General features: G+C 36.2%; 49 protein-coding genes, 1 tRNA gene and 2 other annotated features (2 of these 52 only partly in view). Of the genes, 9 read left to right on the forward strand and 41 right to left on the reverse strand.

The annotated features are described in order from the left end of the window. Positions 1–61 (reverse strand) — a binding site (T-box leader); it reaches 143 nt to the left of the window's first position. A gap of 42 nt (positions 62–103) precedes the next feature. From tsaD to IGM13_RS10165, 5 genes are all read right to left on the reverse strand, one after another. Continuing rightward, positions 104–1,150, reverse strand: a complete 1,047-nt coding sequence (tsaD, locus tag IGM13_RS10145) for a tRNA (adenosine(37)-N6)-threonylcarbamoyltransferase complex transferase subunit TsaD (RefSeq protein ID WP_002419518.1) — start codon at positions 1,148–1,150, stop codon at positions 104–106. Beyond that, positions 1,147–1,611: a ribosomal protein S18-alanine N-acetyltransferase gene (rimI, locus tag IGM13_RS10150; protein WP_002382715.1), complete on the reverse strand. Its 465-nt coding sequence runs from the start codon at positions 1,609–1,611 to the stop codon at positions 1,147–1,149. The genes tsaD and rimI (IGM13_RS10150) overlap by 4 nt, the downstream gene beginning before the upstream one ends. 7 nt (positions 1,612–1,618) lie before the next feature. Next, positions 1,619–2,173, reverse strand: a complete 555-nt coding sequence (rimI, locus tag IGM13_RS10155; RefSeq protein WP_002382714.1) for a ribosomal protein S18-alanine N-acetyltransferase — start codon at positions 2,171–2,173, stop codon at positions 1,619–1,621. Continuing rightward, complete coding sequence (tsaB, locus tag IGM13_RS10160) at positions 2,145–2,864, reverse strand: tRNA (adenosine(37)-N6)-threonylcarbamoyltransferase complex dimerization subunit type 1 TsaB (protein ID WP_002362637.1); 720 nt, start codon at positions 2,862–2,864, stop codon at positions 2,145–2,147. The genes rimI (IGM13_RS10155) and tsaB overlap by 29 nt, the downstream gene beginning before the upstream one ends. A gap of 115 nt (positions 2,865–2,979) precedes the next feature. After that, entirely contained in the window at positions 2,980–5,022 is a 2,043-nt protein-coding gene (locus IGM13_RS10165) for a penicillin-binding transpeptidase domain-containing protein (RefSeq protein WP_002382712.1), read from the reverse strand. A gap of 207 nt (positions 5,023–5,229) precedes the next feature. Between IGM13_RS10165 and IGM13_RS10170 the strand changes: the two genes are divergently transcribed. The 5 genes from IGM13_RS10170 to IGM13_RS10190 all read left to right on the forward strand — a co-directional run bounded on the left by IGM13_RS10170 (position 5,230) and on the right by IGM13_RS10190 (position 10,505). Beyond that, a complete protein-coding gene (locus IGM13_RS10170) occupies positions 5,230–6,462 on the forward strand; it encodes an SPFH domain-containing protein (RefSeq protein ID WP_025188643.1) in 1,233 nt (410 codons plus the stop codon). Between the two features lie 103 nt (positions 6,463–6,565). Continuing rightward, positions 6,566–7,711, forward strand: a complete 1,146-nt coding sequence (locus IGM13_RS10175) for a hypothetical protein (RefSeq protein WP_002419515.1) — start codon at positions 6,566–6,568, stop codon at positions 7,709–7,711. Further along, the gene (locus IGM13_RS10180; protein ID WP_002419514.1) at positions 7,708–8,517 is read left to right on the forward strand and encodes a TPM domain-containing protein; all 810 of its coding nucleotides are present in this window, start codon (positions 7,708–7,710) and stop codon (positions 8,515–8,517) included. The genes IGM13_RS10175 and IGM13_RS10180 overlap by 4 nt, the downstream gene beginning before the upstream one ends. Positions 8,518–8,739: 222 nt before the next feature. Then, the gene (locus IGM13_RS10185; protein ID WP_010783600.1) at positions 8,740–9,291 is read left to right on the forward strand and encodes a DUF5067 domain-containing protein; all 552 of its coding nucleotides are present in this window, start codon (positions 8,740–8,742) and stop codon (positions 9,289–9,291) included. Positions 9,292–9,392: 101 nt separating this feature from the next. Continuing rightward, positions 9,393–10,505, forward strand: a complete 1,113-nt coding sequence (locus IGM13_RS10190; RefSeq protein WP_002419513.1) for an SHOCT domain-containing protein — start codon at positions 9,393–9,395, stop codon at positions 10,503–10,505. A gap of 23 nt (positions 10,506–10,528) precedes the next feature. Here IGM13_RS10190 and IGM13_RS10195 read toward each other — a convergent pair whose 3' ends face one another. The 25 genes from IGM13_RS10195 to IGM13_RS10315 form a co-directional block, all read right to left on the reverse strand. Then, positions 10,529–11,260, reverse strand: a complete 732-nt coding sequence (locus tag IGM13_RS10195) for an HAD family hydrolase (protein ID WP_002419511.1) — start codon at positions 11,258–11,260, stop codon at positions 10,529–10,531. A gap of 204 nt (positions 11,261–11,464) precedes the next feature. Continuing rightward, positions 11,465–11,692, reverse strand: coding sequence for a hypothetical protein (locus tag IGM13_RS10200; protein WP_002362220.1), 228 nt, complete (start codon positions 11,690–11,692; stop codon positions 11,465–11,467). Positions 11,693–11,779: 87 nt separating this feature from the next. Further along, on the reverse strand, positions 11,780–12,430 hold the full coding sequence (locus IGM13_RS10205; protein ID WP_002419509.1) for a diphthine--ammonia ligase: 651 nt from the start codon (positions 12,428–12,430) through the stop codon (positions 11,780–11,782). Positions 12,431–13,092: 662 nt separating this feature from the next. Continuing rightward, complete coding sequence (locus IGM13_RS10210) at positions 13,093–13,905, reverse strand: ABC transporter permease (protein ID WP_002362627.1); 813 nt, start codon at positions 13,903–13,905, stop codon at positions 13,093–13,095. Further along, the gene (locus IGM13_RS10215; protein ID WP_002419508.1) at positions 13,905–15,290 is read right to left on the reverse strand and encodes an ATP-binding cassette domain-containing protein; all 1,386 of its coding nucleotides are present in this window, start codon (positions 15,288–15,290) and stop codon (positions 13,905–13,907) included. The genes IGM13_RS10210 and IGM13_RS10215 overlap by 1 nt, the downstream gene beginning before the upstream one ends. Further along, positions 15,274–16,413: a UDP-galactopyranose mutase gene (gene glf / locus IGM13_RS10220; RefSeq protein WP_002382697.1), complete on the reverse strand. Its 1,140-nt coding sequence runs from the start codon at positions 16,411–16,413 to the stop codon at positions 15,274–15,276. The genes IGM13_RS10215 and glf overlap by 17 nt, the downstream gene beginning before the upstream one ends. 58 nt (positions 16,414–16,471) lie before the next feature. Beyond that, on the reverse strand, positions 16,472–16,870 hold the full coding sequence (gene cpsH / locus IGM13_RS10225) for a lipoprotein CpsH (RefSeq protein WP_002382696.1): 399 nt from the start codon (positions 16,868–16,870) through the stop codon (positions 16,472–16,474). Between the two features lie 17 nt (positions 16,871–16,887). Next, positions 16,888–19,341, reverse strand: a complete 2,454-nt coding sequence (gene murB, locus IGM13_RS10230; RefSeq protein WP_002419507.1) for a UDP-N-acetylmuramate dehydrogenase — start codon at positions 19,339–19,341, stop codon at positions 16,888–16,890. A gap of 67 nt (positions 19,342–19,408) precedes the next feature. After that, complete coding sequence (locus tag IGM13_RS10235; protein WP_002382694.1) at positions 19,409–21,919, reverse strand: glycosyltransferase family 2 protein; 2,511 nt, start codon at positions 21,917–21,919, stop codon at positions 19,409–19,411. Positions 21,920–21,987: 68 nt separating this feature from the next. Beyond that, complete coding sequence (locus IGM13_RS10240; protein ID WP_002419506.1) at positions 21,988–23,454, reverse strand: glycosyltransferase family A protein; 1,467 nt, start codon at positions 23,452–23,454, stop codon at positions 21,988–21,990. An 18-nt stretch (positions 23,455–23,472) separates the two neighbouring features. Continuing rightward, positions 23,473–24,642 carry a CDP-glycerol glycerophosphotransferase family protein gene (locus IGM13_RS10245; protein ID WP_002419505.1) on the reverse strand — a complete coding sequence of 390 codons (1,170 nt, stop codon included), beginning with the start codon at positions 24,640–24,642 and terminating at the stop codon, positions 23,473–23,475. A gap of 473 nt (positions 24,643–25,115) precedes the next feature. Next, on the reverse strand, positions 25,116–25,916 hold the full coding sequence (locus IGM13_RS10250) for a phosphatidate cytidylyltransferase (protein WP_002359680.1): 801 nt from the start codon (positions 25,914–25,916) through the stop codon (positions 25,116–25,118). Continuing rightward, entirely contained in the window at positions 25,913–26,728 is an 816-nt protein-coding gene (locus IGM13_RS10255) for an isoprenyl transferase (protein ID WP_002362225.1), read from the reverse strand. Before IGM13_RS10255 ends, IGM13_RS10250 begins: the two co-directional genes overlap by 4 nt. A gap of 347 nt (positions 26,729–27,075) precedes the next feature. Next, positions 27,076–27,894 (reverse strand): MetQ/NlpA family ABC transporter substrate-binding protein, encoded by an 819-nt coding sequence (locus IGM13_RS10260; RefSeq protein WP_002359679.1) that lies wholly within the window; start codon positions 27,892–27,894, stop codon positions 27,076–27,078. 14 nt (positions 27,895–27,908) lie between these two features. Then, positions 27,909–28,595: a methionine ABC transporter permease gene (locus IGM13_RS10265; protein ID WP_002356640.1), complete on the reverse strand. Its 687-nt coding sequence runs from the start codon at positions 28,593–28,595 to the stop codon at positions 27,909–27,911. After that, positions 28,588–29,625 (reverse strand): methionine ABC transporter ATP-binding protein, encoded by a 1,038-nt coding sequence (locus tag IGM13_RS10270; protein ID WP_002364465.1) that lies wholly within the window; start codon positions 29,623–29,625, stop codon positions 28,588–28,590. Before IGM13_RS10270 ends, IGM13_RS10265 begins: the two co-directional genes overlap by 8 nt. A 113-nt stretch (positions 29,626–29,738) precedes the next feature. Further along, positions 29,739–29,986: a binding site (T-box leader), on the reverse strand. Positions 29,987–30,039: 53 nt separating this feature from the next. Next, positions 30,040–30,354 carry a glycine cleavage system protein H gene (locus IGM13_RS10275; protein WP_011109554.1) on the reverse strand — a complete coding sequence of 105 codons (315 nt, stop codon included), beginning with the start codon at positions 30,352–30,354 and terminating at the stop codon, positions 30,040–30,042. 5 nt (positions 30,355–30,359) lie between these two features. After that, entirely contained in the window at positions 30,360–30,719 is a 360-nt protein-coding gene (locus tag IGM13_RS10280) for an arsenate reductase family protein (protein WP_002359675.1), read from the reverse strand. A gap of 24 nt (positions 30,720–30,743) precedes the next feature. Then, positions 30,744–31,931, reverse strand: a complete 1,188-nt coding sequence (locus IGM13_RS10285) for an FtsW/RodA/SpoVE family cell cycle protein (RefSeq protein WP_002367107.1) — start codon at positions 31,929–31,931, stop codon at positions 30,744–30,746. Positions 31,932–32,139: 208 nt separating this feature from the next. Next, positions 32,140–32,583: a hypothetical protein gene (locus IGM13_RS10290; RefSeq protein WP_002381534.1), complete on the reverse strand. Its 444-nt coding sequence runs from the start codon at positions 32,581–32,583 to the stop codon at positions 32,140–32,142. Between the two features lie 367 nt (positions 32,584–32,950). After that, positions 32,951–34,387 (reverse strand): helix-turn-helix domain-containing protein, encoded by a 1,437-nt coding sequence (locus IGM13_RS10295; RefSeq protein ID WP_002419503.1) that lies wholly within the window; start codon positions 34,385–34,387, stop codon positions 32,951–32,953. After that, positions 34,388–35,089 (reverse strand): bacterial Ig-like domain-containing protein, encoded by a 702-nt coding sequence (locus IGM13_RS10300; RefSeq protein ID WP_002419502.1) that lies wholly within the window; start codon positions 35,087–35,089, stop codon positions 34,388–34,390. Positions 35,090–35,285: 196 nt separating this feature from the next. Continuing rightward, positions 35,286–40,457: a bacterial Ig-like domain-containing protein gene (locus IGM13_RS10305; protein ID WP_267580243.1), complete on the reverse strand. Its 5,172-nt coding sequence runs from the start codon at positions 40,455–40,457 to the stop codon at positions 35,286–35,288. Between the two features lie 174 nt (positions 40,458–40,631). After that, positions 40,632–41,963, reverse strand: coding sequence for a hypothetical protein (locus IGM13_RS10310; RefSeq protein WP_002419494.1), 1,332 nt, complete (start codon positions 41,961–41,963; stop codon positions 40,632–40,634). Positions 41,964–42,075: 112 nt separating this feature from the next. Continuing rightward, complete coding sequence (locus tag IGM13_RS10315) at positions 42,076–42,627, reverse strand: helix-turn-helix domain-containing protein (protein WP_002419493.1); 552 nt, start codon at positions 42,625–42,627, stop codon at positions 42,076–42,078. Between the two features lie 213 nt (positions 42,628–42,840). Between IGM13_RS10315 and IGM13_RS10320 the strand changes: the two genes are divergently transcribed. Both IGM13_RS10320 and IGM13_RS10325 read left to right on the forward strand, forming a co-directional pair. Continuing rightward, complete coding sequence (locus IGM13_RS10320; protein ID WP_002356628.1) at positions 42,841–43,548, forward strand: AzlC family ABC transporter permease; 708 nt, start codon at positions 42,841–42,843, stop codon at positions 43,546–43,548. After that, positions 43,535–43,861 carry an AzlD domain-containing protein gene (locus tag IGM13_RS10325; RefSeq protein WP_002362235.1) on the forward strand — a complete coding sequence of 109 codons (327 nt, stop codon included), beginning with the start codon at positions 43,535–43,537 and terminating at the stop codon, positions 43,859–43,861. The genes IGM13_RS10320 and IGM13_RS10325 overlap by 14 nt, the downstream gene beginning before the upstream one ends. A 49-nt stretch (positions 43,862–43,910) precedes the next feature. Here the strand turns inward: IGM13_RS10325 and IGM13_RS10330 are convergent. Then, positions 43,911–43,983, reverse strand: a tRNA-Thr gene (locus tag IGM13_RS10330). A 158-nt stretch (positions 43,984–44,141) separates the two neighbouring features. On the opposite strand from IGM13_RS10330, the gene IGM13_RS10335 reads away from it, so the two are divergent. Continuing rightward, a complete protein-coding gene (locus IGM13_RS10335; RefSeq protein WP_002381528.1) occupies positions 44,142–44,378 on the forward strand; it encodes a hypothetical protein in 237 nt (78 codons plus the stop codon). A 73-nt stretch (positions 44,379–44,451) separates the two neighbouring features. Here IGM13_RS10335 and IGM13_RS10340 read toward each other — a convergent pair whose 3' ends face one another. From IGM13_RS10340 to IGM13_RS10375, 8 genes are all read right to left on the reverse strand, one after another. Beyond that, a complete protein-coding gene (locus IGM13_RS10340) occupies positions 44,452–44,724 on the reverse strand; it encodes a membrane protein (protein WP_002356625.1) in 273 nt (90 codons plus the stop codon). A 105-nt stretch (positions 44,725–44,829) separates the two neighbouring features. Beyond that, entirely contained in the window at positions 44,830–45,459 is a 630-nt protein-coding gene (upp, locus tag IGM13_RS10345) for a uracil phosphoribosyltransferase (protein WP_002356624.1), read from the reverse strand. A gap of 131 nt (positions 45,460–45,590) precedes the next feature. Then, positions 45,591–46,829 (reverse strand): serine hydroxymethyltransferase, encoded by a 1,239-nt coding sequence (gene glyA / locus IGM13_RS10350; protein WP_002356623.1) that lies wholly within the window; start codon positions 46,827–46,829, stop codon positions 45,591–45,593. Positions 46,830–46,904: 75 nt separating this feature from the next. After that, complete coding sequence (locus IGM13_RS10355) at positions 46,905–47,927, reverse strand: L-threonylcarbamoyladenylate synthase (RefSeq protein ID WP_002419492.1); 1,023 nt, start codon at positions 47,925–47,927, stop codon at positions 46,905–46,907. A gap of 43 nt (positions 47,928–47,970) precedes the next feature. Further along, positions 47,971–48,804 (reverse strand): peptide chain release factor N(5)-glutamine methyltransferase, encoded by an 834-nt coding sequence (gene prmC, locus IGM13_RS10360; protein ID WP_002382680.1) that lies wholly within the window; start codon positions 48,802–48,804, stop codon positions 47,971–47,973. Beyond that, complete coding sequence (prfA, locus tag IGM13_RS10365; RefSeq protein ID WP_002419491.1) at positions 48,797–49,870, reverse strand: peptide chain release factor 1; 1,074 nt, start codon at positions 49,868–49,870, stop codon at positions 48,797–48,799. Before prfA ends, prmC begins: the two co-directional genes overlap by 8 nt. Before the next feature lie 11 nt (positions 49,871–49,881). Next, positions 49,882–50,466 (reverse strand): thymidine kinase, encoded by a 585-nt coding sequence (locus tag IGM13_RS10370; RefSeq protein WP_002356618.1) that lies wholly within the window; start codon positions 50,464–50,466, stop codon positions 49,882–49,884. Between the two features lie 226 nt (positions 50,467–50,692). Then, positions 50,693–52,210 carry a flavocytochrome c gene (locus IGM13_RS10375; protein ID WP_002356617.1) on the reverse strand — a complete coding sequence of 506 codons (1,518 nt, stop codon included), beginning with the start codon at positions 52,208–52,210 and terminating at the stop codon, positions 50,693–50,695. A gap of 369 nt (positions 52,211–52,579) precedes the next feature. Between IGM13_RS10375 and IGM13_RS10380 the strand changes: the two genes are divergently transcribed. Beyond that, positions 52,580–53,995 carry a TrkH family potassium uptake protein gene (locus tag IGM13_RS10380; RefSeq protein ID WP_010715390.1) on the forward strand — a complete coding sequence of 472 codons (1,416 nt, stop codon included), beginning with the start codon at positions 52,580–52,582 and terminating at the stop codon, positions 53,993–53,995. 35 nt (positions 53,996–54,030) lie between these two features. On the opposite strand, the gene nifJ is transcribed toward IGM13_RS10380, so the two are convergent. After that, positions 54,031–57,564: a pyruvate:ferredoxin (flavodoxin) oxidoreductase gene (gene nifJ / locus IGM13_RS10385; RefSeq protein WP_002419490.1), complete on the reverse strand. Its 3,534-nt coding sequence runs from the start codon at positions 57,562–57,564 to the stop codon at positions 54,031–54,033. 20 nt (positions 57,565–57,584) lie between these two features. Beyond that, positions 57,585–57,671, reverse strand: the end of a protein-coding gene (gene gltA, locus IGM13_RS10390; protein ID WP_002382676.1) for an NADPH-dependent glutamate synthase. It continues 1,332 nt past the right edge of the window; only the last 87 of its 1,419 coding nucleotides appear in the window; its start codon lies off the right edge, out of view — the gene reads right to left on this strand; it ends in the stop codon at positions 57,585–57,587.

Raw genomic sequence — 57,671 nt, forward strand, 5'->3', positions numbered from 1 at the left:
CACCTTCCCAAGATCGCTAGGCTGATGTTGAAATAAGTACTCTCTTTATCATCGAATGTCATTGTTAAACTGGCTTCATTATAGCAAATTTTTGTCTAGCTGGCTAGCCTTCTTCACTAATTGTCATAAAACTAACGCCAGGTTCTGCATTTAAGTTATACGAAGCAAAATGATTCTTTTCAGCTTCGATAAAAGCGGCAGCGCCAATCATCGCCGCGTTATCCCCACAAAGTTTTAATGGCGGAATAAGTAATGTTACTGTTGGCAATTGTTCACTGATTGCATGTCTCATTGCTTCTCGTAATCCTTGATTCGCAGCAACGCCCCCAGCGATTAGCAATTGCTTAACAGGATATTCTTGACAAGCACGAATGGTTTTAGTCACTAATACTTCCACCACACTCGCCTGAAAACTTGCGGCTAAATCCTTTGTAGACAGTGCTTCACCACGTTGCTCTGCATTATGAACCGTGTTAATAAACGCACTTTTTAAGCCACTAAAACTAAAGTCATAGTTATCCTCTTTTAGCATCGCCCGTGGAAATTGATAGGTATCTGTGCCTTCATGGGCCAAAGCATCAATCTCTTTGCCACTAGGATAAGGCAACCCTAACACACGTCCGACTTTATCATACGCTTCACCAGCTGCATCATCACGTGTTTCACCAACAATTTCGAAAGAACCATCTTCTTTCATGTAGACCAATTCCGTATGTCCCCCACTAACAAGTAAGGCCATCAATGGAAATTCGAGCGGTGCCACAAAACGGGCAGCATAAATGTGCCCAGCCATATGATTGACTGGAATAAGTGGTAATTGGTGCGCCCAAGCAAATGCTTTTGCTGCAGAAAGTCCTATTAATAAAGCACCGACTAACCCAGGCCCATAGGTCACAGCAACGCCACTGAGTTCTTCTGGTGTGACTTTTGCTTTTGTTAATGCTTCTTCAATACAGATCGTCACTTGTTCAACATGATGACGACTCGCAACTTCCGGAACGACTCCACCAAAACGTTGATGGCTCTTAATTTGCGAAGCTACGATATTGGAAAGAATTTTGTCGCCATCTTCAATGACAGCCACACTTGTTTCATCACAGCTACTTTCCACAGCTAATAATAATTTACGTTCTTTTGTAAAAATTGTCATTGGGCTTCCTTCCTTAATTTCGCACACATTACAAAGGCATTTTCTTGCGGTTCTTTATAATAATTTTTTCGAACAGCTACTTTCCGAAATCCTGTTTTCTCATAAAGTTTTTGAGCTAATGTATTCGATTCTCTGACCTCTAAGAAAATTTGTGTAATGTCACGACTTTTAACATATTCTTTAAAAGCTTTCATTAATTGACAACCAATTCCTTGGTGTTGTTTCTGACTATTCACAACAACGTGACTAATTTCTGCTTCATCTAAAATAAAATGATAGGCAATATAGCCTAACCACTGGCCATTTTCAACTAAAAAAAGATATTCGCTATTTTCCTGAGCAAAATCTTCCGCGAATTGTGTTTCTGTCCAAGGGGAGCCAGTTGTATAAGAAGAATTACTAAAACGCCATAATTCTTCACCAATATTTGCTACAGATATTTCTTTTTTTGTTACTAACATTTTTTCTTCACTCTTCTTTTAAATCAATTATCATTTCTAGTGCGTCTTCATTATTTTCGTCATAATAGCCTTTTTTCACCGTTTGTGAGGCAAAGCCAATTTTTCGATATAAACGTTGGGCTTTAACATTACTCATTCGTACTTCTAGCGATAAGGTTTCACAACGATTTTTCTTGGCAAAAATTCGCGTTTCTTCTATTAAAGAACGACCTAAACCTAAGCCTTGGTATTCTGTGTGAACAGCAACATTCGTAATGTGTGCATCCGTTCCTTGAATCCGACAACCAATAAAGCCAACTGTTTTTCCGTTAATTGCCGCTAACAAATAGAGATGCGGCGCTTTTGAGCCAAGTTCTGCCATGAAAGCAGACATCGTCCAAGGAAGTTCCCCAGCATAAACTTCACGTTCAATTGCTAGTAAATCCTTAATATCTTGGTAGGTGATTTCACGCAATTGAAATTCTTGCTGGTTCATTGCAATGGTTTTAGTTATATACCGTTGCCGTCTTTTTGTAAAGTATTTTGTCACAAAATTAAAGTTTTTCCACATAGCTTTCTCCATTAGGCGTGTGTGTCTTCAACCAATTTTCTTCCGCTTCTACTTTTTTCAAATATGCAGGTAAGAACCCATGAACATTTTCAACAGGTTCAGCCACACTACCTAACGCAGCCAAAACTGCAGCATTAGGAATTTGCCATTGCGGGACATCACAAATTTCCCCATGAGGAATGATTTGAGCTATTTCTTCAGTGAATTTTTCAACATCTTCACCAACAAAAAAAAGATTTGGTTCATTTTTTAGTTGTTCTAATAACTCCCGCAATGAAATATGTTGGTCCGGTAACTCATTTTGCCACACGCCATCGACAAACCGATAAGCACCAGCATAGACGTTTTTACGACGCGCATCAAAAAGAGGCACAACTAAACCGGTTTGCCCAACACAATTGGCAGCTAACGTTTGTAGACTGGAAATGCCTACTAGCTCTTTCTTCAAAGTATAGGCCAATGTTTTGGCAGTCGTCACGCCTAAACGTAAGCCGGTGTATGATCCAGGTCCTTCTGCTACGACAAAACGATCAATTGCCGTTGGCGCCAAGTTCAATTGACTCATCAAATAGTCAATTGCCGGCATTAATGTTAAGCTATGATTTCTTTTAACCGTTGCTGTATAACTTCCCAGAATTTTTTGATTTTCACACACAGCAATACTCAATGTTTGGTTAGATGTATCTATTGCTAAAATTCGCACACGAATCCCTTTCCTTCTACAATTTAGTCGCTTCATTGTAGCACACTTTCCTTTTTCTAAAAAGGGAAAACGAAGTTTCTTTTTACAGAAACCTCGTTTCGTTCATTTTCTCTTTTTATTTAATGGTTGCTTCTAAGTAATCAATTAATGGTTTACTGATATCTGTTGCAGAACCATTTTCTCCTGAATTTTCAACCATAATCATTGTTAAGAATTTATTGTTACTACGATCTAACGTTAGGAGGAAACTGTTTTCTTTGCCATCTGTATCTTGTTTATCTTTTATTTCAGCTGTTCCTGTTTTAGCAGCCAATGAGAAGTTCGGATTGTACATATTATAAACATAACCTGAAGGATCTTCCACACTACCTAAAAGATCTGTGGCAATTGTATTCGCTGCGTTGGCGCTGATTACATTGTCTTTTTTCTTCGTTTCTTTGTCTAAAACTAATTTTGGATAGACTAATGTTCCATTATTTTGGAAAACACTATACATGGTAGCTTGCTGGATTGGCGAAATTAACAATTGGCCTTGGCCGTAGCCCGTATCTGCTAAAAGAATTTCAGAATTAAATTTATCTTCATTTGAAATTTGAGCAGGCGTCATGGCAATTGGTAAATCTAGTTCCTCACCGAAAATGAATTTATTAAGACCTGCTCTAAATTTGTCTTCCCCCATCCGTAATGTTTGTTGGGCAAAATAAATATTATCTGAATTAACTAAAGCGGTACGCAGATTGACTGGACTTGCTTCTTTTACACGTGTTGCAAAATAGCCGCCCCAAGATTTATCTTTTTGCCATTTCAAGCCATTAATTTCTAGCTCTTCATCTGGCTTCAATGTCCCTGCATCTAAACCAATGGCACCGGTAATTGTTTTAAAGGTAGAGCCTGGTGCATAGCCTGTCGCAAAACGTGCTGTGAATGGTAAATCTTTGTTGTTATTGTAAGCATCATATTCTTTTTGAGAAATACCATTGGCCATTTTATTAGGATCATACGAAGGTGAACTAACCGTTGCTAATAAATCGCCTTTTTGAGGATCGGTAATGACCGCACTACCAGGACGTTTGTCAAATATAGCGAAGGCTTGTTGTTGTACGCCACTGTCAATCGTTAATTTAATCGTTTGACCATCTTTTTTCTCTTTGGTTTGTAAAGCTTTTTTGACATTCTCTTTGTCATCTAAAATAACTAGTGAGCCACCATCTTGCCCTCTTAACTCTTTATCAAACGCTCGTTCTAAGCCAGTTTTACCAATTACACCCGTACTACTTAACTCTGGATTTTTTTCAATATCTTCTGCAGTAATGGTGCCCGTATACCCGATTAATTGCGCAGCTGCTTCCCCCAGTGGATAATAACGTGACTCTGTATCTTTTGTCGCAGCCCCTGTTGGTAATTCTGTCACTGGTTCAGAAGCAACTGTGATTGGTACAAAGGAGTCTGCTTGGACCCACCCTTGGCTTAACTTTTGATTGATTTCATCAACAGAAACGCCGAACTTATCACTAAAAGCTTTGATATTGGCTGTTTTTTCTGCGCCAGAACCGAGTTTGCCAGGCACTACGCCCACTTCGTCAAACACTTTGTTAATTGCTAGCCCACTACCATTACGATCGACAATTTCTCCACGTTTGGCATTATCTACTTGAATCGAAATTTTATCATTTCCTGACATATCTGGAAAAATTAAAGACGGCTTCCAAGAGATTTGGTAGGTATCGCCTTTTTTGGCGATACTTGATTGATAAGACAGATCTTTCATTTCGCCTAAAGGAGTGCTCATCGATAATTTATAGGTAAATGTGTATTGATTGTCTTTCGCCTTTTTGACTTGGACATCACTAGCTTTGACTCCTTCTGCTTGAATCCCTGAATAAATTGCTTGGTATTTTTCAACAACAGATTTAGTATCATAGCCATTTTTCTTTAAGCTAGATTCTTGAACAACGGACGGTAACTTATCAAATTCCTGTTTTGACAATACATTTAAAAATGTATTAGCTGTTTTCTTCGCTTCGGCTAATTCTTGTTTGGCTTGCCATTGACTATAAGCATAATACCCGCCACCGGCAGCAGCGATTAGAACCAAGGCAGAAACACCAAGAATAAGTGGTTTTTTTGAAGATTTTTTATTACGATTGCTTCGTTCCATTCAATAATCCCCTAACTATATAATATGTCTTTTCTTCTATTATACGTAACTTTTTTTAAAATGCTTGTGTTTCACCTATACTTTTTTTAATTTCTTAATAAAGTTTGATCAATTTTTTCCATTTCATCAGGCTTTCGTTGGATTTCTCTGCATTCATTGTGTGGTATACTAGCTGTAACAATTAGTTTTTTATTAGGAGGAATGAACATGGGACTTATTAAAGCAGCAACAAGTTCAGTTGGCGGTGGCTTGGCCGATCAATGGCTAGAGGTTATTGAACCTGATAATATGGGGGACACAACCGTCATGACAAAAGGTGTTTTTGTGCGTAAAGATGATAAACGTGGTTCTAATCGTAAAGGAACGGACGATGTTTTAACAGATGGTTCTGTTGTACATGTCTATCCCAACATGATGATGCTTCTTGTCGATGGGGGCAAAATCATCGATTACACTGCTGAAGAAGGCTATTATACAGTCAAAAATGATTCTGCGCCTTCAATGTTTAACGGTTCTTTAAAAGATGCGATTGCAGAAACCTTCAGTCGTTTCAAATTTGGTGGCGTAACTCCACAAAAACAACAAGTTTTTTATATTAACTTGCAAGAAATTAAAGGCATTAAATTTGGAACACCTGCGCCATTAAACTATTTTGATAATTTTTATAATGCCGAACTTTTCTTACGTGCACACGGAAATTACTCAATTAAAATTACAGATCCTTTGCTATTTTATACCAATGCGATTCCTAAAAATCAAACGCAAGTAGATATTAATGATATTAATGAACAATATTTGGCAGAGTTCATTACAGCATTGCAAGCAGCAATCAATCAAATGTCTGCTGATGGGCAACGTATTTCTTATGTTCCCTCAAAAAGTGTTGAATTAAGTAAATATATGCAAACTGCGCTTGACGAGGATTGGCGCACCAATCGCGGCATGGAAATTGTTTCTGTAGCAGTTGCGAGCATTTCTTATACAGATGATTCAACAAAATTAATCAACATGCGAAATGAAGGAGCTATGCTCAGCGATCCAGGTGTTCGCGAAGGTTATGTTCAAGGTTCCTTGGCTCGTGGTATGGAGGCTGCTGGTAAAAATGAAGGTGGCGCTATGAGCGGCTTTATGGGCGTTGGTATGGGCATGAATGTAAATGGTAACTACTTTGCGCAAGCGTCTCAAACAAACCAACAACAAATGCAAGAAAAACAAAACCAGCAAAACGCACAAGGGTCTACAGACACTTGGACTTGCCCACAATGTGGGACTGAAAACACTGGGAAGTTTTGTTCAAACTGTGGTACACCAAAACCAACAAACGAGAAGCCAAAATTAGAAATGAAATGTAGTGAATGTAGCGAAATTGTTGACTTAAGTAATGGTATTCCTAAGTTCTGTCCACATTGTGGTAAACCATTCCAAGGGGTTCCTTTATAAGCAAGTAGTGAACAATTAAAGAAAAGGGTCAGGCACAAGTCTACCCTTTTTCTTTGAATCAGATTCCTGTTATTTACTCACTCTATTAGAAAGGACGGTTGCAATGGAAACAACATTTACCCATAAATGCCCCAACTGTGGCGGCCCGCTCTTATTTAATCCCAAAGATCAAAAATTTCATTGTGAATATTGTTTAAATATTTACACGGAAGAAGAAGTGACTCGTTATGAGCAACAGCAACATGAGGCACATTTAGAGAATCCCTCAACAACGACCGCCGAGGAAAATTTGACTTTCACAGCGGAAGAAGAATCCTCCGCCACGCAACAAACAGAGACCACTGAGAATGAAACAACTGCCGATGCAGGCACAATGGAAATTTTTAATTGTCCAAGCTGTGGCGCTCAAATTGTCACCGATGCAACAACAGCAGCCACATACTGTTATTATTGCCATAATCCAGTTGTCTTGGCTGGTCGATTAAGTGGCGAATTTTTACCAGAAAATGTCTTACCCTTTACAATTGAAAAAGACGAAGCGATTGAAAAATTTCTCGCTTGGACCAAGAAAAAATGGTTCATTCCCCGAGATTTTTTCAGCAAAAATCAAATTGATAAATTAACTGGGGTTTACTTCCCCTATTGGGTCGTTGATGCAGAAGTCGATGGACAACTCCAAGCTACTGGCACAAGTATTCGCATTTGGCGCGTAGGTGATATTGAATACACCGAAACAAAATGTTTCAATGTGGGACGTTCAGGAAAATTATCGTTTAAAGAATTAGTTAAAAATGCCTTGTCAAAAAACGTCCAACAAAAAATGGTGGAAGGCGTTCAACCATTTTTAATTGATCAAGCAGTGCCTTTCAAAAGCCAATACCTAGCAGGTTTTCAAGCAGAAAAACGCGATATTGAATATGAAGCAATCAAAAAACACGTCCAACAAGAATTACAAGATTATTCGGAATCATTGTTACGGGACTCTGCTTCTGGTTATACTACGTTGACAAATGTTCGCACGGATATTTCTCTAAACCAAGAAAATAATCACTATATGCTTTTACCAATTTGGTTAGTCACCTATCGCAGTCAGGAACAATCAAAAAAGGTTTATTATTACGCCATGAATGGACAAACAGGTAAAGTAAGCGGTGTACTTCCAATTAGTTACACTCGTTTAGGGCTAGCAACGTTAGGCATTTTCGCTGGACTCTTAGCACTCTTTTTATTAGGAGGTTATTTCCTATGAAAAAACGACTTTTACCTATTTTTTTCCTAATACTTCTTTCCTTTGGCCTTGCCCTACCCGTTTCGGCGGCTGAAAATTCAATTGATGATGGTGCACAATTACTGACACCTGATCAAATCAACCAACTAAAACAAGAGATACAACCTTTAGAAGAAAAGACCAAAGCCTCTGTCTTTATTGTGACCACAAATAATAATACTTATGGTGATGAACAAGACTATGCAGATCATTATCTTTTAAATAAAGTTGGTAAGGATCAAAATGCGATTCTTTTTCTCATTGATATGGACTTACGGAAAGTCTACATCTCTACTTCTGGAAACATGATTGATTATATGACGGATGCACGAATTGATGATACCTTAGATAAAGTAATGGATGGAATGAGTCAAGGAAATTATTTTGCGGCTGCTCAAACCTTTGTTCAGGAAACTCAAGCATTTGTTGATAAAGGGGTTCCTGGGGGTCACTATCGTGTGGACAGCGAAACAGGTAAAATCACTCGTTATAAAGTCATTACCCCGCTGGAAATGGTAATTGCTTTTGCTGCTGCGCTGATACTCAGCTTGGTCTTCTTAGGCATCAATATTTCTAAATATCAATTAAAATTTTCAAGTTATCAATATCCTTTTAGGGAAAAAACAACGTTAAAATTAACCTCCCGCACAGATCAGTTAACCAACTCTTTCATCACTACTCGTCGTATTCCTAAAAACAATGGCGGCAGTGGCGGAATGGGCGGTGGTGGCAGCACCACCCACTCAACTGGCGGCGGCACATTCGGTGGCGGCGGTCGAAGTTTTTAGATTTTTTATCTTTTTTCATTATTTCATAAAAATAATGGTGTTATTTTTATGGAATAATGATAAAATAAGTATACTGTGGTGTGTTATTTTTACACAGGACGGTATACTTATTTTCATTTAAACTAAGTGATTTGTAGTCCAAAGTTATTTAATTGGGGATTGTTTTCAACTATTTAGTAAGCGCTACAAATCATTAACTAAACTATGGGAGGTAAAGTGAAAATGAAAAAATTTTCTATGTTAGGATTAGTTTTAATTAGTACTCTGATTTTAGGTGCATGTGGTTCTGGAACAAACAACACTAATAAAACTAAAAAAACTTCAAGTACTGCTACCGCAACAACTGAAACAAAAGCTAAAGAAGATAAAGGGACTTATAAAGATCGAACATTGACTGTTCCTGATGGTGTATTAAAAATCACCGAATTCCAAAAAGGTACAAGTTTCGATGGTAAACCAATCTTTTATGTACTATTTGATTTGACTAATAACACTAAGGAAGCACAAGATGTACAAATGTTATACTCTAGCTTTGTTAGCGTATCACAAAATACCGGCGATACAACAGAAGATTTAACTTATGGAATTGTTAATGATTCTCCGATTAAAGATAGAATTGACATGTTAAATAAAAAAGTTAATCCTGGCGCAACTGTCCAAGCAGCATACCCTTATGAATTTGCTGATGAAACAAAACCTGTAACTTTTACTTTCAGAGACAGTATGTTCAGCATGGGAGATCCTATCGCTGTTGAAGAAATTACAATTAAATAGTCTGTAAGCAAGTAGGCACTTAGTTCTACTTGCTTTTTTGGTTTGTTCTTCATAGAGTTGAATGGTAAAATTAATTTATCTTAACCAAAAGGAGTCATCCCATGAAAAGTATGTGCGAACTGTGTGATCTAAATCCTGGTAAAATCATCACCTTTGATAATCACGGTATCTGTAAACATTGTGCAGAACATTTAGAGTTAAAACCAAAAGAAATTAAAGATCGAACAATGGAAAGTATTATAAAACGTCAAGAAGAAATTATAAAAAAGGATCAAGCAATGCAAGCAAAGGGAAATTTATGTTATCTTTGCGAAGAGGAAACTGGCAAGTACTTTACGAGTGATTTTTATCGCGTAGGAAAAAGCTGTTTAAAAAAACTTAAAGTATCCACTTGGTCCGTTGATAAAAAAAGTTTAGCTGATTTACAACAAATGCAAGAGTTAATAAACAAGCAGTCTGAAATCGCAAAAGCAAATGAAAAAAATGCTGAAGTTTATGGAAATCTATGTGCTCTTTGTCAGGATAATAAAGGAAAATATTTAACTTCAGATAATTACCAAATCTGTAAGAAATGTGCAGGTCAACTCGGTGTCCAAGGACAAGGATATACCCAAACTTGGACATTGACGGATTTAAGAAATGTCCAAGAAGACAACCGGCTATTCAATCCTACAACAACTATTGCTGGCTCGATTGAATTCGATGAACCTGAAAAAAAATTTCGACTGGTTGGTTCATCAAAAATTTTGCCAGTAAGCATTATCGCTGATTACAAAATTTTAGAGAAAAAAAATACCCATTTCACCGAAGAAAACGTACCTTATGATCGCGTCAGTAGTGTCTATATTTTGATTAATCTAGATGATTTGCAACGCCCAACCATCACTATTTCCTTTTTAAAGACACTTAGTGAGCAAACCACTGAATTTGATCGTCAATTAGCGATCGATAGAGCCCGTTTCAACGCCGAACGAGCCCTTTCATCATTAGACACTATTGTTCGTCGAATAAAAGAAAAAGAAATACCAACTCCTATAAAGAGTGATGAAAACCAACCGATTGAACCAAAGCTATCTGATTCACAAAAAAACTCACCTAGCGCTATTGAAGACGTAATGGCTGAGTTAAGAAATTTAAAACTGTTAGTTGATGAAGGAATTCTAACAGAAGAAGAATTTCAACAAAAGAAACGGCAATTGCTTCAATTAGATTAATAAAAAAATCCTGAAAAGACTCGTCATCTTTTCAGGATTTTTTTATTCTTGGTATTTTCCCATAATTCTTGATAAGGTATTTCATGGATATCACGAAAATAGGCTACTTCAAACTTTTCAAAATCAGTTGACTGGCAGTTACCTGTTAAAACACCAATTCCCGCTTTACCATGACAAGTTCCCATGAAAACATCCACGAGCGAATCACCTACCATAATTACTTCTGTCGGCTTCAATTGACATGACTGACAAAAGGCTTGGAGCATGGCCGCATCTGGTTTCGGTAAGTAACGATCTCCTGTCGCAATAAAATCAAACATTTCTGTTAAACCAAGATATTCCATAATCAACATAGTCGCTGGCAAAGTATCTGAAGTTGCTAATCCAATTTTATAGTTCTTCCGTTTCAGCTCAAGAAATAACTGTTTTAAATCACCAATTGGTTCAATCTTTTTCAGATTTTTTCGTAAATAATCATAAAAAAATTGCTCCAGCCATCGACTGCTGATTCCCTGTTCGACTAATTCCTCAAATTGCGCCAATTCCTGATAAAGTTCCTGATAAAGGACTTCATCAAGTAAATGTTTTTGCAAAAAACGTTGCTCCTGAATAGCTAATATCTTTTTTATTTCTGCTGAATGATGAGGGGCTAACATACTTAGTGTTTCAAAACAAGCTTTCAAACCTGCTTGCCAAAGAGTATCAAAACGAATACACGTACCATCTTTATCAAATAAAATTCCTCGATTTTCCATGAAAGAACACCTCAAAACGTTTGCTTTGCTTCCTATTTGTTTCTTCAAGTATACTAATCATTTATTTGATTTTGATATTCTTTTTGTATCATTTGTGTAAAAAAATATAAAAAAGCAACGAATTGTAGTGAGACCCAAAAGTTAGACCAAAAAATCTAACTTTGGGGGCGCACTACGAATTTAGAAAAATTAGTTGCTTTTTTATTAATCAATCACTTTTTTCACTTTGAATTCTTTTGTTTCAGCAGACGGTTCTGTTTGATCAGCTAATTCAAATAAAATATGGGTACCATTTTCTTCATCTTCAACGATAATCAGTTTTCCTGGAATCTTTCGAGTATCTTTCGCAATTTGGGCTTCTTTAATTAATTCTTTTTGATCTCTTTTTGAAGCAAGGGCATTTCCTAAATTAAAAAAGACAGTTTCTTCCATAATTAACCACTCACTTTCTCTACTTTTCTTAAGTCAATTATAGCATATCGCTAGAAAAAGTGGCAGCTTGTGTCCTTTTACTTTCATTTAAGCATCAATAATCAAAGAATAAGCATAAGGACTTTCATAAATTCCTGAAGTATAATAATTGAGCCTCTTTTTAAATAGCGGGCCGTCAATTACCAACGTATGGTACTCCCCGTTTTCTCCGCAAATATCTAATTGATGTTCTTTAAGGTACGTGATAAATGTTTCATCTAACGGTTCTCCTAAAAATTTTATTGGAATGCCTGCCTCTTTGCTGACCGTTTTGATAATTGCTGTGTACCCTTTTGCCAAGAATTCTTTCACAAGTGCTTCGCGATTTTCCTGCCAAAGAGGTAATTGTGGTTCAAGTCCAGCACTTAATGCAACTTGGCGATCCCAAGCACCATTTTGTTCAATATCTATATCGCCAAAACAAACCGTTTCTGCACCTAATTTTTGGGTTTCCTGCAGTGCCTCAACCACTTTTTCTGTGTAATTTGTTTCATTGTTATGTGAGATAACAAGTGGTAAATCTAACGCTTCAGCCGCTGCTTCTAAGACGGAGATTGGTATCCCGTGAAACCAAGAACGATTAATTTCATCACTTAGTGTTGTCACTAACGCTACTGGCTGATTTCCTGCTTGTATCAATCGATCCATCGCCAATAAACAATCTTTACCAGAGCTATAACTTAAACAAAATTTTTTCATAAACGTTCCCTCTTTTCTCTATGACTATACCTCAAAATAATACATCCGTATACATATTTATTATTTAAGTATAACTAATACTGAATAGTTATTTGAATCAAAACATGGTATAAAATAGAGGTAAAGCAAGCTTTATTCACTTCTTTATATCTCTTTTCAACGGATGATTAGCTGGCGGAAACCAGCTGATCTTTTTTTCAAAAAACACAGCTATCTTTTGCAGTTTTCTTTTCCTCATGTTATAAAGAGATAGTAGGAAGCATTTATTCACTTCTTTACAAATCTATCTTAATCTTAGACAGTCGGCGGAAAACGGCTGTCTATTTATCTGGAAAAATTATGAACTCGTCAGCTAGTGGTCAGTTGACGAGTTTTATGTTATAATAATTAGAACACGAAAAATATTTTTAAACGAACCATTCAATTGTTTTGATGATTTTATTCAAAACTGGCGTGTCTAGAGAGATACAAGGATGTATTAGAGGTAGGGAATACATCGCTTAAATGAAAAATACTTGAATACTAGAAATAGTCTGATCCAACTTTAAAATAATAATATTGATTCGTTAGATAGCCTTCTCTTTAAAGAGAAGGCTATTGTCAATTAAAGAGTAAAACCACCGTATTCTTGTCAGTATACGGTGGTTTTACTTCTTCATATATTACATATAATCAACAAATTTGCTTCTGAACTTAACATGTAAATGAGCTCCTACGATAAATATTACTAATGTTGTTAGCCAAAAAACAACAAGCTGGGGCTTATCTTCAAAAAACCATCTTTTATAGAAAAATGTATCTCGAAATCCATTAATAATATATGCGTAAGGATTCAACATAAGAATTTTTGATAACCAAGACGGTAAGTTCTTTGTACTCAAATCCCAAAAGACCCCTGACATATACATTAATACTTGGATAATAGAATTCAAGAAAATTTGATAATCCCTAATTAATGCAGCAATCGTTGAATTAATTAGACTAAAACTATATAAAAAGATAATCATCGCTACAATATAGTAAGGTAGCTGAATCCAATAAATAGAAATCTTTTCGCCTGTCGAGATTGACACAATTGCTGCTAACGTAGTGAATGCAAAATAACTTGGTAACTCAGAAAATATTTTAACCATTGGCAAAATACTTATTGGAAACTTCATTCTAGAGACCATGCCAACTTGCATATAAACAGAACTAGAAGCTTGTTTCGTTACTGTACTTAAAAAAATCCATGTACTTAATCCTACCATCAACCAAGCGATATAGGATACTCCTCCTTTTACGGTTCGAGCACCACCAAGGGCAATCCCAAAAGCAAAATAATAGACACCTAACTGAATTAAAGGACTTAAAATTTGCCATAAATTTCCTAAGATGTGGCTTTGGTATAATGCTTTATTACTGTATTTAGCAATTCGTTGTGCAACGCCTAAGTATGAAAACTGTTCCGCTAAAATTAATTTTACCTCGCGCATTATTCAGTCACCTCTTTCAATTTCAACACTTGTCCAGGATAAATAGGTACCTCAATGATTTCTGGATTCAAAGTTTGAAGTTGTTCTATAGTGAGTCCGTGATTTTCAGCAATCAAACTGACTGAATCTCCAACTTCCACAGTATACGTTGACACAGCTTGTTCGCTATTATTATTTTCTGGTACGTTCGTTGAGCTAGGCTGAACTTCCTCCTGCTGCCTAGATTCTTTTGTTGAAGCTGGTTTAGTTTTAGTAGTTTTCACAGCGTTTGTATCCTTCCCTGCTACTTTCTCAGGAACAAATATACGTTGAATTGTTTCCGCTGGATGAATGAAAGCTGTTGTTAATGAAATACCCTTTACAAAGGTAAGACTTACATAAAAAATCATACAAAGTAGCAAAATTAACAAGCTCTTCGTACCAAGAGTCATTTTATCCCCAATCTTATTTTTAGTAGTAAATTTTATGACTTCTTTAGTCGTCCGGCGACTGCCTACTTGTTGATTGGCTTTTTCAAGAATTGTTTCTTGAAGTTGTTCCAAAGAAAAATTTCTCTGTTTGGCCTTGCCATCTCTCTGATACGATTCTTTTTGCGGTTCAGTGAAATGATTATAACGGTGCAAGAAAGCACGATATTCTTTTAAAATATGCTTAGTTTCACCAAATGCACGTAAGTCCCCATAATGCATCCAAGCGACACGATCACAAATTTGCTCTACTTGTTGAATAGAATGAGAGACAAAAAAGATAGTTTTGCCTTGCTCTTTAAATGCAAGCATTTTTTTTAAGCCTTTATTATAGAAGGTTTGATCTCCTACAGATAACGCTTCATCGATCACTAAAATATCTGGATTTTGATGAACCGCAATTGAAAAACCAAGCTTAGCACGCATACCGCTAGAATAAGTTTTAACAGGCTGATCGATAAAAACACCCAATTCTGAGAATTCAATAATATCATCGATTTTGGCATCAATTTCTTTATTTTTTTCTCCCAACATTAAACATTTCATTCGAATGTTTTCTCGTCCTGTCAAATTATTATTTAGTCCTGCACCAATCGAAATAATTGACACTTCACCATTTATTTCAAGTTCTCCTGATGTTTGAGGGGTGATGCCTGAAATAATATTTGATAAAGTGGATTTGCCTGAACCATTTAAACCAATAATACCAATTGTTTCTCCAGAATATACGTCGAGGCTAACACCTTTTAACGCCCAAAATGTGGGAACTTTGTTTTGAAAAATACTAAAAAGTGTCTTCAATTTGTCAATACGTGTTTGCGCTAAACTGTATTCTTTGGTAAGTAATTTTGTTCTAACTTTCAGTTCTTTTTCCATTTGTTCCTCCGAGTCTAACCGTTCACTAGTTGGCCATTTCACCAAATTCTTTAGCGACTGCCTTCAAAGCTGCTCCGAAAACTTGGTCCATATCATAGTATTGGTAATTGGCTAAACGTCCACCAAAAATAACTTTTTCTTGAGCGTTTGCTTTTTCTTTGTATTTTCTAAACAAAAGCGAATTTTTCTCATCATTAACAGGATAATACGCTTCTTTTGAACGATCCCAATCTTGTGGGTATTCTTTCGTCAAAATTGTTTTGTTTTCATCGGCCTTTTGATCAAAATGTCGCCATTCCATTATCCGTGTATAGGGAGTTTCCGCATCTGTATAATTAATTACGGCATTACCTTGTGCATTGTTTGAATCTACTGTTTCATTTTCAAAACGTACTGAACGATATTCTAGTTCGCCATAAGAATAATCAAAGAATGCATCAATCATCCCTGTATAAACAATTTTTGGAAACTCTGATAAGTAAGTTTCTTTCTCTGCCAAAAAGTCTTTATTCAATTGAATATCAATTAATTCACTCTCTAACAATTTATCAAACATAGCTGTATAACCGTCGACAGGTACGCCTTGATAGCGATGGTTAAAGTAATTATTATCAAAAGTAAAACGAGTTGGCAAACGACGAATAATAAAACTTGGTAATTCCGTAGCCTTACGTCCCCACTGTTTTTCTGTATAGCCTTTAATTAATTTTTCATAGATGTCCGTTCCTATCAAACGAATCGCTTGTTCTTCTAAATTTTTTGGAGCTCCTTTAATCCCAGCTGCCTCCCGTTGCTCTGAAATTTTTGCTTGTGCTTCAGCTGGCGTTTTTACCCCCCACATTTGGTAGAACGTGTTCATATTGAATGGTAGGTTGTAGAGCTCTCCTTTGTAATTAGCAACTACTTGATTGATGTAGCCATTGAATTCCGTCAATTCATTGACATAAGACCATACTTCTTTATTGTCAGTATGAAAAATATGAGCACCATAGTCATGGACATTAATGCCATTTTCTTTATGTGTATACATATTGCCACCAATATGAGCACGTTTCTCAATAACTAATACTTTTTTTCCTCGTTTAGCTGCTTCACATGCAAACGTTGCCCCAAAAGGTCCTGAACCAACAATTAAATAGTCATAATTTTTCGTATTGTATTTCATTAACTAACTTCTCCTAACAAAGTTACTTTCAATTTATTTCAAACACTAAATGCATTATTTATTTTTTCACTAAAGTAGCCAGTACCTTTTTACCAACGCCTTCTTTTGTGTAAGAATATAAGTTGATTTTTTCGTTATCTTTTTCTATTTTATAAACTACAAGTGATTTCAAATTTTTTCCCTTTAAAATCACAATATTATCATTTGTAGTGGAAACATCATAAATACGTTTGCCATCCAGTGTCCACACATTATCTTTAACAACTAATGTTTTCCAATCCCAATTAGCTGTTACTTGATACTCTCCATTTGCAATCAAAGGTTGTTCTGAGTTAGTACTTTTAGAAATAGTTGTCTCTTGGTTTTCTGAATATTTTTTACTGATGTAATATCCTGACCAAAAACCACAACCGATACCAATTGCTAAAGACACAATTATCGTGATTATTTTTTTCATGTCACACACTCCTCCGTTTATTTAAAAGTTAAACTTGCTTCCCACATATTTGCACCTAAAATTCTCACTTCTGGTTTTAATAAAAATCCAGAAAATTCATAAACTTTTGCAATAATTAAATAAATTAATGCTTCATAGTCTTGAGCAGAGGCTTGTTCAACATTGATAAAGAAACCTGGATGTTTTTCAGATACTTTTACTCCGCCAATTCTAGTACCAACTAAGCCAGCTTGTTGAATTAATCGAGGCGCCCGTCCCCAAGTAAAAGTTGACCCATGATTTGGATGTGTTAGTGGGTGCATCCTTTCTCTAATTTCGACAGTTCCTACCATGTCATTTACCATGTTTTCTAAATTACCTTCTGAAATCTGTAATTTAGTTTCTAGAATAATCCACTCAGGATGATCCATAAATGAACTATAGCGATGACTAAATTGAACATCTTCTTTATTTAAAACTTTAATTTCTCCATTTTCATCTACGATCGTAGCTTCAAGAAACATACTATTAATATCCTTAACTGTCCCAGCATTCATATAAACTGCGCCACCAATGGTTCCTGGAATATTATCTGCCCATTCTAAACCGCATTTCAAGTGTTCTAGTAGATAATAAGATGTTTCAATTAAACTTGCACCTGCCGAAACTGTTAAAACATTCCCCGTAATTTTACGATAATTCAAGGCAGTCATATTTAAAGTAATCCCGCGGATACCACCATCACGGACTAAAATATTTGAACCTTTACCGATAACAGTTAAAGGAATTTGATTATTTTTAGCATATTTTACAATTAAAGCAACTTCTTCTATCGTTTTTGGAAAAATTAAAAGGTCTGCTGGACCACCAACAAAATTCGAAGCATATTCTTTTAATTCACGACCTACAAATAATTCCAAATCTGGTAATTCTTCTAAAAGATCTTGTTTCCACGAACGAATTCTCTTATTTTGTACAATTTTCATAATTAATTGTTTTCTTGTTAAAAGATTCTCTGGAATTGCTAATGCTTTTTTTTCTGTGCCTTGTTTCGGTTTAGGCTTAGGTTTTTGTATCGGATGCAAATACATAACATGTTCGATTTTTTCATCTTTCACATATTTGCCGACGATTCTAAAAGGACTGAACGTTTCTTTTCCCTTAAATTTTTCACGATTAAATCTTGTGGTGACTTCACGATGATTATTCATAAAAATTAATTCTTTATCTGTTAGCTTCCAAAAGCTTTCATTAGGGTTGGAATTTTTTATTGTACCATTTGGCGATAAAATAATTGCTGCGGAAATCGGAACAGTTGTTTTAGCTCGATAAAAATCCAAAGGTTTATTGATAATATATCGTCTAAATTCATCATATACTTCGTCTTCATCTGGGCTAAATTTACTTGTCAACGCATCAGTTAACCACTTATCTGAAATCTCTTTTTCTCTAGCAATCTTTCCAGCGGTCTTTTGATAGTCAAGTGCTAAACTAATATTTTTATTTTCTTCAATTTCTTGTTTTGTGTTTTGCTCATAGACACGTCTAGTTTCGCCAAGCTCAAACAGGTTCATCAAGCTATTAAAGCGGTCAATTCCACGTTGTTCATTATAAAAAATTGAAAACGGTTTTTGGAAAATAGTCGCAAAAACAGTGCCATGAAACGAATCAGTAATAATATATTTTGCTTCTCGATAAACAGCTAAGAAATTTTCTGGTGTATCTTCAGAAACATATTCTACTGTATTAGGAAACGTTTTTTTAGCTAGTTCACGTCCTTTTAAAGGATTAGGCAAGACCACTAATTTCAGTCCCAATTTTTCTGCGATCGCTAGTGCTACACGAACTTTTTCCTTGTTAATATCCAAGAAAAAGACAGCCATATAATCTCCTGATTCTTGTCGTTTAAACGTAGCTTGATCAGCTAAAGAATCATATTCACTTCTTTCAACAAGATAGGTTGGATCCAAAGCCTGAATAACTTCTTCTTGAAAAATATCTTTCATAATTTGTGCAGAAAAATCTTCTCTCATAGAAACATGATTAAACTGTGTAATATCTTTTTTGCGGTTTGCAACCCATTTGGGATCATATTTACTTGTATCTGCTTTTCCTAATGAAACAGAATAAGCAATTGTTTTATTACGAGGATAAACAAAATCTAAGAAATCATCGTCGTCTACCCAACCATTCCACGGATTCCACATTTGATCAGAGCCTAAAATAAAGGTATCTAGATTTTCTAAATCATTCAATGTCGGTAACGTTTCTTTTGTTAATTGTTCAGTATAGGGCATATTATTTTTCTTAAAAAAATTATACGCTAAAGGCATCCATGCTCGAAAGTTACTTCTGTTTTTATAACCTAGTGGTCCATCAATCATAACCGTCTCGTACCCTTTATTCTGTACATACTTGTTTAGAGCATAGTATGTTAAGATTGATCCATAATTTTGGTTATACCACCAGCCCATAATTGCTGCTTTTTTCATTCTTCCGCTCCTACTTTCTCTGTTAATTACTTATTATTCGTTCATGTTTAAGAATCTTTTTTACATGTTATTTCAACAACCCTTTTGCTTTTTTAAGACTTTTTGATACAGCTTTTTTAATTGTTGTAGGTTCATTTCCTTCAATTTTATTGATAGGTGTTAATTCGTTACCGATACTTGTCATTGTATCTTGGATATAGCCTTGGTTTTGTCGAACGACACTAAAATGTGTTTCCCCTTCTCGAGAAGTCAAAATTCGAACATTGTAATCAAATGCTGCATATTTTTGAGTATAGCCCGCCCAAATTGTAAAAACATTGTCTACGAAAGTATAATACATATTTTCTTGTAGTAAGGTATAGCCTTTTTCCCACTCGGCTTGTAAAACAATCGATTTTAAAGTAGTACCTTCTTTTTTAATTAATAAAGATACTAATAAACTATCATGAATTATTTTTGTATTGTCACCCATATAAACGAAATCAATCACTCCACTGGCATTACTTGTATCGTTATCTGCAATAATAATTGAAAACATTTCAATTGCCGTCCCATTTCCATGGGCTTTCTCTTGTCCAAAAATTACTTTACCTCCACGCTCTTGAATATGAACATTCGGAATAATGAAGGTTTTTTTCATCCCAAAATCTTTATAAATATTTTGATATATTTCTAGATTGTATTGTAAAATATTTTGGATTCGTGTGATACGCTCTACTTGTTCTGGATCATTAGAATATTTTTCTTTTTTCACTAAGTCTAGCCCTAATTGTTGGATGTATTTCTCTTTTAATTCTTGATAGAAACGTTCTTTAAATGCTTGATCAACACGATTCATGTCAAAAATAAACCAGTTTAATGTATTAATAATTTTTAAACGATATGCTTCAATCCGATTTGGAGCATGTTGTTTTAAGTACTCCAACATTTTATCATGTAAATTGAACTCATCACGATAATTCATTCCATACGTAGACATCAAGCCATCTTGTCTAACAATTCGAGTCAGCAAATATTTGTTTAGTGCAACAATTTTTTCAGTACCTAATAATGCGGTATAAGTGAAATAAGCGTCTTCGCCAACAAATTGTTCTAAGTTTACCAAGTTATTTTCTTTGATGTATTCTAATAAAAATAATTTGTCATATAAATAAGGAGTTACTTCATCCAATGAAATTTCTTCACCAGACATACGTCCGCCATTAGTTAGTAATGGATTGTGAACCACGTGCACTTCTCCATTTGGCAATTTTTCTTTCATACCAAATAAAAGAATATCTGTTGCACTATCATATGCACGATAATAAGCGTCTTGTAATAAATTCACTTCAAAATGATCATCTGCATCTAAAAATTGTAAATACCGGCCTCGTGCCATCGAAATGCCCACATTTCTTGCGTGTCCAGGATTACTTTTACCAATAGAAATCCCCATAATTCTCGGATCTTTTACTGCAAATTCGTTAATAATATCCATTGTATTATCCGTAGAGCCATTCTCTACTAAAATGATTTCAATCTCACGTAAAGACTGCTCACAAACATTTTCTAATGTTTGTCTTAAATATTTGGACGCATTGTGAATCGGCATGACTACACTAACTTTATACAGATTTTTCAAGTAGTCCTCATAATAAGCTACTGGATCATTCGCAATTTGATAAAATTGTTTGATGTATTCAAAATCGATATCATTCAGCTGGTCTATTTCTATAGCTTGTTTAAAATCTACAGCCACCTTTTGAATCACTTCATAAACCGACTCGTCACGTAAATGTGTTAGTTTTTCAATCGCCCAAAAGTATTTTTCGAACATTTGTTTATAAAAATAACCTTTGTAGCGTTCAAATTTATTTTGTTCAATTAAGTTTGAACGAATTAGTTTAAATTGTTGAAACAAGAAAGGAACCTTTGTTGCCACATTATTTACTGTCGAATTTGGGTTGTCTTGTCTATAAAAATACAAACAATCTTTAATAAAAATAACATTCTGAGATGCTGAATTGATTTTCCAAAATAGACCAGTGTCCCCATAACTTTTAATTTCCTCATCCCAAGTTACGTTTTCTTTCTCAATCATACTTTTTTTATAAATGGCATTCCATGGATAAACTTGTACAATTAAATCCGTTGTTTTTAAGTCAATCAATTGATTGTATTTATCGGGATGTTGCCATAATATATCTCGCTCAACCTCTTCTTCCGAAGAAAATTCAACCCAGTTACAACGGACAACATCTGCATGATGACTTTTAGCCGTATTGTATAAACGCTCATAGGCATGCAACGCTACATAATCGTCACTTTCAAATTCAGCAATATACTCACCTTTTGCTTCTGAAACACCCAAGTTAAAGGCTTTTCCAATTCCCCCATTTTTAACATTGAAAACGCGAAAACGTGGATCATCTTGTGCAATTTCTTCAATAATTTTTTGACTATTATCAGTAGAGCCATCATTAATAATTAAGAATTCAATTTCTTTCAATGTTTGGTTTTTCAAACTCATTAATGCTTCTTCTAAATAGGTTTCTACGTTATAGACGGGTACAATAACTGACACTTTCACATTTTCCATAAAACAAATTTCCCTCACTTATCATTTATAGTTGTATACTCAAAATATCCTGATTTGAACGAATAAAATTAAGCAAAAAACTTACTAAAATCTTTAACCCCAATTTCTAAATAATTATCAAAAACTATCGTAAATCTACTTTCTTTATTTGAAAATTTTTCTGGCAACTCTACCTGATAACTAGTTTCACTAATTTTTTTAAACGCCAGTCTTTGTCTTGTTTCAAAAGGATTTTTCAGCTCTTTTATTTCAAATCCTGTAATTTTTTGGTGTGTATACACATTTAAAGAAAGCGTATTGCCTTCACGTTGCGTTGCTTCTGCATAAGCATTCATGCGAACTGCTGGGAATCGTTTCAATAATCTTGGATAATAATAACTTTTCTCTGTTTTTGAAACATAACCAAAGCGATTGACTAACACCCAACGAATGGACTGACATTGAATAAACCAATACAAACCATCAATATCGTTAGTTTGTAAAAATGTCCAAATGATTTGGCGCACATCACTTCTAAAATACGGACTAGGATCAAAACTCAATTCACCTAAATACTGATCCATCTGTACTTTAAAGTCCTGTAATCGCTTTTTACTGAATGGATACCCAGTATCCCTCCGAATACAAAAGTCATAAATTAGCCATTCTAAACGGCGTGCTAACATCCGCTCTTTAGATAAATCATCTGGAAATTGTTGATTGATATAGCTTAACGCACGCAACCAGGAAAGCATAAATGTCCGATTAATTGATTTACTTAAACTTTCATTATCTGCATCTCGATTTAAATAAGTCGTTAACCTTTCCCCTTGTGTAATGGTTTTTGAAAATCGCATAGCTTCATAAAAGAACAGCACATCATCAGCCACCCGTTGATTAACAAAATGTAAATTATTATTGTGTATCAGCGAAGTTCTTAACATGATAGCTTGTGGTCCTAACCACCCATAAAATTCAGCTGGCAATTCTTGGATAGACCGATTTTTAAATGAACCATCCATATAATATGGCTTACTTTTTAACATTAAGTGGCCATCTGTACTCTGTATTAGACCAGAAACAGCAAAATCATCGTGAGAGTCATCTAGTAGGTCTGATAAATATTTCAATGCATTTAAATCATACCAATCATCTGCATCTAAGAAGACACTATACTCACCACGTGCATTTACAATCCCTACGTTTCTTGGGCCGTGAGCGCCTCCAGTGTTTTCAAGTAGCTGATAAATTTCAATATTTGGATATCTTTCAAGATATGGTTCTATTACTTTTAACGAATGGTCTGTGGAGCAATCATCAATAAACATCACTTGCAATTGCTCAATTCCAATGGTTTGTTGAACAAGAGAATCCATCATCTTTTTAAGATATGGTGCATTATTATAATTAGCAATAATGATTGAGACCTTAGGATTTTTTGATATTTTTTCTGAAGAAAACAGCTTAAATTGACTTAACTTCTTTTTCCACGTTTCATTATCTAACATATATTGATACTCTTCATATTCTTTTTGGACTTCTTTTTGATTTTCCAACCTACACCCTCCGGCTTTTTATCTCTTTAAAATTTCTGAAATCAGCTGTCTAGTGGCATCCTGATTTTCAAGGCAAAATTCACGAAAAAACTGCATATATAAACGTTGTTCCTGTTCCGTTTTAGAAAACAATACGTTTTTTACAGACGTTACTAGGCTATCTGTGTCTGTCACAATTTTTCCAGGCAAAATTGCTGTTGGATCAAAATAGAATCCCCTTGTACTATTTTGATACTTTTCCTTATCATACATAAAAAATAGCATCGGTTTTTTTGTTAATGCAAAATCAAACATAACCGATGAATAATCTGTAATTAATAAGTCAGCGATTAAATAAAGTTGATTGATATCTGGATAAGAAGAAACATCGATTACACGTGAACCAAATGCACTTATATCAAAACTTTCTGCAATTAAATAATGTAGTCGTGTAAGTACAACAATAGAAGGATCAATTTCTAAAAGTTGTTCAACTGGCAAATGATTGGTGAAACGATAGGCTCCTTTTCGGATAGACTCATCATCACGCCACGTGGGGGCATAAAGAATAATTTTTTGATTGGCTGAAAGGCCTAACTGATTGCAAACAGAAAAAGCTATTTTGTCCTTATTTTCACAAACTAACAAATCATTTCTCGGATATCCTACTTCTAATATTTTCCCTTCATAATGAAAGGCCTGTCGAAACACTCTAGTACTGTATGCATTAGGTGAGATGAGATAATCCCAACGCTTTGCTTCTTGAATAACTTCTAGTTTATAGCTCTCTGTTTCATGCTCTGGCATTTTGACTGTTTCAATATCTAAGCCCAGTTTCTTTAGAGGGGTTCCATGCCACGTCTGTATATAGATTGTTGTTTGATTCTTATACATCCAAGCTGGCATCCGTGTGTTAAAAACCCAATACTGAGCTCTTGGCATCATCCATAGCCATCTCCAACTTAATCGTTTAATGAAAGGAACATTCTCTTCTACAAAAGGCATCTCATATCCTTTTTTGACTGCCCAAATACATTGATATTCAGGACAGTTATCTCTTATGTACTCAAAAATTGCACGTGGATTATCACTATATTGTCTTCCATGAAAACTTTCAAAAATAAATAACTTCTTTTTAGGTAGTTTACCCAAAATGAAAAAACAAGCTTTTATGGCTTGATGTATACTCTTCTCTAAAAATTTTTTCATTGAATTAATCCTTTACATTAGATTATCAAAAATATAATCCTAATCTATAACCTTGTATGAAGAACGCGTTCACAAATCTCTAAATTATCTTCTCTTTACTTGTTTAAATTTATGAATAACTCTCACCACGATTGAACAAGCTTATAAAATACATTATTTTGCTTTTCTTCTTTTAAGTATAAATTTATCTATGCTAAACGTCAATGGCTTTATTGAAATAAACATTCCAGTGTTATTCGATTGTTATAATTTAATTTTTTACAATCGAATTTCCCTCTGAATTTTCAGATATTTAACATCCGATCACCTATTTAATTTTTTAGAAACTTTAGCCATCTTTATACAATTACTCTTAGAAATTAAATAACTCACAAGTTACCTAAACTAACCCAATAAACAGCAAAAATCCAGAAGAGTCTCTCTTCTGGATTTTTGCTTATTTGACGATACTTTTTTAAATTTTGTTAATCAATTTAAAATAATCCACATAAGTGCATAATTGGGAATACAAATAATAAACTATCAAAACGATCTAAAATACCGCCATGTCCTGGCAAGATGTTACCAGAGTCTTTCACGCCATAATGACGTTTGATAGAAGATTCAACCAAATCACCGAATTGCCCTACTATAGAAAATAGAACCGTCAATACGAGCATCACCGGCATCGGATAAGGAAATAGCCCTTTATTAGCTGTGAAAACTAAAAACAACGCTGCTACAACCACGGCTGATAAAATACCACCAAGTGCACCTTCTATTGTCTTGTTGGGTGAAACATCTGGCATCAATTTATGACGACCAAATCGGCGTCCAAATAGATATGCACCAATATCCGTTGCCCAGACAATGAATAAAGCAAATAACAAGACTTCAAAACCTGCGGAACGGGCACTAATAAAGTTCTGGAACCCCATCCCTACATATAAACTGACAATAACTGGAAAGCCAGCTTCTTCAATCGTATATGTATTTTTAGAAATCACCGAAGCACCTAACAACAACATCACAGTGACATAAAATAAAATGAAATTTGTTTGCATTTCCGGCAAAAAGTTTAACCACTTAATTGTTGGAATAACTAAAAAAACGGCCCCTAATGCTGATAAAACACCTTCAAAACTTAATAACGTTAATCCTTTCATACGGAATAACTCGTACACGCCGACTACTGCCAAAGCAACAGCGGCAATCTCAATTGCAAAACCACCATACCAGATAATTGGAATAAAGATGATTAATGCGACGATAGCTGTGATGACACGTTGTCTCACTGCGGATCGCTCCCTTCTGTTTCTGTAGTTTCTTTTAGACCTCCAAAACGACGATTACGATTTTGGAAAGAAGCAATCGCGGTTTCTAAAGTGTCTCCTGAAAAATCAGGCCATAATGCTTTTGTAAAAAACAACTCGCTATAAGCAATTTGCCATAGCAAGAAATTACTAATTCTCTCTTCCCCACTTGTTCGAATCAACAATTCTGGATCGCGAAGTTCCGTGGGTAAAAAGCCAGTCATTAAGTGATCTGCGATCGTTTCTTCTGTAATCTCATCTGCCGTATATGCTTTTTCTGAAACCTCTGCAGCAATCTGTTTCATGGCAGTTAGTAGCTCCGCACGCGCCCCATAATTTAAAGCAAAGTTCAAAACCATGCCCGTATTGTCTTTGGTTTGCTCAATGGCCCGCTTAACAGCATCTTGCGTATGGCTTGGTAGAAACTCTTGGTAGCCCATTACATTGACTTTAACATTTTCCTTAATTAATTCTGGCACGAATGTATCAAAAAAATCAACAGGCAATTGCATTAAGAAATTGACTTCATCTGTTGGTCTCTTCCAATTTTCCGTTGAAAATGCATAAAGTGTTAAAACTTTAACGCCTAAATGACTAGCATGCTTCGTTATTTTTTTGACCGTATCCATGCCTTCTTTATGTCCAGCAATTCTCGGCAGTCTTCGATTCTGTGCCCACCGGCCATTTCCGTCCATAATAATGGCAATGTGCTGTGGAATCTGGCCTTCTTTATCAAAGGCGTACTGGCTTGCTTCTTCTACATATTTATTTTTTTGCGGAAAAAAACGTAACATCTTTTTCCCTCCATTCCAAAAAATCTATCTTAATTATTATAACAATAACTAATGCAAATGCCTATGCATAGTCCCTGAATTTTCCTGATAATTAAGAAATTCCTTGTAACTTTATCATTTATGGTCCTTTTTTAAAAGAAAAAAACTTAGGCTTGGTAGGTAAATCAACCTGATATATCTGCCTAGCCCTAAAATTTTAAATAAACAACGGGACAGGAGTAGCTTCTTCGGAAATAAGCTGAACGTCCTTGAGAGACAAAAAGCATCTTTCAGAACTTTCTTCTTATTTCTTGAAGCTTAACACGCCTGTCCCGACCTCAAGTTTTTATTCTATTGTCTTTTTCTCTTTATTCATTGACTGGAACAATGGCACCGTTCCATTTTTTCGTAATCCAATCTTGGACTTCTTTGCTACGTAACACTTTGACTAATTTTTTTACATTTTCGTTGTTTTCGTCTTCTTTACGAACCGCAATAATATTGGCATAAGGTGAACTTTCTTTTTCTAAGGCAATCGCATCTTTTTTCGGATTTAATCCTTGATCCACGGCAAAGTTTGAGTTAATTAAAACCGCAGCCCCTTCTTCATTGTCATAAAGAGTGGTCATGATTGCTGGATCACTTTCATGATTGAATTTCAACTTTTTAGTGTTTTTATCAATATCATCGAAAGTAGCAGTTGTCCGGTCTACCCCTTCTTTCAGCGTGATTAAACCAGCATCTTCTAAAATCGTTAAAACACGTGGCCAATCTGAAACGGAAGAGCTAACGTAAATCGTTGAACCATCAGGAATTTCTTGTAACGATTTGTATTTTTTCGAGTAAAGCCCTACTGGTTCTAAATGAATCGCACCTGCATTCACAAAGTCATAATCATTTTCTTTAACCGCTTCATTAAAGAACGGCACATGTTGGAAATAGTTGGCATCGATATCGCCACTTTCCAACGCCTTGTTAGGTAGCACGTAATCTGTATAAGTCGTCACTTCTAGTTTTACGCCTTCTTTTTCTAATAAAGGTTTTACATGTTCTAAAATCTCTGCATGTGGAACTGGTGAAGCTCCAACTTTCAAGACCGAGTCATCACTCTTTTTATTGCCGCAAGCCCCTAAAACTAAGACAGCTACTGCAACAGTAATTACTGACCATAATGTACGTTTTTTCATCTTATTCCCTCCATTTATCGTTTATCTATTTTTTTAGCGACTGTATCCCCAAGCCATTGAATCGCAAAGACAATAATTAAGATACAAATCGTTGCTACTAAGGTAACTGTATTTTGACCACGTTGGAAGCCATCTTGATACGCCAAACTTCCTAAACCGCCCGCTCCAATAGCAGCTGCCATTGCAGTATAGCCCACTAAGGAAATGGTTGTAACGGTTAAGCCAGAAACAAGCGCTGGCAGACTTTCTGGTAATAGAACTTTCCAAATTATTTGGAAACGATTGGCCCCCATTGCTTTGGCTGCTTCAATCACGCCTTTATCAACTTCACGAAAAGCAATTTCGACCATGCGAGCATAAAAAGGTGCTGCGGAAATAATCAAAGCTGGTAAGGAGCCTTTGACACCAGACATACTTCCTAAAATAATTTTTGTAAAAGGAATTAACAGAACGATTAAGATAATAAACGGAATCGAACGGAAAATATTTACAAAAATGGCCACTAGCCAATACAGTAATCGGCTCAAAATCCCTTTTCTGCCTGACGTTTCAAAAAGTAGTAGTCCTAAAATCAGCCCTAAAATGGCGACCACTATGATTGAAATCCCTGTCATATAGAGTGTTTCAATCGTTTTTTCTTGTAGTTTACTTATATCAATTTGGGAAAAATCAAAGAAACTTGCTAAGCCACGATTATTCATTTCCAATCACCTCTGTTTCTACACGAAGTTTACGTAATCCTTCAATGGCTGCTAGAATATTTTGCTCTTCGCCTAATAATTGAATATAAAGAGAACCCACTGCCCCCTGCTTCGTTTGCTGAATGTTCCCTTGAATAATACTGACTTCTACTTGATATTCTTGGACAATATGCGAGATAATTGGCAATTTCGCTTGTTCGCCGTGGAAAAGTAGGCGAACAATTTTTCCATTCGGATATTGTTCCAACATTTCTTCGACAACCAGTTCCGTCTCTTCAATGTTTTTATCCGCTTCTTGTTGGATAAAGCGTTTCGCAATTTCTGTTTGAGGCTTTTTGAAAATATCGATTACTTTACCTTCTTCAACAATTTCACCATATTCCATCACGGCTACGCGATTACAAATTTTACGAATCACGTGCATTTCATGGGTAATTAATACAACCGTTAAATTTAATTCTTGGTTGATTTTTAGTAGTAATTCTAGCACCTCATCAGTTGTCTGCGGATCCAAAGCACTCGTTGCTTCATCACAAAGCAAAATGTCAGGATTGTTAGCTAAGGCACGGGCAATCCCCACTCGTTGCTTTTGCCCACCAGAGAGTTGACTTGGGTAGGCATTTTCCCGTCCTTCTAAACCAACCAATTTGATTAACTCTTCTGCGCGGCTTTTCCGATTTTGTTTTGGAACACCAGCAATTTCCAATGGGAGCATGATATTTTCTAGAACTGTCCGTGACCATAATAAATTAAAATGTTGAAAGATCATCCCAATTTTTTTACGGAAGTTTCGTAGTTCTTTATTTGGCAACAATGCAATATCTTGTCCTTGAATTTCTACTTCACCTTCTGTAGGTGTTTCAAGTCCATTCAATAAGCGAACCAACGTACTTTTTCCTGCACCTGAATAGCCAATAATGCCATAAATATCACCAGATTCAACCGTTAAATCAATATCTTTTAAAGCCGTGACTTTACCCGCTTTACCGGAAAACTCTTTTTTTACATGACGTAATTCAATTAATGCCATTTTGTTCTCCTCTTCTTTCTGTTCTACTTTCTTATTTTGAAGGTTTCGCACTTTTTATGAAACGAATTTGCTTAATAAAAACAAAAAAACTTCCATCCTTTTGCTATTACAGCAAAAAGGACGAAAGTTTGTCATTTCGTGATACCACCTTAATTCGCTATTATTTCTCAATAATAACCTCATACGGTACTTGATTCTTCGCATACCGTTGGCTGTAACGGGCGCCCCGTAGTAAGTTCACTGCTTCGCTCACTTACTCTGCTCAAAGACCATCTTCCATCTTAAATCTGTTACCCATTCTCAGCAAACAGGGCTCTCTTCAAACGTCCTTAACATGTACTCTTCTTTTCAAAGCTTTCTTTTGATTAGATTGAGAAAATTATAGCAATAAACATTGGCCTTGTCAACGTAAGACTAAAGATTTTCAAATTCTGTTGGTTCAACATCTGCTAAAACAGCAATCCAGGCATTTTCTTCATCTAATGCACTTGGCTCTTGATCAGCCGCTTCATTAATCGCAACTACCTTACCAGATAATGGACTACTGAATTCACTGACTGCTTTTTCTGCTTCTAATTCAATTAAAGAATCACCCTTAGCTAATGTTTGTCCGACTTTTGGAAATGTTGCAAAAGTAATCTTCCCTAAATCCTCTTGGGCTTCGGCAGTTAAACCAATTTTATAACCTGCTTCTGTTGGTAAGATCCATAATTGATCGATTTGTTTCATTTCACTCATTTTCCAAGCACTCCTTCGTAATCTGCTTCTTTAAAACCATTCGTTAGAAATGTATTGTCTTTTAAGAGAATTGGACGCTTAATCAACATGCCATCCGCAGCTAAACGCTGACTTGCTTCTTCAATAGAAAAACTGTCAACAAGATCTTTTAAGCCTTGTTCTCTATATAAAACCCCACTTGTGTTAAAAAAACGACGAACAGGCAAGCCGGTTTCTTTCATCCATTTTGCTAGTTGTTCACTACTAGGCGGTGTTGCTTTAATATCAATTGCTTGGTATTTAACGCCTTGTTGGTCTAACCACGCTTTCGCTTTTTTACAAGTTGAGCATTTAGGATATTCATAAAGTGTGTACATTTCTACCCCTTCTTTCTTCTTTCTTTAACGACCACTTCTGGTACGAACCGTTTCTTGTTGGTAACGCATGGACATAATTAAGCCCACCCCAATCATGTTACCTAAAATGGAAGAACCACCTTGACTAATAAACGGTAATGGAATCCCAGTTAATGGTAGTAAACCAATATTCGCTCCAATGTTTTCAAAAACATGGAACAAAATCATCATGATAATTCCTGTGGCAATGTAGGCATAGAATTCATTATTTGTATCAAAACAGACGCGAATCATGCGGTAGATTAAAATAAAATACAACAAAATAATGAAACAGCCACCAATAAAGCCAAAGTTTTCACCAACAACTGTAAAAATCATATCTGACTCACGAACAGGGACATACACATCACTCACGTTAAAGCCTTTTCCGAAAAGGCCCCCAGAACCAATTGCTGTTAATGCTAGCGCTGGTTGGAATGAGCGATCTGGATCTGTATGGAAAGGATTTAGCCATAAATCAATCCGATCAAATTGATAAGCTTTAATGCCAATTTTAGACAATAAGTCTCTTCCTGTTTCTGTTGTTACCAAGTAGATGGTTCCAGCTCCGACTAGAGCAGCTATGATAAAGGCGGGCACAATAATTTTCCAAGTAATGCCAGACATTAAGAAAACTCCCCCAAAAATGGCTAAGAAAACTAACATCGTCCCGAAGTCTTTTTGTAAAAGTACTAAAACAATTACCGGAATCGCCACTAATAGCATTTTAGCGATTAGCCAAAAGTCGCTTTTGAGTGTTCGGTCCACATATTTAACATTATGCATGGTCACTATATAGGCCAACATCAAAATAAACGCAATCTTCATCAATTCCGATGGTTGGAATGTGGTGCCACCAAAGCGAATCCAGTTTTTAGAACCTGTTTGCTCTGCTAGCACGGGATCATAGAATTTCAGTAGTAATCCCATTAATACTAATCCAAGTGCATAAAAAACGGGCGTTAACCGCCAGAGTAATTTTGAGCTAAAATGCATAATAATGACAATACTTAATCCTCCGACTAAATACCACAGTCCTTGTTTCATTAACAAGCTACCAATTTTAGGTTTGCTTGGATCATTGTAAAGCGCTACGTAAAGCGATAGCATACCAATTAGTGATAAAAGAAAAACTGGTAATATCACGCCGTAATCAATTCGACTATCTAAATTTGTTTTCTCTTTTCTATTCATTCGTCATCCCTTTTCCTTTGTTCATACGTTTTTTATTATATCTTTCTCACAGAAGAAAAGAAAGGAATTCTACTATATTTGAGAAAAACTTTAGAGAATTCAATAAAAATTTTTCTTTTCAATCGCCATTTATTCATGCTTAATTTTTCTACAAAAATTACGTTTCTTCCACTTCAGATAGGTATAGATTGCTTTCTTTCCAAAATAGCTATTGATTGGCTTTCGTATTTGCTTCTGAAAATTGAATGGACCAACTTCCTTCTGCTTTAATTTCTAAAATATACGTATCTGCGTCTTTAGGAATTTGAGCCATTGTTTTTCCGATGTAATTTCCTTGCGTATCAATTAACTTTGCAATTTCTTGTCCATCACTGTCCACGATCCGAACAACTATTTTTTCCGTTCCTTTGAAAGTAATGTTTGCTATAACTGGCCCCTTTTTAAAAGCTAAGTTTGTAAATACATCATCACCGCTTCCTTTTTTTGAAAACATTGTTCCAGCTAGCTTATCATCTACTTCATTAATACTAGTACTTGCCTGGGTTGTCTCACCGTAATTATCATCTCTGGCAGATTGTGGACTATTAATGTTAATTTTACAACCAGTCAAAATTAATAATGCCAGTACAGATAACCAGATATTTTTTTTCATTTTCTCACATCCTCACAATGACACAACTAGTTAGAATCAACAATACTATGACTGAGACGAGACTAATTTTTAAAAATTTTTTCATAAAAATACACTCCTTTTTCTTTTTTAAATGAGAATTAACGGAAATAAAAACTCATCTATTTTTAATTATATCGATATTTTTTTTGATTCTCAATTCTTACTCGTAAAAAACGAGTGTGGAACAAAAATCCCTTTGGATTTTTGTTCCACACTCAAAACCTGATAAACGGCGGGAATAGCATCAACACTACACGCTTCGATATTTCTCTGTAAAATACGAACAGATAAAATCAGCGTACAACTTGGTCCTCGAAGCTAAACAATTCTGTCCCGCCCTCGTCTGTTATTCGCTTTTTCTTTGTTTTGTTTGTTGTAGCTCTTTATTAATTCGGACAATCTCGTTGCCAAAATTTTGCCAGTCACTGGCTCGCGGGGGCGCTAGCCAAATTAAACATTTTACTGAAAATAACGTTTTTGGTAAATAATCCGCAACTACTAAATCAGTATCTGGTCGAATCGCTGAATGAAAGTGAATGCTGAAAGATTCGAATATTTTGATTTGTTCTTTGATAAACTGAGTATATTTTTCTCCTTGCGTAAAATTAACATAAAGATTGATTGTGCTTTTTTCATTCCTTTGGTCATAAAGACGGGATAACACTAATAGCAAATCAAAAAATAAAGAAAGCTTACTAAACTCAAACGCCGAGCAGTCCAACGCAAATAAAAACTGACGACAGCTATCAAAAACAATTGGGTAGCGTTCCTGAAAAAATTCTAAATCCATAATTCGTAAGGTGATATCGATAAACGGCGTAATAAAACGGTGTTGATAAATAATCGGAACAATTTCTTGATAAAATTCTTCTTCCGAAATTGTAAACGGCATATAAGAAAAGAATAATGTTTTCGTAGCCGTAATTGCCTCATTGTGAGAACTCAGCAAATGTTCCGAAATAAGTTCACTTTGATAGACCGATAAATTGCCGATAATTCCTTGAATTTCTGCATTTTTCTCTGCATGAGTCGCCTTCATTACTTCGTTGATCCAACATTGAATTTCTTGATAAATCGAACTTTCTTCGTCAAAAGCGAATGGATTTTCTTCTTGGGATAAAAAATAATTAGCTTTTCTTTGCGTTCGTTCTAACGCCACCAATACATAATGTTTAAATAAATGAAAATTAGTGATATTTTCATAAGAGCCTTTCAATTGAGCCAATAATTGGTTCACTGCGCGAAGATCTGTTTGATTATATACTTCTTCAGAATCTTTGTAAATTCGGTAATAGAGCATAGTAAAATATTGTCTAATCGCCATTTCATTGCCGCTAAGTTGTAAATTTTTGGATAACTTAATACCGTATTGCCCCAATTCTTTCCGGATATGGTCAACAATTTTGTATACAACCGTTCGACTCATCCCGTGCTTTTCGCCATATTTTTTGATTGAGGTAAACTGATGAAAGAAAATCGTTTTTAATAGATTAAATTCTAACGAGTCTTTTAAATAATATTCTTCAATAATACTTGAAGAAATACGAAGGCTTTGAGATAAAAAAATTTCATTATTTTTTTCACTGATTTCCATCTCATTAATCAGACCAAAGCGTTGCAAATCTGCATTGATTTCTGTTATGTTCCGTTCTAGCAAATAAGGAGAAATAGCTAATTGCTTACATAAACGATCTTTTCGTTCAGAAAATGAATATTGTTGCTCTAACTTTCTAATAATCGCTAATTTTAAATTTTCCCGATCATCTAATAACAAGAATTCCATTTAAACTCTCCTTGTTCCATACAAAAGTGAGCCTGACAGGAAGCTTAAAGTGGTGCCAAATTGAGAGGACCCACTTGCCGCTCCTCCAGTAATTTCCACTGGGGCTATCGTATCTATTTTTTTCAACAACTCATCATTTAACAGCACCTTTTTATTTACTCGTTCCTGTTCAATTTTATTTTTCTTTTTCTCCTGTTTTGTTTGTTGCTCCTTGTCCTGTCTCGAGGCAATAATTGGTCTTTCTGGGCCAATCATTGCTTGAATATAAGGAAGCTCTGCAAGCACATTCTCCTCTGCAGCAAAATTAGTAGGGTTGACATACACCTTCGCAATAGAAAGGTATGCCTCGTAACGGAAGGTTACAAAATAAAGGCCTACTTTTTGAGTATTTACATTATTTTCTATAATTACATTTTCTAAATTTAGAGGGCGTCCCTCTTTATCTTTTAGAAAAACAACATTGTCTAATGGTGACCATGCTTGATTAACTCCTACAAACGTGTCTTTTAATTTAAGTTCCGTTTGATTTTCTTTGACCGTAATGGTTGCTGTTTCAATTTTGCCATCTACTTCATAAGTCACGGTGTATTTGCCTGGTGTTGTCACTTCGTTGGCATAGCTATTCACTGAAGCAATTAACATTCCTGAAGAAAGAAATAAGGCTGTGCCGATACTACCATAATAAATAGTTCGCTGGTTCATCTCGTTTATTATTCCTCCAAACTATTTCATAAAAACAACTATCTTAACAGAAAAACCTGCTAATAGGTGTTCTTAAACTAAGTAACTTGTAAAACTTCCTATTTTCCAAGGAAACAGCTACCCTCATTCATGCACTTATTCATCTTTTAAGCGTGGAACAAAAGTCACTTTAAACTTTTGCCCCACGCTCATTTAATTATTTTCGTTTCTTCTTGATGACTATACCACTAATAATCACAATAAGTAATACAACAAGTCCTAGCACACGATATAAACCATTAGTTTGTTCTCCCGTTTTTGGATAACGTCCTTGCTTGTCAGGTTTCACAATGTGTGTGACATACTGACTACTTTTTATCGTGGTTTGATTCGTTGAGGAACTAGTCTGGTTGTTCTCATTTTTATCTGGTAGCGGTGTAGGATTACGATCAATCACATGAACAGTTGCTACTGTCTTTAATTGACGAGGTGTTTCGTTTGAAAACATTGAGAAAATTCGTGACTGCACAGCTGGTTTGGTTTCATTAACTGGCTCAGTGGTATAGGAAATCTGGTACTCTCCTGTTTTCTTTGTATCAACTTTCCCTTTTACTTGAACCTTATCAAAGGATATAGCATGACCGTCACGATCTGTTGCTGAAACGAAATTATCTTCTGGTTTCCATGAATCACCAACATAAATCGTTGTATCTTTAACCTCTAACTTAGATTGGTCGGGTTTGACGGTCACATTAGCTGTTTCTTTTTTACCTTCGTAACTGTAAATGATTGAGTAAATGCCCGCTTTGCTAGTATCAACTTGACCTGAAACAGTGATTTTTTCGAAGGGAACGTCTTGACCTGTTTTGTCTGTCGCGGAAACGAAGTTATCTTCTACTTCCCATTTATCACCCACATAAATCGTTGTATCCTTGACTTGTAAACGACTATCATCACGGACATGAACGATTGCTTTCGCTTCTTTTGTGCCATTTTTATAGACAATTTCATAATCGCCTATTTTATCAACATTCACTGTTCCCTGAACGTCAATTTTTTCAAAAGGAACGTCTTGACCTGTTTTATCTGTTGCTGAAACGAAATTATCTTCTGGTTTCCATTTATCGCCCACATAAATTGTTGTATCTTTGACCTCTAACTGACTGTCATCACGGACATGAACGATTGCTTTCGCTTCTTTTGTGCCATTTTTATAGACAATTTCATAATCGCCTATTTTATCAACATTCACTGTTCCCTGAACGTCAATTTTTTCAAACGGAACGTCTTGGCCTGTTTTGTCTGTTGCTGAAACGAAATTATCTTCTGGTTTCCATTTATCGCCCACATAAATTGTTGTATCTTTGACCTCTAACTGACTGTCATCACGGACATGAACGATTGCTTTCGCTTCTTTTGTGCCATTTTTATAGACAATTTCATAATCGCCTATTTTATCAACATTCACTGTTCCCTGAACGTCAATTTTTTCAAACGGAACGTCTTGGCCTGTTTTGTCTGTTGCTGAAACGAAATTATCTTCTGGTTTCCACGAATCACCAACATAAATCGTTGTATCTTTAACCTCTAACTTAGATTGGTCGGGTTTGACGGTCACATTAGCTATTTCTTCTTTACCTTCGTAACTGTAAATGATTGAGTAAATGCCCGCTTTGCTAGTATCAACTTGACCTGAAACAGTGATTTTTTCGAAGGGAACGTCTTGGCCTGTTTTGTCTGTTGCTGAAACGAAATTATCTTCTGATTTCCAAGAATCACCAACATAAATTGTTGTATCTTTAACCTCTAACTGACTGTCATCACGGACATGAACGATTGCTTTCGCTTCTTTTGTGCCATTTTTATAGACAATTTCATAATCGCCTATTTTATCAACATTCACTGTTCCCTGAACGTCAATTTTTTCAAACGGAACGTCTTGGCCTGTTTTGTCTGTTGCTGAAACGAAATTATCTTCTGGTTCCCATTTATCGCCCACATAAATCGTTGTATCTTTAACCTCTAACTTAGATTGGTCGGGTTTGACGGTCACATTAGCTGTTTCTTTTTTACCTTCGTAACTGTAAATGATTGAGTAAATGCCCGCTTTGCTAGTGTCAACTTGACCTGAAACAGTGATTTTTTCGAAGGGAACGTCTTGACCTGTTTTGTCTGTTGCCGAAACGAAATTATCTTCTGGTTTCCATTTATCGCCCACATAAATTGTTGTATCTTTGACTTGTAAACGACTGTGATCAATTGTTTTAGTTAATGGAATTTTTAGTTGATTGTCTCCTTTGACCAGCTTAATGGCTTTACCTGTCAAATACTCTTCACCCACGGAATATTCCTGCGGTACATTCGTTACTCGCAAAGTATAATCACCTGTCATGATGGCATCAAAGGAGTATTGACCTTTTTCATCTGTTGCAAATTCGGTTGCTGTATGCGTGACATTATCAATTAGTTCAAAAGAAACCTTCGCAATTGCTTGGTTTTCATCCTCTATGTTATGCGTATAGAATGTGGCAGTTGCTAAATAAACAATACCTTCCGCATCGCCTTCTGAGAATTTCAATGTGATTGGCGCAGTGGCAACTTTTTTCTTGCTAGCAGACATCTGGTTCAATGTTTCAGAGTCGATTGTTGTTTCTGTATAGATTTGGCCAGCGTTTGCAGAGACAGTATTGTATTCAATCGTAATGTTTTCTGTCAATGTATAGTCTTTAAAAATAATTTTCGCACCGTTTGTAGTCTTCTCTAATGAATAAGCATCTTCTGGCACACCTTTCACGGTAATAGAATTCAAATCGATTTGAGCATTGGTTGTGCCTTTTGGTGTTAATTCAATCGTTGGATTTTTCACACGATGTGTTTTATTATCAATATTTTTTGTTGTTACTGTCGTTTTTGTTACATTTTTTAATGTTGGATTCGCCGCTTGTGTTGCACTCAAAATGTCTAACGCTTCATTTTGAACAGAAACCGTAGCAGACCCTTCATTATTATTCGATTGTGGTTCTTTAGCTGTCCCAGTTATATAAAGAGTTGGCACGTCGATCCAGCCATTGGCATTTTTATACTCAATAATGTAACGTTTGTTGGTTTTTCCAAAATCAAACGTGTAACTATTGGTATTTTCGTCAAAAGTAATCGTTGGGTATCCAGGACTGTCTGGTGACATTGGTTTATCAAAATAATAGCCACGATCCCAGTATTGTGGATAAATTGAATCTACCTGATCGTTTGAAACATCATAAATGTCAAAAAGAACATCGGCGCCAGCTGGAATTTTTGTACGGACGCTTAGTGAGTCAAAAGAATCATTTCGTGCATTGACAAGGAATTGATTTTTACTACTTTGAAGTGTTCGTTCTGAACCACGCTTACTATTAGTAGTTACTGTCGTATCAACTGGAGTTAAACCTTCAGCACTCATTGTTATTGGTATCATATCGACTGGGATACTTTTATCTTTTGGCAAACTATCTGGCACATAATTAAAACCAATTGGAATTTGGATTTCGTTGGTTATTGGCGTAGTGAACTTAATAACTGAACCATCTGACGTTGGCGTTACTGTATAATCCGTTCCTAACTTGTAATAAAAATAAATTTCTTTTGTAGCTCGTAATGAAAGATAGTTAGGATGCTTTACTTTAATTTCTAAATTTTGAATCGGTTTCTCTTTGCTTCCCATAACTGAGACAGTTGTTCTTGATGAATAGGCACCATTTTGATCATAATTACCCCAAGCAGTTTCAGCATTCAAAGGATTAACAACACTAATTGGTTCAATATATTGATCGGATACTAATTGAATGGCTTTATTAGGACCAATTACAGGTGTACTTAATGATAGATTAATGTCCTTCTTGTCAAAATCCATTGTTAAATCAGAAATATTTATTCTTAAATAGCTATCTTTTGTGGCCGTTAAAGTGAGCTTGCCACCTTCAGTTTTAATATCAAAATAGTCTTCCAATTTTACATTTTCATATAAAGGACCATACGCCGTAAATTTAGGATTCTTAATTTCTTGACCGTTTGTACTCTCTAATACGATTTGTTGACCCACTTTTGTTTCTGTTAACGTGCCATAAATTGTTACATAATATTTCCCTTTGCTTTGAAAACTGATATAGGACATACTACGCATTTCACGATCAGCAATTACTTTACTTGTTTGACTCGTCTTAGCAGTAAAATCGGTTGTTTGTTTAGTTCCTGTCGTACTTTTCAAAGAAATTGACCCAATTTTTGTTGTTGGATACTGCTGCGAATATAAGTAGTTATAGTCCGAAGCACTCTCTAAATAAATTGTCCGATTAATCGATAAGGAATAGGCTTTTTGTTGATTCATGTTTGGAACAGTTACAGCAATCCGCCCGAGTGAATTATCGCTTAATGTATAATCTTTGCCAGGTGTTAACAAGGTTTGCGTTTCTGGTAAAATTTGACCATTAATGTCGACATCGTAACTGAAAACTTGAGGTTCCAAGTTATCTTGTTTTCCAAAGACAGCGCCTGGCGTCTCTGTTGTTAATAATTCTAATGTTTGATTGCCAGTTAATGTCCGGTCTAAATTATAAAAAATTTCGCCATCTAACCCCGTCGTTCTGGTTCGTTCGTTATATTGAATTGGTTCCACTTGTTCATATAAATCAAACGAGTAGGTTTTTTTATTTTTTCCTGGAGTTTCAATTTTGACTAATGGTTCCGCCTCTGTTGTTAGATAACTTTTTAGTTCTACTTTAAAGGAAGTATCTGAAACTCGTTGATTAAACGTAATACTTAATGTTTTGGTCGCCGCATCGACTGCCCAAGTTGCGCCAATGCCTGTCACTTCTCCGCTGACAGTTGAATAACCTAAATGTTCTGGTAATTGAACTGTATAAACTGATCCAGGTGCATAACCTGTGTTTCCAACAGCAAATTGGAACGTAGCGGTTACCGGTGTTGTATTTAATTCGCGGTGAACCTCTGTTTGGCTGTATTCTGTTCCACCAATCGGCGCAAGACTCATACTGTCAAGTAGTTCATCTGTAATTGGCGCTTGAACATCTGGTAGGGCTTTTTCATTAAGTGAGGTGTCCTTGTCCTCCGTTGTTTGTTGTTCAGATGGTGTAGCAGCACCACTGGAAGCTGTTGTGCTCGCCTCTGTGGTTTGCGATTCAGTTGTTGCAGTTGGTTGATTCATTTCTGAAGTATTCGTTGTTGCTAAAGGTAAAGCTGGTGTTGTGCTCGATAACTCTGCCTCTTTTTTTGCTGTATCAGTGGTCTCTGTTTGTGCTTCTGTCGTTGTTACAGCATAGGCATTTACGGCAAACCCGAAATTTTGTGCGAGAAGTATACTTAACATCACAAAAGAAAAAGTTTTTTTCTTCATACTAATCCCCTTTCAATAAAATTCATATAACCTAATAATAGCTTGTTAAAAATGAAACAATTGATTAATTTTTTTTGAATCTTCGAAAAAAAAAACAGCTTTTCATAAAAAAATACTTGGAAAATCAGCCACAATCACTGTTTTTCCAAGTATTTTTTTATTAATATTTGTAAATTATCGTTTCTTTTGACGAAAAACGACCACGAAATAAACTGCAATAAACAATAACACTAAGAGCGAGTTACTATTTTTAATGAAAGTTAAAAATTGACTTGTTTGCGTTGAAATACCTTTGCCGCCAGTCAATTCTAATAAAAATTGTGTCGTGCCACCTTTGCCTACTACAGTGACTAACATAAGCGCCATCAAAATAAATTGATGGAATAAACTCCCTTTTGTTTGTGTTGTATATTTGATAAGGATGCGGCTATCTTTTGGCAAATCTGTCTCTTGATAATATCGCCTAGCTAAAAAGCTATTCAATGTGCTTTTGAAAAAACTCAAGAGAAACAGGCCTAAAATAGTCCACGAAGTAAGAAGTAATATTCCCAAACTTCCCGCCAGTCCAACCATTGGTATGTTGTTTGACCATTGTTTCGTTTTACTAGCTACAATCATTGCAAAAATCATCCCTAAAACATAAGGTAAATAGAGATAGATGCCCATATGAGCTCTGCCATAAACCCCTGCAACATAAATGGAACCAAATAAAAATAAATAGTTCCCGACAATCCCGTTAATCAAGGTCGCAAGATTCATTTCTAATGATACTTTATACGCACCGCGTTTGCCATAATGACTAACGAAAAGGACAGCCACCACAAAGAAACAGCAGGCGCCAACAATCGCATAATCAAATTCCACCGCATTCGTTAATAAGCGACCACTTCTTAATAAAAGTAATAACACAAAAAAGATAATAAACAGAATTAATTCTTTTCGTGAAACTTCTGCTGATTCTTCTTCTAGCTCGTTTAATGAAACAGGATAGCTCTTGATTGCTACTAAAGCAAGCAGAAAATAGAGCGCGTACACCAATAACGCCAGTCCAATCTCAGTCGCTTTAAAAAATAAAGCGCCAAATAAAACAGCGGTCAATAAGACTGTCGTTAAAAGATTGCTGTGACTGATTTTTTGACCTTCTTCTTTCAAGAAAAAGCGAATTGATTGATTACTTGGTGGCAACAACGCCCCACTAAGTCCTAACAACATTCCTGAAATACTATAAAGCGGGAAAGAAAAAGCGCCGGCGGTCCCAATTAAGGAACCTGCCAAGCCTAGCAATAGAGAAATCTTTAGTAGACCTAGACTAGTTAAAGACAAATTAATTCCTCGAACCAGAAAAATGCCTGTCATACGCAATGTATAAAATAAGACAAATGGTAAAATTGTTAGAAGGTTGTGTCCATCACTCAATTGAATGTAAAGTAAATAAGGCACAACAATAATCGTATTACTTAGTAAACTTAATGCTGTATTACCAAGACTTTCAATTTTTTTATTCATTTTGACCTCTTCTTTTATCTTTCATTTTCTATTATTTTTAGGGTAGCATTGTTTACTTTTTTTGTCCATAAAATAACAGATGCAGCGATTTCCTAATGTTTATTTTCTACTGTTACGTATAATAGTTAATAACGACAGCTTGGACTTGCTCTGTTCCCTCATTTATATACGTGTGTACTTGATTAGCATCAAAATACATAGCGGCGTCTTTTGGAAGAAGGTATCTCTGATCGCCCACTTCAAGAGCTAATGTTCCTTGAATAACCATGACATATTCTATCGAACGTTTTGAATGCCCAACAGCTTGATACTTTTTCCCTGAATCTAATTCAAACTGAAAGAGTTCAAAGTTTCTTTCCTGGTTGTCTGAGTAGTAATTAAAGACTCGATAGGAGTGATCTTCAGAATGTTGTGTTACCGTCTCAGTTTTTTTTACCACGGGATTTTCTTTAACATAGTCATCTTCTAATAAATACGTATACGGAACATTGAGTCCATTACTTATTTTCCAAATTGTATTTATGGTAGGATTGGTGGTTCCTTTTTCAATCTGCGAAAGCATCCCTTTACTCACTCCGGTTATCCCAGCTAGTTCATCTAACGTAAGTTTTTTTTCTTGTCTAATTTTTTTTAAATTATTGCCAATAATTGTATTAATCTCCAAAATAGTTGCTCCTTCTGTTTCTTTTTATCATCCAAAAATTTAATATATTGAACAAAAGTATTCTTTATTGTATTATACAATATATATCTTAGTTGTTCAAAAGGAGTGGTTAATAATGAAAACGCTCATTCGCTCGTTGTGTCTCATTATCGAAGGTCTAGATTTTCAGACACACGTGTTTAAATTTTATACAGAAAGAAGGAAAAAAAGAGAATGAACCACCAATTAGATGCACGCACTGGCATTCGTGAAGCCTTGCCAACGGTTTTTGGCTATATTGGTATTGGCATTGCTTTTGGTATCGTAGGACAAGCAGCAGGTTTTTCCCCTCTTATTGTTAGTGCGATGTCGTTTTTTATTTTTGCAGGATCTGCTCAGTTTGTAACAGTTAGTATGTTGACTGGCGGCAGCCCTATCTTATCTATTGTGTTAGCGACTTTCTTAGTAAATGCGCGTATGATTCTTATGGGAATGACCATTGCGCCTTACTTTAAAGCCGAATCTCTCGGTAAAAATCTCTGGTTGGGAACCTTACTGACGGATGAAAGTTTTGCACTAGGAATGAATAAATTAAACCATACCAAAGGACGTTTAAGTTTTGAGTGGTTTAATGCTGCCAATTTGATTTCCTATGCGACTTGGGTTTTTTCGACGATCATCGGTGCCTATCTAGGGCGCTTTATTGCAAACCCTCAAGCATTAGGTCTTGAGTTTGCGGTCGTGGCTATGTTCATTGGTTTACTTTATCTGCAGATAATTAGTGATCGTTCCATGAAAATCGCTTTACAACTCATCATGGTCCTGATTACTTTTGGGTTGATGTCTATTGGTCTAATTTTTATTCCCAGTAATTTAATTGTCTTAGTTGTCACGTTAATCGGGTGTGGAATAGGAGTGATGATAAAACATGCCTTCTTCTGAGTATCTCTTTTTAACAATTTTAGGCTGTACCGTTGCAACCTGGCTTTCAAGAATACTGCCATTTTTACTTTTAAAAAAAATCAGTCTGCCACAGAAATTATTAGAATATCTAAGTTTTGTTCCCATTGTGATTATGTCCGCCTTATGGTTTAGTAGCTTATTTGAACAAAGAATTGGGCATTTACCAAGCCTCAATCTTCCTTATTTATTCGCTTCATTTCCTACCATTTTAGCCGCAATACTTACTAAAAACTTATTGCTTATTGTACTGGTAGGCATTGCTTCATTTGCACTAATCCAAAATTTTATCTAAAAAAACAGACAGGCACTACCAGATGGTAGTGCCTGTCTGTTTTTTTAGATGCCAGCTGCAGGGATCGAACCTGTGACCTACGCGTTACGAGTGCGTTGCTCTACCAACTGAGCTAAGCTGGCCTGAAACAAATCTATTATAGGACTTTCTACTTTATTTGTAAAGTCTGTTTGTTATTTATTTATGCAAAATCTCTTTAAAATAAGCCAAATAGCGACTTTACAAACTTTTTTCTGAAAATGTGGTATAATAGAGATATCAAGAAAGGATGGTTTTTTGTATGTCAAATTTTAATGGTATGGTTACTCCTGTTGTTCCATCGGATGCTGGTAAGGATTTCGCCGTTGACACCCATGTTACTTTTCTTGTTCACGGACAGCCACAAACAGGCGTTGTTACGAAACAATTAAAAAATGCCGCTGTCGTCGAAATTGACGAAACGCAAAAAAACAATCACTTAATGGTGCACAGCAATGGTGTGATTGTTATTAATTACAAACAATTGAAAAAGATTTAATTCTTCAAGCGTGGGAAATTTCCCCCGCTCTTTTTTATGTACAGAATTGGAATACTTTCCAATTCGTCGGAAACTATAATGCTGTAATAAACGCAAAAAAACCAAAAATAATTCCGGGCACATTAGCAAAAATAATGGACTTATCTCGTGTTTCTCCATCGTCTCCATATAACCCATGAATCGTCCAAAAAATACAATTAATCATTGCCACTAATGGTTGCGTCGGATTGCCTTTTTCCCCATGTAAATTTCCATAAATTTGTGGAATATATGAAACATACATCAAAACTGACATCACACTAGCAATCACAGCGATAGCGTGTAAGACTTTTTTATTCTTTTTCATAGTTCCTCCTTTGTTTTTTTATTTTTTATTATACACCTAGAAAAGTTCTTTAAGCAAAAGAAAACCGTTAGTAACCATAATCTGTTACCTAACGGTTTTTTGTTATTATTTTGTTCCGAATAAACGGTCACCAGCATCCCCTAAACCAGGAACGATATAGCCGTCTTCGTTTAAGCGCTCATCTAAAGCTGCTGTATAAATATCTACATCTGGATGCGCTTCTTGTAAAGCTTTCACACCTTCTGGAACGGCCACTAGACATACAAATTTAATGTTGCTAGCACCACGTTCTTTTAATGAATCGATGGCCATAATTGCGGAACCACCTGTTGCTAGCATTGGGTCAACAACAAATAATTGACGACTTGCAATGTCTTCAGGTAATTTCACGAAGTATTCATGTGGTTGCAATGTTTCTTCATCACGGTAAAGTCCAACGTGTCCAACTTTCGCTGCTGGAATTAATTCTAAAATCCCATCAACCATGCCAATGCCGGCACGTAAAATAGGAATGATTGCTACTTTTTTCCCTGAAAGTGTTTTTTGTGTTGATTTACCCATCGGTGTTTCGATGACAACATCCTCTAAAGGCATATCCCGTGATACTTCATAAGCCATTAACATAGCAATTTCGTTGACAACTTCGCGGAAAACCTTTGTCCCACAGTTCTTTTCGCGAATCATTGTTAGTTTGTGTTGAATTAGCGGATGATCAATTACTTGAAATTTTCCCATATCTATTCTCCTTCATTATTTTATTCTTTCTTATTGTAAAACAAAAGAGCCTAGGACACAAGTTGAATTCCTTAAATCCTAAGCTCCGACTCTTATTTGTACAGAGAATCGCGCTTCAGCTATCCCTGATGTTAGTTATATAATGGATATTTTTTAGTTAGCGCTGCTACAGCTGCTTTGACTTCATCATGAACTGCTGTATTTTCTGGATCTTTTAAGACTTGAACGATTAATTTAGCAACTTCTACCGCATCTTCTTCTTTAAAACCACGTGAAGTAATCGCAGGCGTTCCAATACGGATACCACTTGTTTTAAATGGACTTAATTGTTCAAACGGAATTGAATTTTTATTGACAGTAATATTTACACTATCTAAAATAGCTTCTGCTTCTTTTCCATTTAAACCAAAACCTGTCACTTCAATCAGTAATAAGTGGTTGTCTGTTGCCCCACTAATTAAACGAGCTTCTGGCGCTTGATTGAAAACTTTCGTCATCGCTTGCGCATTTGCAATCACTTGCTGACTATATTCAGCAAAACTTGGATCCAAAGCTTCTTTAAAAGCTGCGGCTTTTCCGGCAATCACATGTTCCAACGGGCCACCTTGAATGCCTGGGAAAATACTACTATTTACTTTTTTCGCCAATTCTTCGCTATTTGTCAAAATTAAACCGCCACGAGGACCACGCAATGTTTTATGGGTCGTACTTGTTACGATATCAGCATACGGAACTGGATTTGGGTGCAACCCTGAAGCCACCAAGCCTGCAATATGCGCCATATCAACCATTAACTTGGCATCTACTTCATCAGCGATTTCACGGAAACGTTTGAAGTCAATCGTTCGTGAATACGCACTTGCGCCAGCAACAATTAATTTTGGACGATGTTCTCTTGCTAAAATTCGCACGACATCGTAATCGATTACTTCTGTTGAAGGATCCACTCCATAACTGACAAAATTATAGGTTTTTCCACTAAAGTTAACGGGCGAACCATGGGTTAAGTGACCACCAGCTGATAAATCCATCCCCAAAATGGTATCACCTGGTTCAACCAATGAAAGGTATGCCGCTGTATTGGCTTGAGAACCTGAATGGGCTTGTACATTCGCGAATTTTGCACCAAATAATTCTTTGGCACGATCAATAGCTAAATTTTCTACGATATCGATAAATTCACAACCACCATAGTACCGTTTGCCAGGGTAACCTTCTGCATATTTATTCGTTAAAATACTTCCTTGGGCAGCCATCACCGCTTTTGACACGACATTCTCAGATGCGATTAGTTCCAAGTTATTTTCTTGGCGCTCTTCTTCTCTTGCAATTGCATTCCATAAATCTGGGTCATACGTTTTGTAATCCATTCAAACAACACTCCATTTTGTTTTCTTTTGTCTGATTGTATCATACTTCTGTGTCAGCTTCGTTACAAATACCTCTTATTTTTCAAAAAATTTTTGATTAGCTGATTTTTTCAAGCGATTCATGTAAGCAGTGCCTAAACCAGTTTCTGCAAATCCTTGTGCAAAAATCGTGGTAGCTCCTTGCTCATCTAACGCTCTTAACCCTGCAAATAGTTCTTTTGTGGCATTTTCAACCGTTTCTGCACCATAAGAATAAACAAACGCATTTTCTGTATCTAGTTGTGCTGCCTGTTCATCACTTAAAAATAAGCCGATTTTTTCCTGTTGTTCTTTTGCTTGCTGAATCGCCGTTTGCCATTCTGCTGTTTGACCGCTTATAATCCAAACTTCCGCATCAGGAGAATAGTGTTTGTATTTCATCCCTGGCGCTTTGGGTGCTGCAGTTTCACTAATCAAATGTGTATCGATTTTCACTTGGGGAATAATGCTTTCCAACTGCTCTTTGGTAATTGCTCCTGGTCGTAAAATAACTGGCACACCATCTTCCGCCGTTAAATCTAAGACCGTTGATTCCACCCCAATCTGCGTTGGGCCATCATCTAATATGGCAGCAATTTTCCCCTGCAAATCATGATAAACATGCTCTGCAGATGTTGGACTAGGCTTGCCAGAAGTGTTCGCACTTGGTCCAACCAACGGAACATTGGCTTGTTCAATCAAAGCTAAGGTTGCTTGGTTATCTGGCATACGAAAAGCGACTGTCTCTAAACCACCTGTTACTGTTTTAGAAAATGTATCCCTAGGCACATTAAAAATTAAAGTTAATGGTCCCGGCCAAAAGGCAGACACCAATTTTGTAGCGACTTCTGGTAAGGTCGCCACGTATTTTTTGACCATTTCAACGTTGTTCACATGAACAATCAATGGATTATCACTGGGGCGGCCTTTTACTTGGTAAACTTTTTTTACTGCCGCTTCATTTAAAGCATCGGCACCTAAGCCATAAACAGTTTCTGTTGGAAAAGCCACTAGCTCGCCTGCTTGAATGGCTGCTGCTGCTTGGGCTATTTCTTGTTTGGTTAATTTTTTTGTTTCCATTGCAAATCGCTCCTTCTAGAAAAGTGGCGACGAAGAACCTTAGTTACTCGGCTATCGCGAGGCGATCGTTGCCAGATAAATCTTTTTCAATTTTAATTGTTTTTTGTGGATAAGCGGCGCTCAATAATTCTTGGAGGGCCGCGCCTTGTTGAAACCCTATTTCAAAATAAATTTTACCGTCTGCTTTAAGCATCGTTTGACTTTCATGAATTAATTGTTGGTATAAGGCCAAACCGTTATTTTCAGCGAATAAAGCGGTTTTAGGTTCATACGTTCGGACACTTGCATCCATTAAATGCCATTCTTGTTCACTAATATAGGGCGGATTAGAAATAAGCAGATCAATTTTTTCAGAAGTAACTGGCTGTAAGCCATTCCCATGATAAAATTCGATGCCAGCACCTAATGCTTGCGCGTTTTGTTTAGCGACAGTCAACGCTTCCTCTGAAAGATCAATGGCAATAACTCGCCAGTTGGGCCGTGCCAGTTTCAAGCTAATCGCAATGGCGCCTGTCCCTGTTCCGACATCTACGACCGTCAAAGGAGTATCTGGATTGGCTTTTAAGCAACGCTCGACTAATTCTTCTGTTTCTGGTCTAGGAATCAAAGTATGTTCATTAACAATAAAGGAATGTCCATAAAATTCAGCTTGTCCTAGTAAATATTGTGCTGGGTAATCTGTCAATAATTGGGCTAAATCCGTTTTTAATTGTTCCTCTTCTTCTTTGGGCATTTCTTCTTGCATATGCAGGAGCCACTGCGTTTTATCCCAACCTTTACGTTCTAAAAAAACATAGTGAATAGCATAGCCTTCTTTGCCTTGCGCCTCTAAAAAAGAAGAAGCCCAGTTAAGGACTTCAAAGTAACGTTTAGCCATTTTGCATCTCTTCTAATTTCGATGTTTGATCATATAAGACTAATGCATCAATGATTTCATCTAATTTGCCAGCAAGAATCTGGTCTAGTTTTTGGATGGTTAAACCAATACGATGATCCGTTACTCGATTTTGTGGGAAGTTATACGTTCTGATTCGTTCTGAACGATCTCCGGTCCCCACCGCCGATTTACGGTTAGCATCATATTCACTTTGTGCTTCTTGTTGAATTTGGTCATACACACGAGCACGCAAAACTTTCATTGCTTTTTCACGGTTTTTTAGCTGTGAACGTTCATCTTGCATTGCGACTACGATTCCTGTTGGTAAATGGGTTAATCGAACAGCCGAAGCGGTTTTATTGACGTGCTGTCCACCAGCGCCACTTGCATGATAAATATCGACACGGATATCTTTATCAGCTAATTCGATTTCGACTTCTTCGGCTTCTGGCATAACTACAACGGTTGCTGTCGATGTATGAATCCGTCCTTGTGATTCTGTTGAAGGAACTCGTTGCACGCGGTGAGCGCCACTTTCGTATTTTAATTTTGAAAAGACGTTATCTCCTGAAATCATCATAATTACTTCTTTATATCCACCGATTCCAGTGACGTTCGCTTCTAAAACTTCCGCTTTCCACCCTTGTACTTCTGCATATTTTTGGTACATATTAAATAAGTCGCCAGCAAAAAGTGCGGCTTCATCGCCACCGGCTGCACCACGGATTTCCATGATGATATTTTTATCATCATTTGGATCTTTTGGTAATAATAAAATTTTAATGCGGTCTTCTAACACTTCTTTTTCTTTTTTCAAATCAGAAAGTTCTTCTTTCGCCATTTCGGCCATTTCCGCATCTAAGTTTTCACTTAAAAGTTCTTCGGCATCGCTAATCCCTTCAACAACTTGTTTATATCGGCGATAAACCTCAACCGTCTCACGTGTATTAGCTTCTTCTTTCGATAATTCCATGAAACGTTTTGTATCGCTAATGACTGCTGGGTCACTTAATAATTCGCCCAATTCCTCATAGCGATCTTCAATAGATTGTAATTGATCGTACATAGTGTCTCTCCTTACTGTTCTTCATTCACTGTTTTTGGATGAAAATAATGTTTGCGACAAACAGGATAGTAGGCTTCATTCCCACCAATTTGGACTTGATCCCCTTCATAAACGGGTTTGCCATCAATATAGTGCAAGTTCATAGTTGCTTTTTTATGACAGAACCAGCAAATCGTTTTTAATTCTTCTAATTTGTCTGCATATAAAAGTAAATACTTTGAGCCTTCAAATAATTCATTTCTAAAATCATTCTTTAGCCCAAATGCCATTACTGGAATATCTAATTCGTCAACAATTCGTGCAAATTCAATGACATGATGCTTGTTTAAAAATTGACATTCATCGACTAATACGCAAAAAGGTTTGTAAGACAAATCATTAATCAAGTCAAAGACATTGGTTTCTTCAAAAATTGGAATAGCATCTCTGCGTAATCCGATGCGACTGGATACTTTCCCAACACCATCACGTGTATCTAGTCCACTGGTCATCAAAACAACTGGTTTGTCTTGTTCTTCGTAATTGTGTGCTACTTTTAAGATTTCAATGGTTTTACCACTGTTCATTGCGCCATACTTGAAAAATAATTGAGCCATGTTCACTACACCTTTCCGTTAGTTCCTTACGTATTTTACTATATTTTCAGCAAAAAAGCAGTATTTTTAGCTAAAATGGTCGTGCATTTTTCTGAAAAAAACAGAATCTACGCCAAAGTCATTTTAGCAGGGCTGTTTATACTCCAACTAATGATTCTGCTAGTATGCAATAAAAAAGCCCGAAATTGTAGTTATTTGACTACAATTTCAGACTTTTTAATGCTAGTTATTTTTGAGCAGAGGCAAATTCTGCTGATTGCGTACCTGCTTGACGACCATAAATGATAATATCGGCGATGGCATTGCCTCCGATACGGTTTTGACCATGTAAGCCACCTGTTAATTCACCAGCAGCATATAGACCTTTAATTGGTGTGCCATCTTCACGTAAAACTTCTGTTTTCGTGTTGATTTTCACGCCACCCATTGTGTGGTGAATCCCTGGTGCAATTTTAATTGCGTAGTAAGGCGCTGTGCTTAAGTCAGCTTCCATTCCAGTTGTCCGGCCAAATTGTTTGTCATCTTTGGCATTAACATCTTGGTTCCAAGTATCAATCGTTGCTTTCAATGTATCGGCAGGCATGCCAATTTTTTCAGCTAATTCTTCAATCGTTTCACCTTTTTCCACGAAGCCTTTTTGATCATAGAAATCAATGGCTTTTGCACGGTCGCGTACGCCTTGGTCAAAGACTAAATAAGCTGATTTTTCTGGTAAGGCATTGATTGCTGCGGAAACTTTGTCGCGTGTATCTAGCTCATTAACAAAACGTTCTCCTTTTTGAGAAGCCAAGATTGCGCCTTCTCCACGAACTGCTTCACCAATTAAGAAAGCATCGCTTTGTTGAACAGTTGGGTGAATTTGAATTTCTTTCATATCCACTAACGCACCACCAACTTTTTGAATCATTTGGATACCGTCACCTGTTGTTCCTTCTTGGTTCGTTGTAACATAGTTTTTCAATTCTGGTTTGTATTGTGTAATTAATTTTTCGTTGGCACCGAAACCACCTGTTGTGACAACGACTGCTTTTGCTTTAACTGTTTTTTCTTTATCATCTTTCATTTTCACTTTTACGCCATCGATTTGACCGTTTTCTTCAACTAAGTCTGTCACGTCAGCATCAACAAACAATGGAATTTTTTCTTCGCGAACGTTACGTACTAAACCGTCAACTAGATAGCCCCCAATTGCTGATCCGTCAGCAGGACGGTGTGTGCGTTTTTCGCTCATTCCACCTGTAATCGTTAAATTGCTCAATGTAATTCCTTTTGTATCTAACCAATCAATTGCTTCAGCTGAATGATCAACAAAATAACGTAGTAATTCTTGATCGTTGGTTCCTTTACCGCCTTTTAGTGTTTCTTCAAAGAATTTATCGTTGCTATCTTTAATGCCTTCTTTTTCTTGGAATTTTGTTTGTGAAGCATTCATTCCTGAAGACGATTTAATTGTATTCCCACCTGCAACAGGCATTTTTTCTAAAATAACTGGATTCATGCCAGCTTCTTTGGCTTGTAATGCAGCGGTCATCCCTGCACCACCTGAACCAACAATAACAACATCATAACTGTCTTTTAGTTCACTTGGATCTGTATAACCATTAGCAGAGGCACCAGATGTTGCTTCTGTTTTTTCAGAAGATGCTTTTGTTTTACCAGCAGCTTTTTCTTGATCGCTTGTACAACCTGTTGCTGCACCTAATAATAACCCTAGGGAAAGAACTCCCATTAACACTTTTTTCATTGTTTTCCCACCTTATTAACTATTGATTTCTACCAACACAATTTCTTATTTTTCATTTGAATAAAAATAACAGTTTGTTACATAAAGTGAATACATTCACATATCAACCGAAATAAAAAAGCTACCACTACTTTTTAAAGTTGTATCGTTAGACAAACTGACCAATTATTAATAAGTTGTTTGGGGAACAACCTATTTTTCTATTCTTTCATAAAATATCATGTTCTCGCTTGTTTGTGGATGTTTTCCAATTATTTCTAACGAATTTCTTATTTTTATTTGTCATTTCAAGGATTTTCTGGCAGAATTATTCGTTTGAGGCGAAAAGTTTTGGTATACTTAGTTTAATTAGAATTGGGAGGTTATCTAGTGAACCATACACGTTTGCTGTGGCTAGCACAGCGAAAAAGCGATCGATTTATTCGCAAAAATTTTTCATCTATTCAAATCATCGTCGCTTATTACATATTAATGACGGTTATTTCTTATTTATTGTTTTGCCTCCCTATTTTCAGAGAACCTGACTCGCATGTTCCTTTTATTGATTTATTTTTCTTAGCAATCAGTACAGTCAGTGTTACTGGACTCACCACAGTCGATATTAATTCGGTTTTTAATGATCGTGGGATTGTCTTATTGGAGGTTCTTTTCCAAGTTGGTGGCTTAGGGATTATGATGATTTCAACGGTCTTTTTTATTTTATCAAAACGGCGAATCACATTAAAGCAACGTCAGTTAATTATGACTGACATGAATCAGCCGCGACTGAGCGGAATTGTTCGACTGATCCGCACCACTTTTTTGATTTTAATTTGGTTCCAAGTAATCTTCGGCTCGCTCTTTTCGCTTTATTTTTATATAAGTGGTTATTATACGAACTGGCGAGATGCGATATTTTATGGATTTTATCAAGCTATTTCTGCAGTGACTAATTCAGGCTTTGATATTTCAGGTGATTCAATTATCCCTTTTGCTCATGATTATCTCTTTTTACTGGCAATTATGTTCTTAATTTTTATTGGCGGGATTGGATTTCCCGTTTTACTGGAAATTCATGAGTGGTTACATTTTAAGAAAAAGAACTTTCGCAAGAAGAAACGAGGCTTGCCTTTCCGCTTCTCATTGTTTAGTAAAATTGCTTTGCTAGCGTTTATTGTTCTGTTTATTGGTGGGACTATTTTGATTTACTTATTAGAAAAAGATCACCTATTTTTGACAATGAATGAAAGTGGCCGTTGGGTAAGTTCGATGTTTTATTCGATGACTACACGAAACGCTGGCCTCCAAATTAATGATTTAGGGGACTTCCAAATTACAACGTTGATTATTTTTTCTGTGTTAATGTTTATTGGTTGTAGTCCTAGCTCTGTTGGTGGTGGTGTTCGAACAACGACTGTTGCGATTATTGGCTTGTATTTGTTAGCCTTTTTAAAAAGTGAAGATGATATTAGCATCTTTAGCCGTAAAATAGATGACGATGATGTCAAAAAATCGATTGTCGTCTTCATGTTATCTTTGATTATGTGCTTTTTCGCTGTCGTCTTTTTGTCAGCCACTGAAAATCTGCCCTTGATTTCAATCATTGTGGAAGTCGCTTCTGCCTTTGGAACAACCGGTCTTTCTTTGGGCATTACAGACGATTTAACAACAGTAGGTAAATTAATGATTGCCTTATTAATGTTTATTGGACGTATTGGTATGCTTTATACCTTAATGATTTTTGTACCAAAAGAAACACGTGACTTAGGCTACGAATACCCTTCAGAAAAAATTATTATTGGATAAAAAAACAAAGCCTCACAAGTAAGAGGCTTTGTTTTTTATTTTTTCATATGTGTGGCTAGTTTGTTATAACTTTCAGAGCGTTCAATTGCATCTTCTTTAGTTTTATCAAGTAAATGTTCGACTACTTCTTGATTTTCTTTAATTGTATGCAACGCAGAGTAACGTGTTTGTTTTTCAAGAAAATCACGCATTTTATCAAAATCTGTTTTCTTGTAGTCAATGACCATCGGATCTTTGCCTTTCTTAACTAACTCTGGATTATAGCGATAAAGTGGCCAATAGCCAGATTCAACGGCTTCTTTGGCTTGATCTAACGTCCGAACCATTCCGCCTTTGACCCCGTGATTAATACATGGGGTATAACCGATGATAATTGACGGGCCTGGGTACCGCTCCGCTTCGTCAATTGCTTTAATCGTTTGCATTGAGTTTGCGCCTAAAGCTACTTGTGCAACGTAGACATTCCCATAAGTGATTGCCATCATCCCTAAATCTTTTTTAGAGGTATGTTTCCCACCCGCTGAGAATTTGGCAATGGCTGAAGCTGGAGTAGCTTTGGATGTTTGCCCGCCTGTGTTGGCATATACTTCGTTATCCATAACAAAAATATTAACATCTTCTCCACTAGCAAGAACATGATCAATGCCGCTAAACCCGATATCATAGGCCCAACCATCGCCGCCGACAATCCATTGACTCGTTTTCACTAGTAAATCTTTTTGTTCGTAAATTTTTGTTAAAAGTGGATCTTCATCGGCTTCTTCACTTAATGCTGCCGCTAGTTTGGTGGCTCGCTGTTGTGTTCCTTCCCCTTCAGCCATGTGTTCTAACCAATCTTTTAACAAGGCTTGTAGTGAATCTGATCCGACATTTTTAGCAAGACTTTCTTCAACCAGATTAGCTAAATGTTGACGTTTCGTTCGATTGGCAATATACATACCATAACCATATTCCGCATTATCTTCAAACAGCGAATTACTCCAAGCTGGTCCTTGGCCACATTCGTTCGTTGTATAAGGTGTCACTGGTGACGAACCACCCCAAATTGATGAACAGCCTGTTGCGTTAGCAATCATCATTCGATCACCAAATAATTGTGTCAACAACTTAATATAAGGTGTTTCGCCACAGCCTTCACAAGCACCTGAAAATTCCATCAATGGCTGATTAAATTGGGAACCTTTAACAGAAAGTTTTTTGACTGGGTTGGCTTTTTGTTTAAGAGTCATCGCAAAGGCCCAATTCATCGCTTGCTCTTTTTGAGTTTCATAAGGTTTCATTAAAATCGCCTTGTCTTTCACAGGGCAAGCCTGAACACAAAGACCACAACCTGTACAATCTTCTAAAGAAACTTGGATACGATACATCAATCCATCTGTGCCACGCATTTCGCGCATGGCAAAACCTGCAGGTGCTTCTTTCAGTTCTTCTTCATCCGCTAAAAACGGTCGAATAGCCGCGTGTGGACAAACAAAGGCACATTCATTACACATCGTACACTTATCTATTTGCCACTCAGGCACTTCTAACGCAATGCCACGTTTTTCATAAGCCGCAGTGCCCATAGGAATGGCACCGCCCTTCATTCCGTTTTCAATCAAATCTGAAACGGTCAGCTGATCCCCTTCTTGACGATTGATTGGTTCTAAAATATTTGTCACAAAAGCTGGAACTTCCGACTCTTGATTTTCTGGTTCTAAAACAATGGTGGCCCAATCTTCTGGGACTACAATTTCTTGCAGCGATTCAAAGGTAGCATCAATCGCTTGGTAATTTTTTTCAACAATTTCCATTGATTTTTTTCCATAAGTCTTTTTCACTTCTTCTTTAAGTAACGGTAAATATTGCTCTTTCGTTAAAATATCTGTTACTTCAAAAAAGGCAGTAGACATCACTGTATTGATCCGACGACCTAAGCCTACTTTGCGAGCTAACTCAACCGCATTGATAATGTAAAATTTGATTTGGTGCTCCCCAATATATTTTTTTAACTTAGCCGGTAATAAACGGTGAACCTTTTCTTGATCCCAAATAGTATTCAGTAAAAACGTTCCGCCATCTTTTAAACCTTTTAACAGGTCGTATTTATGCAAATAGGACGCATTATGACAAGCGATGAAATCTGCTTGTTCAATTAAATACGTGGAAGTAATTGGCTCTTTACCAAAACGCAGATGCGAAACGGTTAAACCGCCTGATTTTTTAGAATCATAACTAAAGTAAGCTTGTGCATAAAGGTCGGTATGATCTCCGATAATTTTAATCGCTTGCTTGTTTGCTCCCACAGTTCCGTCAGAACCAAAGCCCCAAAATTTTGCTTGGAAGGTAGTATCTGGCGTTAAATCTAAAGTAGGTTCTTCTGGCAATGATTGATAAGTTACATCATCAACGATCCCCACCGTAAAGCGTTGCTTTAATTCTTTAAATGGCAATAACAAATGATCATAGATCGCTTTAATTTGATTAGGCGCTACGTCTTTAGAGCCTAACCCATAACGTCCACCAATCACAATTGGTCGATTTTCATGTTGATAAAGAGCGCTTTGAACATCTAACAATAACGGTTCTCCTTCGGCTCCTGATTCTTTTGTTCGATCTAAAACCGCAACCTTTTCTACTGTAGCTGGTAATTTTTCAAGAAGGTTTTCGGTAGGAAATGGACGATATAAATGAATATTGATAAAACCAACTTTGCGTCCTTGTTGATTGAGATAGTCAACTGTTTGTTTGATTACTGGCGAAGCCGACCCCATTGAAATAATGACTTCTGTTGCATCTTCAACCCCGTAATAATCGGTTAAATCATACGTTGTTCCACGAAGATGGTTAATTTTTTCCATGTATTTTTGAACAATTTTTGGCATTTCTTCGTAATTTTTATTGACTGTTTCTCTTTGTTGAAAATGAATGTCAGGATTTTGAGCGGTCCCTGAAACAGTGGGATGATTAGGATTCATGCCTCCCATTCTAAAACGAGTTACAGCTTCCTGATTCACCATTTCTTTCAGGTCATCATAATCAATCACTTCGATTTTTTGTAGTTCATGGCTCGTTCTAAAACCATCAAAAAAGTTTACAAAAGGTAAACTACCTTCTAAGCTAGCTAAATGAGCAACTGCCGACAAATCCATTACTTCTTGGACACTCGATTCTGCTAACATACAAAAACCTGTTTGGCGGGTAGCCATCACATCGCCATGGTCACCAAAAATACTCAACGCACTTGTCGTTACTGCCCGAGCCGCCACGTGGAACACAGAAGGTAGCAATTCTCCTGCGATTTTATACATATTGGGAATCATCAACAGTAAACCTTGTGAAGCAGTATAAGTAGTGGTTAACGCACCTGTTTTTAACGAACCATGAACTACTCCCGCTGCCCCAGCTTCTGATTGCATTTCAATAACTTGAACTTTTTGACCATAAATATTTTTTAAACCACTTTCCGCCCATTCATCTACCAACTCAGCCATTGTTGAACTTGGTGTGATAGGATAAATAGCGGCAACTTCTGTAAACGCATATGAAATATAAGCCGCTGCGGTGTTTCCATCCATTGTTTTTTTCATTTTTTCACCTTTTATCTTTCCTAAACATTGCTTGTGACTGTTGTTTTTTGTGTTTTGACATACTGATCAATTGCATTAGCTGCGATTTTCCCAGCGCCCATCGCTAA

It is taken from the genome of Enterococcus sp. DIV0561, from assembly GCF_050539875.1.
GTDB lineage: Bacteria > Bacillota > Bacilli > Lactobacillales > Enterococcaceae > Enterococcus > Enterococcus faecalis.

Coding starts and splice junctions, on each gene's coding strand:
- tsaD (WP_002419518.1), bottom strand. CDS start 1,150: ATGACAATTTTTACAAAAGAACGTAAATTATTATTAGCTGTGGAAAGT.
- rimI (WP_002382715.1), bottom strand. CDS start 1,611: ATGTTAGTAACAAAAAAAGAAATATCTGTAGCAAATATTGGTGAAGAA.
- rimI (WP_002382714.1), bottom strand. CDS start 2,173: ATGGAGAAAGCTATGTGGAAAAACTTTAATTTTGTGACAAAATACTTT.
- IGM13_RS10165 (WP_002382712.1), bottom strand. CDS start 5,022: ATGGAACGAAGCAATCGTAATAAAAAATCTTCAAAAAAACCACTTATT.
- IGM13_RS10170 (WP_025188643.1), top strand. CDS start 5,230: ATGGGACTTATTAAAGCAGCAACAAGTTCAGTTGGCGGTGGCTTGGCC.
- IGM13_RS10175 (WP_002419515.1), top strand. CDS start 6,566: ATGGAAACAACATTTACCCATAAATGCCCCAACTGTGGCGGCCCGCTC.
- IGM13_RS10180 (WP_002419514.1), top strand. CDS start 7,708: ATGAAAAAACGACTTTTACCTATTTTTTTCCTAATACTTCTTTCCTTT.
- IGM13_RS10185 (WP_010783600.1), top strand. CDS start 8,740: ATGAAAAAATTTTCTATGTTAGGATTAGTTTTAATTAGTACTCTGATT.
- IGM13_RS10190 (WP_002419513.1), top strand. CDS start 9,393: ATGAAAAGTATGTGCGAACTGTGTGATCTAAATCCTGGTAAAATCATC.
- IGM13_RS10195 (WP_002419511.1), bottom strand. CDS start 11,260: ATGGAAAATCGAGGAATTTTATTTGATAAAGATGGTACGTGTATTCGT.
- IGM13_RS10200 (WP_002362220.1), bottom strand. CDS start 11,692: ATGGAAGAAACTGTCTTTTTTAATTTAGGAAATGCCCTTGCTTCAAAA.
- IGM13_RS10205 (WP_002419509.1), bottom strand. CDS start 12,430: ATGAAAAAATTTTGTTTAAGTTATAGCTCTGGTAAAGATTGTTTATTG.
- IGM13_RS10210 (WP_002362627.1), bottom strand. CDS start 13,905: ATGCGCGAGGTAAAATTAATTTTAGCGGAACAGTTTTCATACTTAGGC.
- glf (WP_002382697.1), bottom strand. CDS start 16,413: ATGAAATACAATACGAAAAATTATGACTATTTAATTGTTGGTTCAGGA.
- cpsH (WP_002382696.1), bottom strand. CDS start 16,870: ATGAAAAAAATAATCACGATAATTGTGTCTTTAGCAATTGGTATCGGT.
- murB (WP_002419507.1), bottom strand. CDS start 19,341: ATGAAAAAAGCAGCAATTATGGGCTGGTGGTATAACCAAAATTATGGA.
- IGM13_RS10235 (WP_002382694.1), bottom strand. CDS start 21,919: ATGGAAAATGTGAAAGTGTCAGTTATTGTACCCGTCTATAACGTAGAA.
- IGM13_RS10245 (WP_002419505.1), bottom strand. CDS start 24,642: ATGAAAAAATTTTTAGAGAAGAGTATACATCAAGCCATAAAAGCTTGT.
- IGM13_RS10255 (WP_002362225.1), bottom strand. CDS start 26,728: ATGTTACGTTTTTTTCCGCAAAAAAATAAATATGTAGAAGAAGCAAGC.
- IGM13_RS10260 (WP_002359679.1), bottom strand. CDS start 27,894: ATGAAAAAACGTACATTATGGTCAGTAATTACTGTTGCAGTAGCTGTC.
- IGM13_RS10265 (WP_002356640.1), bottom strand. CDS start 28,595: ATGAATAATCGTGGCTTAGCAAGTTTCTTTGATTTTTCCCAAATTGAT.
- IGM13_RS10270 (WP_002364465.1), bottom strand. CDS start 29,625: ATGGCATTAATTGAATTACGTCATGTAAAAAAAGAGTTTTCCGGTAAA.
- IGM13_RS10275 (WP_011109554.1), bottom strand. CDS start 30,354: ATGAAACAAATCGATCAATTATGGATCTTACCAACAGAAGCAGGTTAT.
- IGM13_RS10280 (WP_002359675.1), bottom strand. CDS start 30,719: ATGTACACACTTTATGAATATCCTAAATGCTCAACTTGTAAAAAAGCG.
- IGM13_RS10285 (WP_002367107.1), bottom strand. CDS start 31,931: ATGAATAGAAAAGAGAAAACAAATTTAGATAGTCGAATTGATTACGGC.
- IGM13_RS10290 (WP_002381534.1), bottom strand. CDS start 32,583: ATGAAAAAAAATATCTGGTTATCTGTACTGGCATTATTAATTTTGACT.
- IGM13_RS10295 (WP_002419503.1), bottom strand. CDS start 34,387: ATGGAATTCTTGTTATTAGATGATCGGGAAAATTTAAAATTAGCGATT.
- IGM13_RS10300 (WP_002419502.1), bottom strand. CDS start 35,089: ATGAACCAGCGAACTATTTATTATGGTAGTATCGGCACAGCCTTATTT.
- IGM13_RS10305 (WP_267580243.1), bottom strand. CDS start 40,457: ATGAAGAAAAAAACTTTTTCTTTTGTGATGTTAAGTATACTTCTCGCA.
- IGM13_RS10310 (WP_002419494.1), bottom strand. CDS start 41,963: ATGAATAAAAAAATTGAAAGTCTTGGTAATACAGCATTAAGTTTACTA.
- IGM13_RS10320 (WP_002356628.1), top strand. CDS start 42,841: ATGAACCACCAATTAGATGCACGCACTGGCATTCGTGAAGCCTTGCCA.
- IGM13_RS10325 (WP_002362235.1), top strand. CDS start 43,535: ATGCCTTCTTCTGAGTATCTCTTTTTAACAATTTTAGGCTGTACCGTT.
- IGM13_RS10335 (WP_002381528.1), top strand. CDS start 44,142: ATGTCAAATTTTAATGGTATGGTTACTCCTGTTGTTCCATCGGATGCT.
- IGM13_RS10340 (WP_002356625.1), bottom strand. CDS start 44,724: ATGAAAAAGAATAAAAAAGTCTTACACGCTATCGCTGTGATTGCTAGT.
- upp (WP_002356624.1), bottom strand. CDS start 45,459: ATGGGAAAATTTCAAGTAATTGATCATCCGCTAATTCAACACAAACTA.
- glyA (WP_002356623.1), bottom strand. CDS start 46,829: ATGGATTACAAAACGTATGACCCAGATTTATGGAATGCAATTGCAAGA.
- IGM13_RS10355 (WP_002419492.1), bottom strand. CDS start 47,927: ATGGAAACAAAAAAATTAACCAAACAAGAAATAGCCCAAGCAGCAGCA.
- prmC (WP_002382680.1), bottom strand. CDS start 48,804: ATGGCTAAACGTTACTTTGAAGTCCTTAACTGGGCTTCTTCTTTTTTA.
- prfA (WP_002419491.1), bottom strand. CDS start 49,870: ATGTACGATCAATTACAATCTATTGAAGATCGCTATGAGGAATTGGGC.
- IGM13_RS10370 (WP_002356618.1), bottom strand. CDS start 50,466: ATGGCTCAATTATTTTTCAAGTATGGCGCAATGAACAGTGGTAAAACC.
- IGM13_RS10375 (WP_002356617.1), bottom strand. CDS start 52,210: ATGAAAAAAGTGTTAATGGGAGTTCTTTCCCTAGGGTTATTATTAGGT.
- nifJ (WP_002419490.1), bottom strand. CDS start 57,564: ATGAAAAAAACAATGGATGGAAACACCGCAGCGGCTTATATTTCATAT.